Annotated in this window: 60 protein-coding genes, 1 pseudogene and 1 other annotated feature (1 of these 62 running past the window's edge); of the genes and pseudogenes, 4 read left to right on the top strand and 57 right to left on the bottom strand. The window is 48.4% G+C overall.

Annotation, left to right across the window (positions count from 1 at the left end; translation table 11 throughout):
• Positions 1-54: 54 nt before the first annotated feature.
• The 14 genes from ftsH to ACKKE8_RS00725 form a co-directional block, all read right to left on the bottom strand.
• The gene (ftsH, locus tag ACKKE8_RS00790) at positions 55-2,013 is read right to left on the bottom strand and encodes an ATP-dependent zinc metalloprotease FtsH (RefSeq protein WP_409176561.1); all 1,959 of its coding nucleotides are present in this window, start codon (positions 2,011-2,013) and stop codon (positions 55-57) included.
• A gap of 69 nt (positions 2,014-2,082) precedes the next feature.
• On the bottom strand, positions 2,083-2,622 hold the full coding sequence (gene hpt, locus ACKKE8_RS00785; RefSeq protein ID WP_017246961.1) for a hypoxanthine phosphoribosyltransferase: 540 nt from the start codon (positions 2,620-2,622) through the stop codon (positions 2,083-2,085).
• Positions 2,619-4,046 (bottom strand): tRNA lysidine(34) synthetase TilS, encoded by a 1,428-nt coding sequence (gene tilS, locus ACKKE8_RS00780; protein WP_409176560.1) that lies wholly within the window; start codon positions 4,044-4,046, stop codon positions 2,619-2,621. The genes hpt and tilS overlap by 4 nt, the downstream gene beginning before the upstream one ends.
• Positions 4,018-4,470 carry a threonine/serine exporter family protein gene (locus tag ACKKE8_RS00775; protein WP_409176559.1) on the bottom strand — a complete coding sequence of 151 codons (453 nt, stop codon included), beginning with the start codon at positions 4,468-4,470 and terminating at the stop codon, positions 4,018-4,020. Before ACKKE8_RS00775 ends, tilS begins: the two co-directional genes overlap by 29 nt.
• 5 nt (positions 4,471-4,475) lie before the next feature.
• Positions 4,476-5,225 carry a threonine/serine exporter family protein gene (locus tag ACKKE8_RS00770; RefSeq protein ID WP_409176558.1) on the bottom strand — a complete coding sequence of 250 codons (750 nt, stop codon included), beginning with the start codon at positions 5,223-5,225 and terminating at the stop codon, positions 4,476-4,478.
• 15 nt (positions 5,226-5,240) lie between these two features.
• Positions 5,241-6,176, bottom strand: coding sequence for a serine/threonine protein kinase (locus ACKKE8_RS00765; protein ID WP_409176557.1), 936 nt, complete (start codon positions 6,174-6,176; stop codon positions 5,241-5,243).
• The gene (locus ACKKE8_RS00760; RefSeq protein WP_409176556.1) at positions 6,166-6,927 is read right to left on the bottom strand and encodes a VWA domain-containing protein; all 762 of its coding nucleotides are present in this window, start codon (positions 6,925-6,927) and stop codon (positions 6,166-6,168) included. The genes ACKKE8_RS00765 and ACKKE8_RS00760 overlap by 11 nt, the downstream gene beginning before the upstream one ends.
• Before the next feature lie 120 nt (positions 6,928-7,047).
• Complete coding sequence (gene spoIIE / locus ACKKE8_RS00755) at positions 7,048-9,522, bottom strand: stage II sporulation protein E (protein ID WP_409176555.1); 2,475 nt, start codon at positions 9,520-9,522, stop codon at positions 7,048-7,050.
• Positions 9,523-9,807: 285 nt separating this feature from the next.
• Positions 9,808-10,179: a S1 RNA-binding domain-containing protein gene (locus ACKKE8_RS00750; protein ID WP_409176554.1), complete on the bottom strand. Its 372-nt coding sequence runs from the start codon at positions 10,177-10,179 to the stop codon at positions 9,808-9,810.
• A gap of 41 nt (positions 10,180-10,220) precedes the next feature.
• Positions 10,221-10,529 carry a septum formation initiator family protein gene (locus ACKKE8_RS00745; protein WP_017246953.1) on the bottom strand — a complete coding sequence of 103 codons (309 nt, stop codon included), beginning with the start codon at positions 10,527-10,529 and terminating at the stop codon, positions 10,221-10,223.
• An 18-nt stretch (positions 10,530-10,547) separates the two neighbouring features.
• Positions 10,548-11,120, bottom strand: coding sequence for a spore cortex biosynthesis protein YabQ (yabQ, locus tag ACKKE8_RS00740; protein ID WP_409176553.1), 573 nt, complete (start codon positions 11,118-11,120; stop codon positions 10,548-10,550).
• Positions 11,117-11,401, bottom strand: a complete 285-nt coding sequence (yabP, locus tag ACKKE8_RS00735) for a sporulation protein YabP (protein WP_007726414.1) — start codon at positions 11,399-11,401, stop codon at positions 11,117-11,119. The genes yabQ and yabP overlap by 4 nt, the downstream gene beginning before the upstream one ends.
• Positions 11,402-11,505: 104 nt before the next feature.
• Positions 11,506-13,539, bottom strand: a complete 2,034-nt coding sequence (locus tag ACKKE8_RS00730) for a copper amine oxidase N-terminal domain-containing protein (RefSeq protein WP_409176552.1) — start codon at positions 13,537-13,539, stop codon at positions 11,506-11,508.
• A 60-nt stretch (positions 13,540-13,599) separates the two neighbouring features.
• Complete coding sequence (locus tag ACKKE8_RS00725) at positions 13,600-15,378, bottom strand: ABC transporter substrate-binding protein (RefSeq protein ID WP_409176551.1); 1,779 nt, start codon at positions 15,376-15,378, stop codon at positions 13,600-13,602.
• 99 nt (positions 15,379-15,477) lie between these two features.
• On the opposite strand from ACKKE8_RS00725, the gene ACKKE8_RS00720 reads away from it, so the two are divergent.
• Positions 15,478-16,758 carry an MDR family MFS transporter gene (locus ACKKE8_RS00720; RefSeq protein ID WP_409176550.1) on the top strand — a complete coding sequence of 427 codons (1,281 nt, stop codon included), beginning with the start codon at positions 15,478-15,480 and terminating at the stop codon, positions 16,756-16,758.
• A gap of 27 nt (positions 16,759-16,785) precedes the next feature.
• On the opposite strand, the gene ACKKE8_RS00715 is transcribed toward ACKKE8_RS00720, so the two are convergent.
• The 12 genes from ACKKE8_RS00715 to glmU all read right to left on the bottom strand — a co-directional run bounded on the left by ACKKE8_RS00715 (position 16,786) and on the right by glmU (position 32,174).
• Positions 16,786-18,921 carry a GDYXXLXY domain-containing protein gene (locus ACKKE8_RS00715; protein WP_409176549.1) on the bottom strand — a complete coding sequence of 712 codons (2,136 nt, stop codon included), beginning with the start codon at positions 18,919-18,921 and terminating at the stop codon, positions 16,786-16,788.
• A 110-nt stretch (positions 18,922-19,031) separates the two neighbouring features.
• Entirely contained in the window at positions 19,032-19,325 is a 294-nt protein-coding gene (locus ACKKE8_RS00710) for an RNA-binding S4 domain-containing protein (protein ID WP_012683879.1), read from the bottom strand.
• On the bottom strand, positions 19,312-20,784 hold the full coding sequence (gene mazG, locus ACKKE8_RS00705) for a nucleoside triphosphate pyrophosphohydrolase (protein ID WP_409179052.1): 1,473 nt from the start codon (positions 20,782-20,784) through the stop codon (positions 19,312-19,314). The genes ACKKE8_RS00710 and mazG overlap by 14 nt, the downstream gene beginning before the upstream one ends.
• Positions 20,785-20,811: 27 nt before the next feature.
• Complete coding sequence (locus tag ACKKE8_RS00700) at positions 20,812-22,458, bottom strand: polysaccharide biosynthesis C-terminal domain-containing protein (protein ID WP_409176548.1); 1,647 nt, start codon at positions 22,456-22,458, stop codon at positions 20,812-20,814.
• Between the two features lie 108 nt (positions 22,459-22,566).
• Positions 22,567-23,109, bottom strand: coding sequence for a stage V sporulation protein T (gene spoVT, locus ACKKE8_RS00695; protein ID WP_088910197.1), 543 nt, complete (start codon positions 23,107-23,109; stop codon positions 22,567-22,569).
• Positions 23,110-23,345: 236 nt separating this feature from the next.
• Entirely contained in the window at positions 23,346-24,413 is a 1,068-nt protein-coding gene (locus tag ACKKE8_RS00690; protein ID WP_409176547.1) for a peptidylprolyl isomerase, read from the bottom strand.
• Between the two features lie 40 nt (positions 24,414-24,453).
• Entirely contained in the window at positions 24,454-28,002 is a 3,549-nt protein-coding gene (gene mfd / locus ACKKE8_RS00685; protein WP_409176546.1) for a transcription-repair coupling factor, read from the bottom strand.
• 146 nt (positions 28,003-28,148) lie between these two features.
• Positions 28,149-28,379: an anti-sigma-F factor Fin gene (locus tag ACKKE8_RS00680; RefSeq protein ID WP_007726431.1), complete on the bottom strand. Its 231-nt coding sequence runs from the start codon at positions 28,377-28,379 to the stop codon at positions 28,149-28,151.
• Between the two features lie 61 nt (positions 28,380-28,440).
• A complete protein-coding gene (gene pth, locus ACKKE8_RS00675) occupies positions 28,441-29,010 on the bottom strand; it encodes an aminoacyl-tRNA hydrolase (RefSeq protein ID WP_047074477.1) in 570 nt (189 codons plus the stop codon).
• A gap of 106 nt (positions 29,011-29,116) precedes the next feature.
• The gene (locus ACKKE8_RS00670; RefSeq protein ID WP_409176545.1) at positions 29,117-29,725 is read right to left on the bottom strand and encodes a 50S ribosomal protein L25; all 609 of its coding nucleotides are present in this window, start codon (positions 29,723-29,725) and stop codon (positions 29,117-29,119) included.
• Positions 29,726-29,815: 90 nt separating this feature from the next.
• The gene (locus ACKKE8_RS00665; protein WP_007726399.1) at positions 29,816-30,766 is read right to left on the bottom strand and encodes a ribose-phosphate diphosphokinase; all 951 of its coding nucleotides are present in this window, start codon (positions 30,764-30,766) and stop codon (positions 29,816-29,818) included.
• Between the two features lie 22 nt (positions 30,767-30,788).
• Positions 30,789-32,174, bottom strand: coding sequence for a bifunctional UDP-N-acetylglucosamine diphosphorylase/glucosamine-1-phosphate N-acetyltransferase GlmU (gene glmU, locus ACKKE8_RS00660; protein WP_409176544.1), 1,386 nt, complete (start codon positions 32,172-32,174; stop codon positions 30,789-30,791).
• Between the two features lie 194 nt (positions 32,175-32,368).
• On the opposite strand from glmU, the gene ACKKE8_RS00655 reads away from it, so the two are divergent.
• Positions 32,369-33,385: a CobW family GTP-binding protein gene (locus tag ACKKE8_RS00655; RefSeq protein WP_409176543.1), complete on the top strand. Its 1,017-nt coding sequence runs from the start codon at positions 32,369-32,371 to the stop codon at positions 33,383-33,385.
• A 55-nt stretch (positions 33,386-33,440) separates the two neighbouring features.
• On the opposite strand, the gene spoVG is transcribed toward ACKKE8_RS00655, so the two are convergent.
• From spoVG to metG, 11 genes and pseudogenes are all read right to left on the bottom strand, one after another.
• Positions 33,441-33,728, bottom strand: coding sequence for a septation regulator SpoVG (gene spoVG / locus ACKKE8_RS00650; protein WP_007719936.1), 288 nt, complete (start codon positions 33,726-33,728; stop codon positions 33,441-33,443).
• A gap of 191 nt (positions 33,729-33,919) precedes the next feature.
• Positions 33,920-34,300: a RidA family protein gene (locus ACKKE8_RS00645; protein WP_007719935.1), complete on the bottom strand. Its 381-nt coding sequence runs from the start codon at positions 34,298-34,300 to the stop codon at positions 33,920-33,922.
• Between the two features lie 6 nt (positions 34,301-34,306).
• On the bottom strand, positions 34,307-35,140 hold the full coding sequence (gene purR / locus ACKKE8_RS00640; protein WP_409176542.1) for a pur operon repressor: 834 nt from the start codon (positions 35,138-35,140) through the stop codon (positions 34,307-34,309).
• 55 nt (positions 35,141-35,195) lie between these two features.
• Positions 35,196-36,074: a 4-(cytidine 5'-diphospho)-2-C-methyl-D-erythritol kinase gene (gene ispE, locus ACKKE8_RS00635; protein ID WP_409176541.1), complete on the bottom strand. Its 879-nt coding sequence runs from the start codon at positions 36,072-36,074 to the stop codon at positions 35,196-35,198.
• Positions 36,075-36,290: 216 nt separating this feature from the next.
• Positions 36,291-36,470 (bottom strand): small, acid-soluble spore protein, alpha/beta type, encoded by a 180-nt coding sequence (locus ACKKE8_RS00630; RefSeq protein ID WP_012683866.1) that lies wholly within the window; start codon positions 36,468-36,470, stop codon positions 36,291-36,293.
• Between the two features lie 117 nt (positions 36,471-36,587).
• Positions 36,588-36,860 carry a biofilm formation stimulator Veg gene (gene veg / locus ACKKE8_RS00625; RefSeq protein WP_005830485.1) on the bottom strand — a complete coding sequence of 91 codons (273 nt, stop codon included), beginning with the start codon at positions 36,858-36,860 and terminating at the stop codon, positions 36,588-36,590.
• Positions 36,861-37,076: 216 nt separating this feature from the next.
• Complete coding sequence (gene rsmA, locus ACKKE8_RS00620) at positions 37,077-37,970, bottom strand: 16S rRNA (adenine(1518)-N(6)/adenine(1519)-N(6))-dimethyltransferase RsmA (protein ID WP_409176540.1); 894 nt, start codon at positions 37,968-37,970, stop codon at positions 37,077-37,079.
• A gap of 3 nt (positions 37,971-37,973) precedes the next feature.
• Positions 37,974-38,522: a ribonuclease M5 gene (gene rnmV / locus ACKKE8_RS00615; protein ID WP_409179051.1), complete on the bottom strand. Its 549-nt coding sequence runs from the start codon at positions 38,520-38,522 to the stop codon at positions 37,974-37,976.
• A gap of 171 nt (positions 38,523-38,693) precedes the next feature.
• Positions 38,694-39,790 (bottom strand): annotated as a pseudogene (locus tag ACKKE8_RS00610) (ubiquitin-like domain-containing protein).
• A gap of 359 nt (positions 39,791-40,149) precedes the next feature.
• Positions 40,150-40,920, bottom strand: coding sequence for a TatD family hydrolase (locus ACKKE8_RS00605; protein WP_409176539.1), 771 nt, complete (start codon positions 40,918-40,920; stop codon positions 40,150-40,152).
• A 27-nt stretch (positions 40,921-40,947) separates the two neighbouring features.
• Entirely contained in the window at positions 40,948-42,975 is a 2,028-nt protein-coding gene (metG, locus tag ACKKE8_RS00600; protein WP_409176538.1) for a methionine--tRNA ligase, read from the bottom strand.
• Between the two features lie 58 nt (positions 42,976-43,033).
• Positions 43,034-43,288 (bottom strand) — a binding site (T-box leader).
• A 443-nt stretch (positions 43,289-43,731) separates the two neighbouring features.
• Between metG and ACKKE8_RS00595 the strand changes: the two genes are divergently transcribed.
• Positions 43,732-43,980 (top strand): AbrB/MazE/SpoVT family DNA-binding domain-containing protein, encoded by a 249-nt coding sequence (locus ACKKE8_RS00595; protein WP_007719913.1) that lies wholly within the window; start codon positions 43,732-43,734, stop codon positions 43,978-43,980.
• Between the two features lie 60 nt (positions 43,981-44,040).
• Here the strand turns inward: ACKKE8_RS00595 and ACKKE8_RS00590 are convergent, their stop codons facing one another.
• From ACKKE8_RS00590 to ACKKE8_RS00530, 13 genes are all read right to left on the bottom strand, one after another.
• Positions 44,041-44,691 carry a class I SAM-dependent methyltransferase gene (locus ACKKE8_RS00590; RefSeq protein WP_409176537.1) on the bottom strand — a complete coding sequence of 217 codons (651 nt, stop codon included), beginning with the start codon at positions 44,689-44,691 and terminating at the stop codon, positions 44,041-44,043.
• 130 nt (positions 44,692-44,821) lie between these two features.
• Positions 44,822-45,694 (bottom strand): 16S rRNA (cytidine(1402)-2'-O)-methyltransferase, encoded by an 873-nt coding sequence (gene rsmI / locus ACKKE8_RS00585; RefSeq protein WP_409176536.1) that lies wholly within the window; start codon positions 45,692-45,694, stop codon positions 44,822-44,824.
• Positions 45,691-45,966, bottom strand: a complete 276-nt coding sequence (locus ACKKE8_RS00580; RefSeq protein ID WP_007719905.1) for a GIY-YIG nuclease family protein — start codon at positions 45,964-45,966, stop codon at positions 45,691-45,693. Before ACKKE8_RS00580 ends, rsmI begins: the two co-directional genes overlap by 4 nt.
• The gene (locus ACKKE8_RS00575) at positions 45,941-46,708 is read right to left on the bottom strand and encodes a tRNA1(Val) (adenine(37)-N6)-methyltransferase (RefSeq protein WP_409176535.1); all 768 of its coding nucleotides are present in this window, start codon (positions 46,706-46,708) and stop codon (positions 45,941-45,943) included. The genes ACKKE8_RS00580 and ACKKE8_RS00575 overlap by 26 nt, the downstream gene beginning before the upstream one ends.
• Positions 46,709-46,816: 108 nt before the next feature.
• Positions 46,817-47,188, bottom strand: a complete 372-nt coding sequence (gene yabA / locus ACKKE8_RS00570) for a DNA replication initiation control protein YabA (protein WP_106837142.1) — start codon at positions 47,186-47,188, stop codon at positions 46,817-46,819.
• Between the two features lie 28 nt (positions 47,189-47,216).
• Entirely contained in the window at positions 47,217-48,032 is an 816-nt protein-coding gene (locus ACKKE8_RS00565) for a stage 0 sporulation family protein (protein WP_012683857.1), read from the bottom strand.
• 3 nt (positions 48,033-48,035) lie between these two features.
• Positions 48,036-49,016, bottom strand: coding sequence for a DNA polymerase III subunit delta' (gene holB, locus ACKKE8_RS00560; protein WP_047074446.1), 981 nt, complete (start codon positions 49,014-49,016; stop codon positions 48,036-48,038).
• Positions 49,017-49,032: 16 nt separating this feature from the next.
• Entirely contained in the window at positions 49,033-49,479 is a 447-nt protein-coding gene (locus ACKKE8_RS00555; protein ID WP_007719898.1) for a YaaR family protein, read from the bottom strand.
• 93 nt (positions 49,480-49,572) lie between these two features.
• On the bottom strand, positions 49,573-49,902 hold the full coding sequence (locus tag ACKKE8_RS00550; RefSeq protein ID WP_007719896.1) for a cyclic-di-AMP receptor: 330 nt from the start codon (positions 49,900-49,902) through the stop codon (positions 49,573-49,575).
• Between the two features lie 133 nt (positions 49,903-50,035).
• Complete coding sequence (tmk, locus tag ACKKE8_RS00545) at positions 50,036-50,677, bottom strand: dTMP kinase (protein ID WP_409176534.1); 642 nt, start codon at positions 50,675-50,677, stop codon at positions 50,036-50,038.
• 39 nt (positions 50,678-50,716) lie between these two features.
• A complete protein-coding gene (locus tag ACKKE8_RS00540) occupies positions 50,717-52,189 on the bottom strand; it encodes an aminotransferase class I/II-fold pyridoxal phosphate-dependent enzyme (protein WP_409176533.1) in 1,473 nt (490 codons plus the stop codon).
• Between the two features lie 104 nt (positions 52,190-52,293).
• Positions 52,294-52,476, bottom strand: coding sequence for a sigma factor G inhibitor Gin (locus ACKKE8_RS00535; RefSeq protein WP_007719893.1), 183 nt, complete (start codon positions 52,474-52,476; stop codon positions 52,294-52,296).
• 60 nt (positions 52,477-52,536) lie between these two features.
• A complete protein-coding gene (locus ACKKE8_RS00530) occupies positions 52,537-53,526 on the bottom strand; it encodes a hypothetical protein (RefSeq protein WP_409176532.1) in 990 nt (329 codons plus the stop codon).
• Positions 53,527-53,735: 209 nt separating this feature from the next.
• Between ACKKE8_RS00530 and ACKKE8_RS00525 the strand changes: the two genes are divergently transcribed.
• Complete coding sequence (locus ACKKE8_RS00525) at positions 53,736-54,263, top strand: hypothetical protein (RefSeq protein WP_409176531.1); 528 nt, start codon at positions 53,736-53,738, stop codon at positions 54,261-54,263.
• Positions 54,264-54,279: 16 nt separating this feature from the next.
• On the opposite strand, the gene ACKKE8_RS00520 is transcribed toward ACKKE8_RS00525, so the two are convergent.
• The 7 genes from ACKKE8_RS00520 to dnaX all read right to left on the bottom strand — a co-directional run.
• Entirely contained in the window at positions 54,280-54,546 is a 267-nt protein-coding gene (locus ACKKE8_RS00520) for a pro-sigmaK processing inhibitor BofA family protein (protein WP_007719887.1), read from the bottom strand.
• Positions 54,547-54,557: 11 nt separating this feature from the next.
• Positions 54,558-54,788, bottom strand: a complete 231-nt coding sequence (locus tag ACKKE8_RS00515) for a DUF2508 family protein (protein WP_409176530.1) — start codon at positions 54,786-54,788, stop codon at positions 54,558-54,560.
• A gap of 15 nt (positions 54,789-54,803) precedes the next feature.
• The gene (locus ACKKE8_RS00510; RefSeq protein ID WP_409176529.1) at positions 54,804-55,781 is read right to left on the bottom strand and encodes a lysostaphin resistance A-like protein; all 978 of its coding nucleotides are present in this window, start codon (positions 55,779-55,781) and stop codon (positions 54,804-54,806) included.
• Between the two features lie 59 nt (positions 55,782-55,840).
• Positions 55,841-56,314 carry an SRPBCC family protein gene (locus ACKKE8_RS00505; protein WP_409176528.1) on the bottom strand — a complete coding sequence of 158 codons (474 nt, stop codon included), beginning with the start codon at positions 56,312-56,314 and terminating at the stop codon, positions 55,841-55,843.
• A gap of 75 nt (positions 56,315-56,389) precedes the next feature.
• Positions 56,390-56,986 carry a recombination mediator RecR gene (gene recR / locus ACKKE8_RS00500; RefSeq protein ID WP_012683846.1) on the bottom strand — a complete coding sequence of 199 codons (597 nt, stop codon included), beginning with the start codon at positions 56,984-56,986 and terminating at the stop codon, positions 56,390-56,392.
• Between the two features lie 28 nt (positions 56,987-57,014).
• Positions 57,015-57,326 carry a YbaB/EbfC family nucleoid-associated protein gene (locus tag ACKKE8_RS00495; RefSeq protein ID WP_041749751.1) on the bottom strand — a complete coding sequence of 104 codons (312 nt, stop codon included), beginning with the start codon at positions 57,324-57,326 and terminating at the stop codon, positions 57,015-57,017.
• Positions 57,327-57,371: 45 nt separating this feature from the next.
• Positions 57,372-57,671: the end of a DNA polymerase III subunit gamma/tau gene (gene dnaX / locus ACKKE8_RS00490; RefSeq protein WP_409176527.1), read on the bottom strand. It continues 1,398 nt past the right edge of the window; 300 of the gene's 1,698 nt are visible here — the last part of the coding sequence; its start codon lies beyond the right edge, outside the window; its stop codon occupies positions 57,372-57,374.

Raw genomic sequence — 57,671 nt, 5'->3', positions numbered from 1 at the left:
GCAGGGGGGATTCACTGGCCGTCTCCACTTAAAAAAGGGCACCTGAGGCGCCCCTTATTGTTTCGGTTCTTCGTTTGTATCTTCTTGCTTTGGTTCTTCTTTTACTTCTTCTTTTACTTCTTCCAGCTTCGGTTGAATGTTCACGACCACATCTTTGTTTGCATCTGGATCGTTATCCATTTTACCTGTTTCGATCAATTGCTTGATCTGCTCAGCATCGAGAGTCTCTACACGGAGCAGTGTGTTCGCAATCAGATCGAGCTGATCACGGTGCGTCGTCAGCAATTCGGTACACTTCGCGTAGCACTCGTGGATAATATTTTGCATTTCCTGATCGATTTCGTATGCAATCTGATCGGAGTAGTTACGCTCATTGCCATAGTCGCGGCCCAGGAATACCTGTCCTTGACTCTTACCGAACTGCATAGGACCGAGCTTGCTCATTCCGTATTCGGTAATCATGCTGCGAGCGATAGCAGTCGCGCGCTGGAAGTCATTATGTGCGCCGGTACTAATGTCCCCAAGCACGATTTCCTCCGCAACACGTCCACCCAACAGACCAACGATTTTGTCGAGCAGGTCCGTTTTGGTAGCAAAGAAACGGTCTTCTTTCGGCAGCATCACTGTGTATCCGCCAGCTTGGCCGCGCGGAATGATTGTTACCTTATGTACCATTTCTGCATTTCTCAGGTGGTATCCGATGATCGTATGACCTGCTTCGTGGAAGGCCACCAGACGGCGTTCGTCTTCGCTCACTACGCGAGACTTCTTCGCTGGACCAGCAATTACGCGGTCGATCGCTTCATCCACTTCTGTCATGGTAATTTGCTTTTTGTTTCTGCGGGCAGTCAAGAGAGCTGCTTCATTCAACAAGTTCTCCAAATCTGCGCCCGTGAAACCCGATGTACCGCGAGCAATCACGTCCAGCTTCACGTCTTCACCAATCGGCTTGTTGCGGGCATGAACCTTGAGCACCGCTTCACGGCCTTTGATATCAGGACGATCTACTGTAATTTGACGGTCAAAACGTCCCGGACGCAAGAGAGCCGGATCGAGAATGTCAGGTCGGTTCGTCGCAGCGATCATGATGATCCCTTCGTTTCCACCAAAGCCGTCCATCTCTACGAGCAACTGGTTGAGAGTTTGCTCACGTTCATCGTGACCGCCGCCGAGTCCAGCTCCGCGTTGACGACCCACAGCGTCAATCTCGTCAATAAAGATAATGCAAGGAGCATTTTTCTTCGCATTTTCAAACAGGTCACGTACGCGGGATGCACCCACCCCAACGAACATTTCCACGAAGTCAGAACCGGAGATACTGAAGAACGGCACACCAGCTTCACCTGCAACAGCGCGAGCGAGCAAGGTTTTACCTGTACCCGGAGGTCCTACAAGCAGTACCCCTTTTGGAATACGAGCGCCAACCGCATTGAACTTACGGTTGTCTTTCAGGAAATCAACGACTTCCTCGAGCTCCGCCTTTTCTTCGTCTGCTCCTGCTACATCGTCAAATGTAACGCGTTTCTTCTCTTCGTTGTAAAGCTTCGCGCGGCTTTTACCGAAGTTCATGACTCGGCTTCCGCCACCTTGCGCGTTGTTCAGAAGGAAGAAGAACAGGATGAAGATGATGACAAAAGGAATGATAGAGGTCAAGAACGTGAGCCAAATGCTGTTACCCTCGGCAGGATTGACAACTACACTTTTCATCTTTTGTGCATCGATTTTCTCTTCGACTAGCTTAATAATATCTGAGTCATACAAAAAAACATTGGTGAAAAATTTGTTGCTTTCCTGTCCCGGAATAGCTTTAGCCAACGTACCCTCTACTCTGTAAGTACCATTTTCAGGTCGAATAGACAAATCGGTGACGTTGTCAGCTTTTAGCTGTACCCGGAATTCCTGATATGTAAGTTTCCCAACCTTATCAGTACCGGAGAGGATGAAATTCACGATCCCGACCGTGACAAGAAAAATCAGTAGGTAGAACCCGGTATTACGAAAAAAGCGATTCATTCCTTACCTCCTCTCACGCACAGACACTTTTCACATTTTATCATAGAAAGCACAGTCTCCACAACAAACCTACTTTGTGTAGACCTCAGGCTTCAATACACCGATATAAGGCAAGTTACGGTAGTGCTCGTCATAGTCCAAGCCGTATCCCACAACGAATTCGTCTGGAACATCGTAACCCTTATAGTCTGGTGAAATATCCACCTTGCGACGCTCTGGTTTGTTCAAGAGAGTCACCACTTTAACAGAAGCAGCCTCCCGATGGCGCAACAGCTCTACCAAGCGGCTCAGCGTCAGCCCACTGTCCATGATGTCTTCTACAACCAGCACGTGTCTGTTTTGCACAGATGTATCGAGATCCTTCAAGATTTTCACCATGCCAGAGGACTCTGTCCCGCTTCCGTAGCTGGAAACAGCCATGAAATCCATTTCGCACGGAATATCCATGTGTCGGATCAGATCAGCCATGAAAACGACTGCGCCTTTCAGCACGCAGATGACCAACGGATTTTTATCCTTGTATTCTGCAGCCAGCGTCTTGCCTAATTCTTGAACCTTTACCGCGATATCCTCTTCTGATAGCAAAATCTTCTCGATGTCTTGATTCATGAAAAAACCTCCCGCCAATCTTCTCCAAACTCTACCCGCACGTGTAGAAAACGCCTGGTCTGTCCATGAATAGGCGCTACGGCGGAACGGCGCACACCTGGTACCAAAATCACCTCATCGCCCGCCGTCAAAAGCGGAAGTTTGTCACGCCAAGCTCGCGGAAATTTGGCATCAATCAATAAATCCTTCAGCTTCTTTCCATTTGCTGAGCCAAACAGGGTGATACGGTCTCCTGGTTTTCGGTTACGCAAATACAGCGATCCTGGCAACTGATCGGCATCAAAGACTGCTTCATTCGCCGGGAGTCGCTCCCAATCCATGGGACCTTCCAGGTAAGTAATATGTACCGTGGCCTTGCTCTCGTCGATCCAGGTTACTCCGGGAACGGCGAGCTCGTAACTATACGTATGTATGCGATCCTGTCGCTTTCTACGACGAAAAGTGATTCGCTCGTACACCCGGTCGACTACCAGGTCATTCGGCAAATGCAATTCCGCAGAAGGGCGACTTCCCCCTAGCATGTGCAAAACGGTCTCCACATGTTGCGAAGACCATTCGGTATGTTTTGAGAGATAACTTAATATTAGAGTAATCATTCTCCTTTGTAAAGCAACGTCACAAGTTTGAAACTTGTCATTGTCCATCAAAAATGCTTCAGGTTTTTTCTCAATCGTTACCTCTTTCAACTGCTCAATCGCCAGCCTCATTAAAAGCGCTTCGTCCTGCCGGATTGCCTCTGCGGTAGCCAAGATATGCTCCCGATACTTGTCATTCACTTTTTCCAATAAAGGCATGACATCCAGACGCAGCAGATTGCGCGTATACTTGCGCGATTGGTTGCTACTATCTTCACGAGGGGCGAGTCGATGTTCCCGACAGTAGCCTTCCAGTTCTTGACGCGTTTTATGCAAGAGCGGACGCACGAGCTCAATCCGGCAATCCGCAAGCATTCTTCGCTTCGGCATCCCTGTCAGCCCATGCAACCTGCTGCCTCGCACAAAACGAAAAAGAATCGTTTCCACCTGATCGTCAGCATGATGGGCCAATGCCAGCTTGGTCGCTCCTTGCGCCAGACCTACCTCTCGATACAGCCGATAGCGAATGTCGCGACTTGCTTCTTGCCCGCCCTGTCCCGTTTTTTCCATATAAGCGGGGACGTCATACTCAAACAGGTGGAAAGCCACGCCGAGTTCACGACACAGCGCTTCTGCATAGAGCGCGTCCTGCCTTGCTTCTTCCCCACGAAAGCCGTGGTTCAGATGGACAGCATGCAGCTTCCAATTATACTGGTATTGTTTATTGAGAGAAGCCAATATATGCAACAGTGCGGTAGAATCGTTGCCACCGGATATTCCGACAACAATGGTCTCACCTGGAAGCAAAAGCCCCTCGGACTCAATCCTGTTGTGCACGCTTGCCAGCATAGCGGGCTCCTTTCCAAATCGTCAGAACCGAAATTCCAAATATAAGTCCAGAAGCAATCGCGCCGGCCACCATCAAAGTCTTGGTCGCCAGTGTAATTCCTCCGACATAATCGTTGTTCACAAAAGCAAGCATGGCTTTGTAAGCCAACGATCCCGGTACCAGTGGAATAATGCCCGCGACACTAAAATTCGTAGAAGGAACGCGCAGTATAATAGATAAGAGCTGACTGAGCAAAGAGACAGCAGCAGCCGAAACAAACGTCGACAACAAGACCTCTGCACCGTAGATAGGGAGAATGGAGTAGACGAGAAAACCGATCACTCCGGCTAAACCACCCGCTACGATTGTTCGAACCGGCACATTGAACAGCACACACCACGCTACTGAAGAGGCGAAGCTAAGCGCCAATCCTTGTAACAACATCGTACTCACCTCGTAAACGAAAGAATAATGGCTGTGGCTACCGCTACGGAGACAGCTGTCAGCATGGCTTCTACTCCGCGTGAAACACCTGCAACCAAATCACCAGCCATCAAATCCCGAAGCGAGTTGGTAATGGCAATCCCCGGAAACAACGGAAGCATCGCACCAATAATAATGATGCTTAAATGCAACTGCGGAAAGAACGTCACGGTCAACAACGCGAAAAGTCCTCCTAGTAAAGCGGCAGAGAACTCCGTAAAAAACTTCATCCGGACAAACTGTTCTAAATATTCCTGGCTGAGGTTAACGATCAACCCTGCCATCGCAGAAGGAACCAAACTGAACCAATCTCCCCCTGCAAGCATAGAAAAGGAGCCGCTGGCCGTAGCGGCTGCTAGATGCTGCAACCATTTCGGATAGATCTGCTTTTTCTGATCGATCTCACGCAGCGTCCGATAGGCTTGCTCCAAATTAATTTTCCCACCGACAAACTGTCGGGAAACATCATTCACGAGCGTAATTTTATTGAGGTTGGTCGTACGTTTGGGGGTACGAACCATTCTTGTATGATCCAGTCCACTGCAACGAAAGGACAGAATGATGCTCGTGGGCGTAGCGGAGCTGTTGACGTCATCCATCCCCGCAGCCTTCGCAATCAATGCCATTGTCTCTTCCGTCCGGTATGTCTCTCCACCGTTTTTCAAAATAATCGAGCCTGCCAACAAGCAAGTATCCATCACCAAATCTGAGGACACGAACCGTCACATCCTTCACATAAACCATGCGTAATACAAAGTGCCAGCCAATAGGAGTAACGAGGCGACAAAAAGACCGTTAATGCCCGCCCCTGCGTTCCCTTTCGTCCGTGTTTTCTTTTGCGGCTTTTGCGGTTTGGCAACCATGCTATCTCGCAAGACTGCCAACAGCTCCGCGCGCATTTCTTTCGCGGTCGCAAACTTACCGTGAAACGCCTTCAATAAAGGCTCCCGGTAAGGGTACAGGCTGTCACTTTTTCGTATTATATCACAGAGTAATATCGTGTGACGTGGGTCACCAAGGCTGTTTTTCCACGTTTCTGCTCCAACCGTCAGACGCACCATCATCACGGCTGTCGAGAACAGGTCATAACTTACTTCAGCCCGTCTATCACCTGCGTGCCAAAAAGCTCGATCATACTCTTCTGTAAACTGCCGAACGGCGTTGCCCAGCTTGGTCACTCCACCGAAATCAATCAAACGTACCTGCTTGTCCGTTTGGGTAACCATCACATTCTGCGGTTTCAAATCACCAAAAATATAGCCATGCTGGTGCAAAACATTCAGTCGCGCCAGCAATTGAACCATCATCACGGCCACCCAGTCCGTACCCTCTTGCTTGATATATTCATCCAATTGTAGGCCTTGGAGATACTCCATGGCATAAAACGTACAGGCCTTCCCATTTACAACAATATCGTCCACGTCGCACAGGAGCGGTCCCACTTTGGAATCCCGCCCCTGCTGTGTGCTTTTCAACACATTCACTTCCATTAAAATGTCTATGCCTTCCACACCGACCTTAACCGCGCGCTGTTCGCCACCTTGGGATACCAAGTACACGGTCCCGTTTGCACCACGCCCCAACTCCCGTAAGACGTGATACGATTTTTTGTTCCATTTGCCTGTAAAGTGCTTGGGCAGGTCGGGGGTGGCTGCCTTAAAAGACATGGTCACGCAGCATTCCGTTCGAGTCGTCCTCTTCGTCTTGGTCGATGTAACGCTCTTGCAGCGAGCGTGGGAGCTTGTCCTGCTCAAACAGGGCAATTGCCTCTACGATGGCGGGGCCTGTAGGAGTAATTCCGCTCATCGCCAAATCACTCGTAATTTGATGGGCCTGCTCGACCTTTTCTGTCCACGGAATGCGGATATCGAGATGCTTTTGTTTCCCCGGAAATGAACCGACCGCCATTCTGCTGTGTCCACTCCGCGAATGCAGACTGATACTGAAATCGTGTATCGCTTGCTGAACAGCCGACAGCTTTGGCTTCATACTTCCTGAGGTATCCACCAGCATCACGACGTTCAAGCTGCTTTTTTCACCCAGCTCGTCAACCATTCCGGCAACCTGCACTCTTTTATCAGGTGCCAGCTCATCTATTCCGGAATCGCCCAAAATCTCTTTTAATTCTTTATTGACCACTTGATGAATGGTGCGCGTCATCGCTTTTCGCGTCAGCATTTGTACCGTTTGCGCAAGCTGTTGGGGGTACACGATGTCGCAGAGTCCACCACCTGCTTCGGCAATATCCCTGATTTCCTTCTCCCCTTTTTCACCCAGCTCACTCTTGTCGATTACACCAATTACATTGACCGTAATCCCTTGCTCCCTTGCCAGTGCCGCCGCCGCAACGGGACTCATCCCCGAGTTGGAGCAGCCGTCTGTCACTACCAGTATTTGACGAAGTGTCGCTTCTTTCACAATAATCTCCCCATTCGATCTGTTTTGTCAGTCCCAGCTCCGTGTAGCGACCGTTCATTCACTTCACTTCGCAGGGTATTTTTAGCAACAGTATCGACGGGTAATAGAGAAAACATACTCCTAACTCACAATCCGTGGACGCTCGAGCTTTTCCATCCCATGCACCGCGATGGCAGCCCACTGTGGTACAAAGCGGTCAACTCGCGCCACCAACACGGTCATGTCATCGACAATTTGTCCGGAATGCTGGCGAATGACTTTTTCCAACAGTAAATCAGCAACCTCCTGTGGATCATTCGTCTCCAGTTCGCTGATGATTCGCTTCATCCACGCTTGCCTATTCTCAATATGGCGCGGCGCCTCATAGATGCCATCAGACATCATGACGAGCAAATCACCTGGCTTGAGCATACGAGATACGACATCCACCTCGATTTCTTCCAAAATCCCCACCGGCAGGTTGTTGGCGGTGATTGTGATGACATCTTTATTTCTTTTGACAAAGCTCGGGGTGGAGCCGATTTTTACAAAACGGGTATGAGCTGTTTGCAAATCGATCAGAGCCAAGTCCACCGTCGCGAACATTTCCTCCTTGGAGCGCAGGGCGAGCACGGAGTTAACGGTTTTGATCGAAATTTTTTCGTCCATACCAGATCGTAGAAGCTGTTGGAGCATATCGAGGGCCGACTGACTCTCTATAGATGCCCGCTCGCCATTTCCCATTCCATCGCTGATCGCCAGCGCCATTTTTCCATTACCCAAATCCATCGTGCGGAAGCTGTCACCAGATAATAGCTTGCCGTCCTTGGCTGCACCTGCGACCCCGATATCGATCTCATACGTTTTGGCGGAAGCAAGGCACATCGTGCATGAACCGTCTTTTTGCGCTTCACAATGCCGCTCGCGAACCACAATGTTTTCTCCCAAAATCTCCGTGAGCATGGGAGCCACGATCTTCGCGCATTCATCACGGCCATAGCAAGTCGGCTGACTGATTTCAATATCGACCTTCCCTTCTTCCAAGCTGTGTATTTCTACGCGGCGCACCGACAGACCCAAGCCCTCCAATGCTTGTGAGACCTGCTTTTCCTGAAAACTCAGTTCCATTCCCTCCCGTTGTATTTCCCGGGCAAAATCACTCATGACACGCGAGACTCCCGAGAGCTGGTCAGCTACAAGCATCCGGCTTTCTTTTACCTGCTTTTTCAGTTGGTCAAACGATTGCTGGCGATCGTATTCCTGCTCCATTACAGTCATGACCTTTTCGGTTTTGACACACTTGCGCTCCCAATCACGTGGCGGAGTAACGCCTGCCAAGGTACCATGCTCGTACACTTTTTCCATCAAAAAGCGCATTCCCTCATAGGTCGATTGCGTATCTTTTTCCCAGCATTGTTCTTTTTTCCAGCATTTCTGGCAGGTGAATTCAGATACGCGGCTGAGAAAGGCATCGGCCTGTTCTTCTATTTCTTCAGGATCGGCTGTCTGGGCAAAGCTATGGGAGAGTTGCGTAAACAAATCGGAGAATTGCTGGATTTTGCCCGCTGTCACATCGCGGACTCTGCGCATGTATTCTTGATGGGATTGTTGATTCTCGGGAGTCCCGGGGATAAATCGGGCTACTTTTTTCCAAAGTGCAGCAGGGGTCAGAATGAAGAGCACAATCGCCAGAGAGGTTTCAATCAAGGAGTAGTAGAGTGTCTCTTCTGCTCCACCGTAAATCGCAAGGATAGCCGTACCAATCAGCAAGCCTGCAGATACGCCCACTTTGCCGCCTTCCTTCAGCAAGCCTGCCAAAAGACCGGAAAAAGCAAGCAGATTGATTTGTAAAAGAGCACTCACATTAGCCAGACTGAGGATGAGGCCTGTGACCACACCAACAGCCGCACCGATCGTGCCACCACCGACAAAAGCAAAGACGAGCAGCAAATAGCGTGTAAGTACATGCTCCATCGAAATGCCTTCGACCAACCAATCCACAGTACCCGTCATCAAGGAAGCCAGTAAAATGACTAACGAAACGATCTCTTCATTTTTGAGAGGTTCGTAAGGCTTCGCCAAATGAATGATCGATAAGGATTGGATGAAGATGAGCGTCAGTACAAAGCCAAGAATCGCTTCCACTGCTACCATCACCAGCTCGTAGGTCGTTACCTGATTGGTCAGAACCGCATACAACAGACGGCTGATGAATATCGTCCCGACGACCAGCAAAGGCGTCCGTGAAAAATCTTTCTTGCGCATTTTATTCATCAGCTTGCAGGCAAACAAGGCAAGTATCACGCTCAAGGCGGTTTCCAGTCCAACAGGCACCGACTGGGTAAAAGCACCGATAATAAGAGCCATCCCCGTGACAAGCAAACAATCTCGACGAATATAGAACATGACAATGAAATACGGTATAGCAAAGGGGGTTAGCTCTTCCACGATTAGAGCTCGTCCTAATAAGAAGCCCATGAGGATGGGGAGAACATTCCACTTCTCTATGAAATCTGCTACTTTTTCTCCCCACGTCTGGGCAGTGGTACCCATTCGATCGGACACTTGGCGCGTCCAAGCCTGTCCGGCTTGTGTTACGTTTTTGTTCGCAATCATTTCGCTCCACCCCGTTCTTGGTCAATGTGTTTCTCCATTATACGGAGGGGGCATTGTAAAATTTGTCAAAAATCCAATGAATATTCACAGAATCGTGCGACAAATTCAGTAGCGAAAACGGACAAAAAAAACCGACGTTATGGCGGATAACGTCGGCTGACAGGTGATTCGCGCTTTGCGAAACGGGCTTAGGATACTTTATTCGTCAAGACTTTGAAATGACCTTCCTATTTTTACAGTCAAAATGCGCTTTTCACAAAGAAAGAAAAGTCATAATTTTCGGAATCAAAAAGACCGACCGCGGCCCTTTTTCTCTACGCCTTTCTTCAAGGAGGACTGCCTGTCTTCACTTTCCTTCAAAAAACGGTTCAGCTTTTCTTCAAAGCCTTCTCTTCGCTCCCGTTGATAGCGGGGTGGCCGTTCCTTTTCCATTGTTTTTTTGATAGAGAGCCCGATTTTACCATCACGGAGGCTGAGGACTTTTACTTTTACCGTGTCCCCTATTTTTAAAAATTGATGGATGTCCCGGACGTAGACGTCAGCAATTTCACTAATATGCACCAGTCCGGTCACATCGCCTGGCAGCTGTACAAACGCTCCGAATTTGGTGATACCCGTGACTTTCCCTTCCAGTATGCTCCCGACCTCGATCTCCATGATGTGGAATGCCTCCCTCTCGTTGAAGATCAGCTGTATACTCAATCTGGAATGATATAGATGCTTTCGCCCTGCTTGGTAAACAAAATTCGCTTACGGACCAGCTCTGCCAAGTACTCCTGATCGTTTAGCCGGCTTGCTTCATAGGTCAGATCCTCTTGTTTTTGCTGCAAGATCGCTGATTCTTGCTTCAGGGCTTCCAGCTCCGTCTCCTTCTTGGACAACTCGCCACTTTGCAAAAACAATGTATAGCTAGTCCAGACGAAAAAACACAGGATCACAAAGAAAAAGAGACGCATTCTCCTTCTTTGCCCTTTTCGGTTAATGGAAGAGGTTCTTGCTTCCTTCATCAGTACGCCACCTCGAATCTACTCCCGCTTTCTCTTTGAGTGAAACCAATTCTTCCAATTGGTCCAAATTCCTGTTGTTTTTCCGTACATTTTTTTCCACAAATGTTGACCCCATCTGGCAAAAGGGGAGGTGACAAAACGCGTCACTTTCCACAAAAAGCCGAGAATCGCGAGCAACACGGAATACAAAAATGTCAGCACCATGATGATCACTCGGAAAAGAAAGAGCACAGGACGTACAAGCAGGATGTCTATAATTTTTACGACCGTACGGTAAAACCACTGACAGAATTTTATCACGCGGTGCAAGAAAAGGATATACTTCTTACTACCTATTAAGAAGTACAGCCACGCGCCAAATATCATTCCAAAAAATATCGGAAACCGAATAATCCCGTCGTTCACTTTCACCAAAATTAAGAAGACAGCACCCATACTGCCCACCCAAAAAAGGATGTCAAAGAAAAAGACCAACCAGAGTGGCAGTCTGGCCTTGCCCTTAAATACATGGTACGTATCAAATCCCATACCCATCAGTGCACCACACGTCGACATGGCCAATACCGTCTGTAACTGGATGACGATGTTCACTTGAATAACTTGCCGAAGAATCCTCTCGACCGATCGCCGGCCTGCCCTTGCTCCAGATAGGCCATCTCGTGAACGAGCCCCTCGATCGCTACTTCTCCGGTTTCCAAACTCAGATTTTTCATATGCAGGTTTTGGCCTCGTATAGTTAAAAAGCCGCCGTCCGTCTCCAAGAGGAATTCTTCGCTGTCAAAGCTTTCGACGTTTTTTACTCCCGATATCGCTAAGCTGCGACGATTAATCATCACGACTTCATGACGTGGCCGTCTCGTGTGATCGTTCATGATTACTCCCTCCTCACGTACCCTTCTTGTACTATCGTATGGGGAGGGATGTCCTCTTAGAACAAAAAACCCCGTATTTATACGGGGTTTTCGTCTAATTATCCTTACTTGTAAACGGTGTAGTTCCCGTTCACATAGATGATTTTGTAACCAGTACGCTCCGTGATGGTTTTAAGAGGCAGGGTAGGAACGTTGTTTTTCAGCTGAACCGCTGCAGGCAGCGTTACATTTTTGCCATTGATGGTCGCTACGTTTGAACCGACCTTGAATTGCATAACCGTATTGCCGCTCACGACTTTGGCAGTCGTTTTGGTGTAGCTGATCGAAAACCCGAGGGCATCCCGGAAAAACGTAGTTGGCATCAGCGTGTTGCCATTTACGGTATACGGTGCCACTGCGAGTCCGGTTGTTTTACCAGCCTTCGTAAAGGAAGCGACGTTCTGCTTGAAGCTCACGCCATTCAGAGCCACGATGGTCGCCGGACGAGAGAAGAGCAAGCCTCTCTCCTCAGAGTTGTAGACGCCAATGCTGTACACACCTGGCGTAGCCGGATTTACAATGCCAGCAGTCTCGGCGATATTGACCTGAGCTGCTGTTTTTGCCGGAATATCCTGGGCAGGAATAATAATCAGATTTTGTCCGCGCACACCAACAAAGCTAGCCGCCACACCATTCACCGTTACTGTGTTTGCTGGCAAGTATGCTGGAACACGGAAGCCAACTGGGAGTACGACTTCAATGAAGCCTTGATTGCGAACAATCGGAGCACCCATCGCCTTGATGCCGATTGAAATACCAGCAGGAGTAGAGGCAGTCGCTCTCGTCAGCCCAACCGTTGCCAATGTATTATCCACCGCAACTGGAGGAGTCACTCCGGAAACTTGAAATTCCTTCGACTTATAGGTCTTGTTGTCGAGTTTGGCCGTCACGGTATATGTTCCCGCTGTTCTCGGAGTGGTCAAGTAGCCTTCGAATGCAAACTTGATGGTCGCGCGATTCGTGCTACTGAATCCGTAAGGGGTACGGAAATAAACCTTATTCCCCAACACGCTTACATTCGTCACTTGAGCATTATTGACGGTGACGCTGTTGCTGGTAAGAATCGGAGGAACGGTTACCCCACTTGGGAATTCGACCTCGATTTCTACGTTCGACCCCAGCTTGGAGGAAAGATCCATATCAAACGTATAGCTCGTACGCGCTCCCGCTGAACTGTCCGACAAAGAAACGGTGAATGGCGTATTGCTTGTGTTTGTAATCTCTACATCTTTTGACTTGTATTCTTTGCTGTCGTATTCGACTTCATACGAATAGTACTTGTCTGGTTTCGATGGGTTTACAATCCCCGCAGAAGAGGTAAACTCCAGCTTTATGTAGCTATCTCCGTCTGCACCACTCGGAATCTCAATCCGAATCGAGTCGTTGTCGAGAATAGAGACGTAATCCGGTTTGTACCCGTTTACCTTCACATCAGATTTGCTGATGCTTTTTGGCAGCATGTCCTTGGAAGGGAAATTCACATAAATGTATTTGCCCTCTTTCAGCTTGCTTTTCGAGGAGAGACTAAATTTTCCGAGCGTTAAAGAGATGGTGTCCTCGGCATTTTTGCTGCTATGGGAAGCCTCGAAGTCACCCTTGCTACTACTGCTGCTACTGCTCGAAGATTTGCTGATCGTAATCTTTTCGCCCTTGTAGCTGGTCTCCGCACTTGTTTTGACTTCGATTTCGTAGCTGCCCTTGTCTTCCGGGTTGGTGATATTATCAATGGTCAGTGTGAGCACAGTGCCTTTTTTGATCTTTTCATCGACTTCAATCTCGACCACATTCTTGCTTACGTATACGCTGTCGATCGAAATTTCGTCATCGTCGTCATCTTCTAGCGTGACGTGCGATTTTTTCAATTTTTTATCCACCGAATAGTCAGATGGGAACCTAACGAAAATACTGTCACCCGATGATAGGTCCTTATTGATTTCAAACTCAATCGTATATTCTGTTTCCTCGTCCACACGTGTATTGTCTGCAGAAACATCCTCGATAGAGAGAGCATAAGCCGCTTTTGGCTCGAGCATCAGTGGACTTACCAGTACCGCAGTGGCCAGCAGCACTGAGATCCCTTTGTTTACGCTTTTGTTCAACGGTAACGCCTCCTTCTCTACAATTCCCTACTATGATAGGAAATGTTCGGCAGGAAAGGGTTACAGACTGGTAACGAATGATTTTACCCACAGCTTGGAAAAGTCGACCCATCCAAACGAATCGACCGCAATTCCTTGCAAGGCGGGATGGTAGTGATCGAATCGCTTCGCATGGTACAGGAAAAGCAACCACGCCTCATCCCTAAGTGTGTCCTCCATCTTTTCCAAAGCGCGCATACGTTCTTTGCTGTCCTGTAGTTGAAGAATTTTTGACATTCGCTCCTCAACAATCGCCAGCCTATCATCATCTAAAAAACGATGCACCAAGGAGCATTTGTTTTTATATACCTCCATCAGCCCCAGCTCGATATCACGTTGCAGGACTTCTCCCATCATAGCCATATCGGCCTGTTGAGCTGTATCGTACGACAGGAACTGATCTTTCGTGACGCCCTGCAATTCAAGTCGAATACCAACCCGCTGACACCTCTCCTGAAGCCACTCTGCTTCTTCTCTCACTTTTTTCGCGTCGTTGAAACTCAACAAGACAGCCTCGCCCTGATAAGCACTTTTTTGTAGCCAACGAGCCGCTTCCTCTATGGTATGTGAGGAAAAGTGCATGTGTTGGCTTCTCTCAGGCAAAAAGCTTCCGGCAGGCGTAAACGTATCTTTTTTCAAGTCTCGAATCATTTGTACGGGGTCGATCAAAAGTTTGATTGCCTGGCGAAAAGCGAAGTCGTGCTGAATACCTGGTTTTCGAAAGTTGAAGTTCAGATAGTGACAGCCTACCTCTTGAACCTCCAAAGATTTGCTATCATCTTCCGTCGCTTCATCCTCAGCCAGCGAGAGTTGATACCGTTGCTTCGAAGAACATGATCCCGGTACTCGCCAGATTTCTACCCGATCCAGAATCGCCCGCTCCCGATAATAGTCGTCGAACGCTGCCAATACCAACCGATCCTCTGTAAATTCGACCATCCGAAACGGGCCTGTCCCTACAATCGCAGACTCCGAAAACGGCACATCATGCGGCAAAATCGACATCCCGATGCAAGATACCAAATGCAAGAAAAAACCGTTTGGCTTCCGTAGATAAAAAGTAATGGCCCCGTCATTTCGCTGTTCGATCCAATCGATATCTTCCACTTGCCAACGAAACGGTGAATCTAGCTCAATCAGTCGCTGAGCGGTATAGGCTACGTCTTCTCCTGTCAGTACACGACCATGGTGAAAGCGAACTCCTTTTCGTAAATAAAAGGTCCAAGCAGTCATATCCAGATTGCTTTCCCAAGCGTAGGCTAGCTGGGGCTTAAAATCTTGTGTAGGCAAATCGAAAATGACGAGCGTATGGCAGATTTGCTGGATAAAATGACTCTCAGCCGCTACGGCTACGAATGCGGGATCGATGGTTGAAAAAGCTCGTTCACGTGGAATACGTAAAATTTCCTGACGTCTCTTATCGTTCTCTTCCGCGACAAATCCGAATTGACTGTCCCACTTTTCCTGCAAAAGCCGCTTCGGACCCGCAGGCAAATTTTTATGATGCAAAAGCTCCACTGCTTCCCCAACGTTTCCGTCCATCAATAGCTTCTGAAAGTAACTGACCAAAAAGTCAGTGATATCGCAGAGAATCGTAAGTCTCGAATGATTTCCCCGTCCTACGCCTGCCTTCCATAAAAGGAGCCCCTCACTCTCCCATTTGCGCAGAATCAGTTTCACATTGCGGGGCGTACAGCATAAAAGCTGGGACAACTCTTGTATACCGATCTTTTGTTCGCGCCCCGTCTCCCATTCTGATAACCCGAGTAGCATCTGCATAAAGTGCTCATTGCTTTTCATAAGGTATCTCATTCCTTAAAAGGTGAAATTCATAGAGGAATCTTACTCTTTTTATTCTCCTTTTCATAGCTACAATTGGAAAAAAAGGAGGTCGTCCCCATGAGCTTTTCGCAACTCCATCCCAACATCCGCATACGAATCGTGACTTCCTTTCTGACACGTCTGGTGGGAAATATGATCTTCCCTTTTATGGCCATCTACTTTTCTGCCAAGCTCGGTCCTGCTATAACAGGGCTCCTGTTAGTCCTGACCGTATGTGCACAAATCTTGATGGGCTTCTACGGCGGCTACCTGGCTGATCGTTGGGGCAGAAAAAAAGTGATGGTATACGGGCAATGGATTCAGTGCTTCGCTCTCTTCATCATGATGGCAGCGAACTCCCCGTGGCTCGATTCTGCTTGGCTCACGTTTGCCATGATGCTCGTCCAGAATGCGAGTAACGGAATGATTAACCCCGCCGCAGATGCGATGCTCATCGATGTCAGTACGAAAGAAAACCGTACGTATATGTACGGCATCAACTACTGGTCCAACAACTTATCGATTGCGCTAGGTTCTGTGGTGGGAGGTCTCTTGTTTGCTACCCATCGCTTTGAACTGCTCCTCGTGCTAACGGTTATCAGCTTTCTCACACTTGTGATTATCGCTTTTTCGATCAAGGAATCGTACCAGCCAAAGCCAATGAACCATGTCAGAACGGGGACAGGTATCTTACGGGATATGGTCGCAAGCTACAAGCTTGTAATGACTGACCGTCGTTTCATCCTCTTTTCACTAAGCGGCATGCTCATCTTTGCACCGGAATTCCAAACACCTAACTACATCGCTGTCAGGCTTGCTCAGGAGTTTGCACCCCGGAGCTTTAGCTTGTTTGACTGGTTTACTGTTGAACTGACCGGCATCAAAATATTCAGCCTGATCCAGCTCGAAAATACGCTGCTCGTGGTATTGTTCTCTCTTGCCGTCACCAAGCTCATCGAGCACTTGAAAGAAGCTCCTGCCTTGTATATAAGTGGGCTTATGTATATTGCCGGGTACTCACTGATCATGTACAGCAACTCCCTTATCGTTATCCTGGCCGCGGTGCTTATAAGCACGATGGGCGAGCTGATTCACGCTCCCATTCGCCAAACCTATCTGGCGCAAATTGTAAAAGATGATTTGCGTAGCTCCTATATGGCTGTGAACGGACTCGTTGTGCCCGGCGCACGGATCATGGGGGCAGTCGGTATCACTTTGGGAGCTGTCCTCCCTTCCTATCTAATGGCACTCCTCATCTTTTCGCTGGGGATCTTAGGCGTTATCCTCACCCGCTCGATCGTGTTGCAAATGGATTCCAAAGAACGTTTACTTCCTCACGCAAAAGAAGCTGCCCGATGACACAGGCAGCTTCTTCTTTTGGAATATCTACTGGTTCGACAGGCTCTCCAGGATAGCATCGCCTCTCTCGCCAATTTTCACGATCGCGTATTTAGCATTCCGCTCCACTTCAAGTCCGGTTCCTTCTGGGACAAAATAGCTTTCTATGCCGTATTCCACTCGACTGCCACCGATTGTGTTTCCATTAATCATCACATCCGATGAATGAGGCTCGTAGGTACGATTCCATCGACCACCGATCTCATAAAAGCCACTGTAGTTGTACAATCCATTTGCTTGTTGGCGGAGTACCACACGAATCTTATCCTCCGAGTCAATCTCTTCTCGATCCAATGTGGATATGGTGTAGTTAAGCCTTACATAATCACCTTGCAGCAACGAACGCGGATCGATTGGAACCAGCTCCAGCTTCACCGTTTTTCCGTTGGCCAGGATCGTCTCACTACTCCATACTTGATAGCCAATCAAAACAAATTGCAGCAAAATGACAGGAAGCAACACAAGCGCTTTTCTCACAAAAAGGGAAGGCTCGCTTCTCGGCCACTCGAATTTCGACCTTCGATCCCACCACAGGGTAGCGATGAAAAACACCAGACTGAGCAAAAGCAGGCTCAGTGACTTGTGCAGCAAGCTCCATAGCATGTCGTAGTACTTCATGAGGAGAAAGGCAAACCAGAAACCGAGTACAATTCCGAATCTCACCTTATTTTGCTGATGCAATGTCCGATACAACAAATACGTGCTGACTACGAAAAAAGCCAGATTCACGATCACATTCATGGAGCCCGATTGAAACCCTTCCTCTGTCAGGATCAAAAGCGAGAGTAAGGCATACACCAACGAGCTGTTTTGCAAAACGACTGGCAATTGCTTTACGTAATGCATCGCCAGCTGCGTAGCAAATATGATCAAGAGCACGGATTCAAAGGAAGGCAGGTACTCATTCAACTTCGTAGCCAGGACGACTAAAAAGGTCAGCTGTGTCAAAAGCCGCGCCGGAATGGCAGAGACAGCTTTCCACACGTATAACAGTACCAACAGGAAAACGATCCAGTAAGCTCCTTCTAAAAAGAGAACAGAACCGACACCCAATATATACCCCATTGTGAGTAGCGTATATCGTACCGTTGCATTCATCCCTTTCATAAATACCACAGGGCCAATAAAGGCAATTAATGAAAGGAAAAACAGTAAATAAATAACGGTTTCCTCTTCAATGATCAGAAAAAGCAGACCTGCTATCGAAATGGCTCCAATGGATGCGGCGATTGTCGTGACGAGAACCGTGAATGCCTCTTGAAAAAACACCACCCATTTGCTTTTTTGATACGCTGATTCCTTGCGCAGCCAATTAATCCCTGCAACTGCTCCCCAAACAATGAGTGCGGCCAGCAGCAGCATCAAAACAAAAAAGCCTTCTGAGAAATACTTCACCATGTAGGATATGAATGTAACGAGCACAAACAGCGAGAGCAGCGAGGCCGTCACAATCAAAAACCCGCGACTCGGCACCCATTTTAAAAACGTGACAAACAGGATCCCGCCCGTCAGGACATATAAAAGCTCAGGAAACGAGCCGTATACCTCCGTGAAAGATGACCAGAAAAGACTGACGGAAAAGGTAAGAAAAGATAAGTAGTAGATCGGTTTAGAATGTAGTCTTCCTGTCGTGGTTAGCCAGAACAAGACCATATTTCCCAAGGCAATCAACCAAAAAATCATGAACCACCACTCGTCTTCACGCGCTACATGAATGACTGATGGATGGAGAAAGAAGTAAATCGCCAAATGAGCGAGGACATAGCTGATGACATAGAATGGCTGATAGCGCGTGAAAATCGCGAATAGCAAATTCGGAATGAGCCATACGACGAACAGCATATAGCTATCGGCATGACTATTGTATATTTGCCCCAACAAAGCCACACTGATGCCAAAAGCCAAGCCTCCAGCCACCAGAAGCCAATCGCTCAAAAACGAATGTCGCTTAATGAAACGCAGTCCATAGGATAACAAATAAAAAAGAACGAGGATTGCCACACTGACGCCGATCTTTTGTTCCCTGACCATGAGCGGCCAGTTCGAGGCAAAAAAGTACAGGATAGATGATAACAGAAGCGAAATGGACAAAAAGTAGCCCGTTCGAACTCCGTTTTGTTGCATACAGCACACATCCCTTCGGAAATGCCTTCAGGTACTCTCATTATATCCTTTGATTGGGAAAAAAGCCTAAAAAAAGACTGCCATCTCGGCAGTCTCTTTTCGCGCACACATTACCCTTTGAGGTAGGCGTCTTCTTCTTTTTCATCACGCGGAACGGGAACTTCGCCAATGACGGTATACAGCGAAGCCGCTTCTTCCTTGCGCGGGTTTTCCTTGATGTCCTCTACTTTTACCGACACGATTTTTTGTCCAAAACGGATCGCCAGCTTGTCGCCGATTTTTACGTTACTGGATGCCTTTGCAGGGCGATCGTTGATTTCCACACGCTGTTTGTCGCACACTTCTTTTGCGAGCGTGCGCCGCTTGATCAGTCGAGACACTTTCAAATATTTATCGAGTCTCATGTTTGGCTTCCTCCCACCATTTGTCCATCTCTTGCAGGTCTGTCTGCTCGAAGGTACGACCTGCCTCTTGCAGCTTGCCTTCAATATAGGAAAAGCGCTTCTTGAACTTGTTGTTGGTCAATGCGAGGGCTTCCTCCGGATCGAGCTTCAGGAAGCGCGCCAGATTGACTACCGCAAATAGCAAATCACCCAGCTCGCCAGCGCGTTCTTCCTCTGATGCTTCTTGCAGCTCGCGGTACTCCTCTTCTACCTTTTTGTACACGTCTGCGATATCGTCCCAGTCAAAGCCGACTTGGGCTGCTTTTTTCTGTAGCTTGTACGCATACATCAGTGCTGGCAAGTCACGCGGTATTCCCGCCAACTGTGATTGAACCGTTACATCGATGCCTTTTGCTGCTTTTTCCTGTGCTTTGATTTCCTGCCAATTCGCCAGCGCTTCCTCGGAATCATTCGCGCTCTTTTCCCCGAATACGTGCGGGTGGCGGCGAACTAGCTTTTCATTCAACGTCGCGACAACATCATCTACCGAAAAATATCCGTCTTCGGCTGCCATCTGCGAATGCAGCATGATTTGCATCAACAAATCACCCAGCTCCTCACACATCGCATCTGGATCATCGTCGTCGATCGTCTCCAAAACCTCGTACGTCTCTTCAATCAAGTTTTTGCGGATGCTTTGATGTGTTTGCTCCCGATCCCACGGGCATCCACCCGGACTGCGCAGGATCGCCACGATCTCCTTCAAGTAGGAGAATTGGCGGTACGATACCTTCTCGTCCTTCGTCGGCGGTACATACACCAGAGACAAATTCCCGAAATGATCGAGTCTGTCCAGTTCATACAACGGCACTGTCTCAATGATTTCTTGCCCCGCTACCCCTACGGCAGTCGCTACCGTCACCTCGTAATCGTCCGGCAGCACTTCCATCAAGGTCAACTTCACATCAGAAGCCACAAAGGCATCGTACACTTGCGCAATAATCGTATGCAGACCCGGAGATACTTGATGAGCAGCGAGCGCCGTCCCATCCAGCAAAGAGAACCCCTCGATCGGGTCGATATGTAGGCGGGCAAACAACGGATCGATAAAGCTCTGTCCACCGCCAATTTCGATCTCTACTCCACGTTTTGGTCCCTCTGCCAACAACAGCTGCACAGTACGTTCCGCCACCAAAGGATGACCAGGCACGGCATAGACAAGACTGCCTGCTTCGTTTACCCGTGAAAAAAGCCGCTCCACAATATCGGTGTACACATCGGAAAACGTATCGTGCTGCTCATATACAGCATCAAAGGACTCAATCGCGATGCCTTCTGCGATCAACTCGGCTACGACCGGATGCTCTTTCGTGCGCAAATACAGCTGTTTAGCAGCCTTGAGCGTACGATAGATGCCATAAGGGAGCTGGTCCAAATCTCCGGCACCAAGACCGACTACGGTAATGGTCTTATTCTTCATTTCCACTCGCCACGCCTCCTTTTCGTTCTATCTCGCTTTCTCCGCTGGGAGGAGCTTATATTTCGTTAACAGCGAAGCAATTCGCTTCCCTTTTGGCAAAAATTGAATATCGTTTCTCGTGAGTCCACCCGTTTTCAATAGCGCCAGCAAATAGACCAATGCTCCCGAACCGACAGCAATCAATCCGACCAGCGTATGGAACAAGCGATTCGAAAGTCCGGCACTGCCAAGCACCGTATTAGCGAGCCACTCGACCAGCAATACGACAATCGACATCACCACGACGGAGATGAATGGCTTTTTCACCGTTTGGCGGAATCCGATGTGTGCCCCCGTGTATTTGCTTACCGCAAGAACGTTCAGTCCCATGGCGACCAAATAAGCTAAAACAGTGGACACTGCCGCACCAGAGATACCCCAGAACGGAACGAGTGCCAGATTGAGGATGAGCTTCACCAATACACCAATAAACAGGTTGCGGGCAGGTCGCATTACACGTCCCAAGCCTTGCAAAATCCCCGCGCTGGCAATACTCACTGTGGCGAAAATAATCGTGAAGGACTGTACAGCGAGGGCCTCGGTACCGTTGCTGTCTCCGTAGAGCATGACGTTGATCGGCTCCGCCAACAGAGCCAGTCCAAAGGAAGCAGGCAATCCCAACAGGAAGGTCAGTCGAATTGCGACTTCGGAACGATGAGAGATCAATTGATGCTGGCGCTGGGCAACAGCTTCACTGATTGCAGGTACTAATGCCAGCGACAAGGACGTGGCGAAAAACGTACCAAACTGAATGAGTGGCTGACCACGGTCAAATGCACCCTTTGCCAGCTTGGCCAAGTCCTCCGGGGTCCCGCTCCATTGCAGCATATTGACGACGGTCATCGAGTCTACAAGAGGAACAAGCGGCAGAACCAGTGCGCCCATACAAATCGGAACGGCATAGGTCAAGAGATGACGTAATATCTGGCGATTGGTCCACGAATTCGCGGTTGAATGCTGCACTTGATTGATGGTCGTTAGCCCCATCTGCTTGTCTTTTCTCCAATACCAAAGCAAGACGAGAATAGCAGCAATGGCACCTGGAAAAGCAGCAAAAACGGCACCTGTACCAGCCATGTACGGGTCCTGATACATGCTCATCGCCCAGAATGCAGCGACCAGGATGAAAATCACCCGAATGAACTGCTCAGCGACCTGAGAGACGCCAGTCGGCATCATATTTTGATGTCCTTGAAAATAGCCTCGCAAGATCGCAACCATCGGCACCAACGGCAGTGACCAAGCTACCGCTCGGAGCGGGGTAATCAAATGCTCATCACCCATCATACGGGCAATCATAGGTGCCCCTCCATATAGCAGTAAGAAGAAAAAGAACCCGAGAACGACCAGCGATATACTGGCTACTCGAAACGCCCTGCGCGCCCCGATCGCATCCCCGACAGCGACGCGCTCTGAGACGATCTTGGAGATGGCGATGGGAAAACCCGCCGTCGCCAGAATCAACAACGTGGTGTACAGCGGGTATACTTGCATATATACGTACAAGCCGATATCTCCGGCAATGTTTTGGTATGGGATGCGGTATACAGCGCCTAAAAGCTTGGAGACAAGACCGGCAATTCCAAGTATCGCCGCGCCCTTCACAAATTGAACGGAAGCCTTTTCTTGAGCCATGTGCGTGAAATTTCTCCTCTCCAACCTAAAACTTCGTTCATTATACCACAAGGCCATAGGCACAAGAAAAACAGCCCCGGGGTACGAGGCTGTTTTTGCTGATCGATCCTACTGCTCCATCTGCTTTGCCAGGAAACCGGCCGCTGTTTCCGACATTTTAATCTCCAAATCACTCATCTTCGTTGACTCGTTTTTGTTGAGGAGGATCACTGACCCAATTGGATCTCCTCCTGCAACAATCGGTGCGATGACGAACGAGCCCATCGTCTCGTTCATATCACGACAAATTTCATAAGAGCCTGCGTTTTTCTCCAGTCGGGTCTTTCTCTCCTCCAGGCACTTCTCGACAATACTGCCGATCGGTTTCTCCAAGTATTCCTTTTTGGAGGCACCTGCCACAGCAATAACAGTATCCCTGTCTGAAATCAGTACGGTATGATTCATGCTTTCATACAAAGAATCCGCGTACTCCTTTGCAAAATCACCCAATTCTCCAATCGGTGAATACTTTTTGAGAATGACTTCTCCGTCACGATCCACAAAAATCTCAAGCGGGTCGCCCTCACGAATGCGCAGTGTACGACGAATCTCCTTAGGAATCACGACCCGACCGAGGTCGTCAATTCGACGAACGATACCAGTTGCTTTCATGTCTTGTTGCCTCGCTTTCCCGTAAGAAGTGGGTAGTGAATAGATGGTGGTTGGTTAGTTGTATTTTTTCCTCAAATTCTAATTTTAACTATGGGTGATGGTATCAATTTTTGCCAGTTACTTCAATTACTCTCCCCCGGGTGGTAGCGAGTGATAATAGTATTTGCCCATGTTTGAAGAATATGCGAGAAAACGAAAAAACAGGGAAACGAATTCCCTGTTTTTCATCGAACTGCTTATTTCTTCGCCGGAGCATCATTTTTGGACTGCGGGATGTTGAATTTCGTAATGAGCTTGTCCAGCTCGTTCTTGGCGAAAGCATCGTAGGCTTTCTCCAAAGAACTCGCGCGGAGCTGTTCTTTCATCTCATCAAAGGTCTTTTCTTTGCGATTCTCGACCTTAATAATATGGTAACCAAAATCGGTTTTTACTGGCGGGCCAACTTCACCGACTTTTTGCGTCAGGGATGCTTCTTTAAATTCTGGTACCCATTGCGTTACATCCGCATTTTCGTACAAGCCGCCAGACTGCTTGCTTCCTGGGTCATCTGTGAACTCTGTTGCCAGCTTCGCGAAGTCCTCACCCTTTTTCAGGCGCGCTACCAAGTCGTTGGAGATTTTCAACGCCTCTTCTGGTGTGCGCTTTTCGGTAGAGATCAGGATGTGGCGAACAGAAGCAACGGTACGGGAAGTTTTGTCCATTTGATCATAGGTTTGCTTCAGCGTAGCATCTTCGATATTCTTTTTCATCACATTGATGGACTGGTTGATCAGGTCCATCTGATTTACGATCATGTCCTTCGTTACGCCTTGGCCTTCCAAGAGCTTGTTGAACTGAGCTTCATCCTTGCCCAAAAAGCCCATGTACTGCGTTTTGATTTTCTCGAAAGTTTTCCCAGCGAGTTCTTTGGACTCTTTTTTCATGGCATCGTCAGAACGGCTAGCCAAAACCTTGGTAGCTGTATACTCACGCGCAAATGCTTTCAATGCGTTGCTATCTGCCATTTCAATCATGGTACCTTGTTGTGGGTTCATGAAGTTAATGACACGCAGAAACTCTTCGAACTCTTTTCCTGTTACAGTTCCTCCTTGATACTCCACAATGACCGCATTCTGGTCTGCTGCGTAAGGCAGAGTGAGTTTAGGGAATTGTACCAAAGGATCGTTAGCAGCTTGATTGCTGCCATCTGTCTGATTCGCTGGAGTTTTTGATTCTTGTTTCGCTTCTTCTGCTTTTCCGCCGCAACCAGTCATGAGTGCAACGACCAGAACAGCCGAAGATAGAATCGCTACAGAACGTTTCATAATTAAGGTTCTCCCTTCCCGGGCAAGCCCATTTTGTCAGTTATGACACAGGGCTCTCCGTACCGGTGTCTCTTCGCACCTGGTGAAATTGACGCAGCAGCTTTTCAACCAACTGCACGCCCTCATCTTCTTTTAACCCCTTTACTTTAACAGCAATCGTGATCTGTTGTCCACCCGACAGCCCAACCCTCTTGCCCCAGTTACTGGTAAGGGTAAACAAGGCTCCACCATCGATGTTGTTGTTCTGACTAGGGTGCAGGAACATTTTAATCTCGTCTGGATTCTTTTGGCTAATTTCGGTGATGTGGTGCTTCAAGGCATACACACGCAAACGAGAAATGGTCAACAGATTATCAACCGGCTTCGGAACTGGTCCAAAACGGTCTAGCAGCTCCTCTGCCAAATCGTCGACGTCTTCCAATGTAGACACCGCGACAAACTTTTTGTACATCTCGATTTTTTGTCGGCTGTCCGTAATGTACATCGACGGAATATAGGCATCCAGTTGCAGATTGATCTCCACAGGTGTGACAATTTCGTGTTTGACTTCGCCCTTCAGCTCATCAATGGCCTCTTTCAGCATCTGGCTGTACAAGTCGAATCCGACCGTATTAATAAAACCATGCTGCTCCGCGCCCAGCAAATTACCCGCTCCACGAATGGACAAGTCTCGCATCGCGATCTTGAAACCAGAGCCGAGCTCGGTAAATTCCTTGATGGCTTGCAGACGTTTTTCTGCTACCTCTGTCAGCACCTTGTCCCGCTGGTACGTAAAGTAAGCGTACGCAATTCGATTGGAACGACCTACACGTCCACGCAGCTGATACAGCTGGGACAAGCCCATTTTATCTGCATTGTAAATAATCAGCGTATTGACGTTCGGGATGTCCACCCCGGTCTCAATGATCGTCGTGCTGACCAATACGTCAAAATTCCCTTCCAAAAAGTCGAGAATGACGCCTTCCAGCTCGCTTTCGTTCATCTGCCCATGCGCCACAGCGATGCGCGCGTCGGGAACGAGCATAGAAATCTGCTCCGCCATCTGTTCGATTCCTTGTACTTGGTTGTAGAGGAAGAACACTTGCCCATCGCGAGCCATCTCACGCTCAATCGCTTCGCGAACGAGAGCAGGGCTGTAATCCATCACATACGTCTGCACCGGAAAACGATTTTCTGGCGGCGTTTCGATGACAGACAAATCACGCACACCGAGCATCGACATGTGCAAGGTACGCGGAATCGGCGTAGCGGTCAGAGTCATGACATCCACATTCGTTTTGATCTGCTTCAGCTTTTCCTTGTGGCTCACGCCGAAGCGCTGCTCCTCGTCTACGATTAACAGACCGAGCTCGCGGAATGTCAGGTCTTTGGAAAGCAGACGGTGCGTACCGATGACGACATCGACTGTGCCTTCCTTCAGTCCTTTTAACGTGGCATTCTGCTCTTTGCGCGAACGGAATCGACTCAATACCTCCACGCGGATCGGATATTCCGCAAAACGCTCACGGAACGTCTCGTAATGCTGCTGAGCCAGAATCGTAGTTGGAACCAAAACGGCTACCTGTTTTCCGTCCATGACAGACTTGAAGGCAGCACGAATCGCAACCTCTGTCTTCCCGTAACCCACGTCTCCACAAACGAGGCGATCCATCGGACGTTTGCGCTCCATGTCCGCTTTGACTTCAGAAATCGCGCGGAGCTGGTCTTGTGTTTCCTGATAAGGGAACATCGCTTCAAATTCACGCTGCTCTGTCGTGTCGGGAGAGAATGTATGACCGACAGCCGCTTCGCGGGCTGCGTACAGTTTGATCAAATCTTCGGCGATATCCTTTACGGACGACTGGACTTTATTTTTGACGCGTTTCCATTCGCTGCCGCCCAAGCTGTAAATCTTCGGCTGTGCCTCTTCGCTCGCCACGTACTTCTGCACATGGTCGATTTGATCAATCGGAACAAACAGACTGTCTCCTGCGGCGTATTGAATATGAAGGTAATCTTTATGAATTCCGAGAATTTCCTTGGTTTCAATTCCAAGGTATTTTCCAATCCCGTGATTCACGTGGACGACGAAATCACCGGGCTTAAGCTCAAGGTAGTTTTTGATACGCTCGGCGTTGTTCATTGTCTGTTGAACTTTGCGCGCCTTGCGCTGTTTTGCTGTAAAAACTTCGCCTTCCGTAATAACAACCAACTTGTTTAATGGCAGCTCAAAGCCTGTCTGGAGGTTTCCTAAAATGATCGTAGGACGTCCCGGAGGCACTGTTTCCACTGCATCTGTTAAAACATCCGCTTCCATTTCGTAGTCATGCAGGACACGCTCCAGTCGCTTCGCACGCTCCAAATCAGCTGCGACAAAGACGATCTGATCCTGGGACTTCTTCCAACGAGCCAGTTCTGTTTTCAGTACGTTCATCTGTCCATGGAAGTTTTGCATGGTGCGGCAAGTCAGATTCACGATATTTTGCGGCTGGGTCTTCGGTGATTGTCTCAAAAATAGGGAGAGGTAAACGATCTGGCGCTTTTTCGTCGACATGATCTCGTCGTACGTGCGCGACAGGCTGAGATTGGACATATATTCGCCCTGGATGATGCGTCCTGTCAGCCATTCCCCTTCTTCTTTTTGCAATTGCGCTGCCGTATCCAACACACGGGAAGGCTCATCAACGATCAGCAAGGTATCGGAAGGCATATAGGACAATAAGGTATCACCCGTCGGGTAAATGACAGAGATGTACGAATACAGCTGCGCAAAACGCTGTCCGTGCTTCATTCTCTCTGCATCAGAGCCGATTCGCTCCATGACTTTTTCCTTGGCAGCCCCATCCTTCAAATTGGCGATGGTTTCTCCCAGCTTTTGTTCTAAGCGAACAGCCGATTCTTGCAATAACGGGGTCGAAGCGATCATTTCTTTTGCCGGACCGAGAATATAAGTCTGGACGGATTCCAGTGACCGTTGGGAGAGCATGTCAAACGTACGAATCGAATCGATCTCCACATCAAAAAGCTCAATCCGCACCGGCCACTCCGAATCGATCGGATACAAGTCGATAATTCCACCGCGAATACTCATTTCTCCCTTGCGCTCGACCATGTCCACTCGCTCATAGCCAAGCTCAATACATCGGAGTAAAAAGGACTCAATATCGAGTTCATCACCGACAGATAACTGAATTTGTGCTTCCTTCCATACTTGCGGAGGGACGACCAAGCGACGCAAGCCAGCAAAAGGTGCAACCAAAAAACCCGTAAAGCCTTGGGCCAGACGGTTGAATACATGAATTCGCTGCGCCAGCATTTCTGGGCTGGCAATGGCAAGCTCAGAGCCAATCAGCTCATTACCGGGATAAAGCAACACCTGATCAGAGGGTACCAACTCGATCAAATCTTCGTATACTTTTTGTGCTTGGTACATGTTATGCGTCACTACGCAGACCGGACGATCTGACATTTGTTGCAATGACGCCATCAATACTTGCCGGGCGGAACCAGCTAAGCCAGAGACAAGCTGCTCATGTAGCCCCTTCTCCAAACCAGCCACGATTGTCCCGACGTTCGTGTCCTGTTTCATCGGGTTAATGATGACTTGCATTCACTAATCCCCTCTCTAATTCTTCTATCAACTAAAATCAGAGCCTCGCTGACGTTCACAACAACCGCAGATCAGCCATGCGAAAAGAAGCCTTAGCTCCCCAAGCTAAGGCCTTGTCAGTGCAAGCCTTCCTAATCCGTATCCACTTATTGAAGTGGGTTTCCGACTAGCGAAAGCTCTGGATGCTGAATCAGCGCTTCACGGCAATAATCGCACGTGATGCTGACGACCGTATCTCCACTTTGTTCTCTCGATATTATAAGAGCACGTTCCTCCGGGGTCAAGGAATCAAACCCGAGCTGCGCTTCTGTTACTTGCGATTCGTCAAATTCTGCAATCTTCATGCCGCAGCAACGACATGTATAGCGTATGCTCATGCACATACCACCCCCATACTGTTCCTATCGGTTAGTATGGACGATTGGGTGGGAAATCATACTACTTCTTCAAGCTGTTGTAATGGTTCATGACCTTTAAAAACGACTCTCTTGTCCACATGGCGCATGCATCAGCAGCCAAGCCCACCGCTTCTTGAATGTCGGCTCTTTCCGCCACTGGAAACGTATTCAAAACATAGTCGCTGACGCTCCGCCCTGGTTCAGGACGACTGATTCCGACCTTGATTCGTTTAAACTCCTGTGTGCCCAAATGCTGAATCATCGACTTGATGCCGTTGTGCCCACCAGCGCTGCCTTTTTCTCGCAGACGAAGATGTCCCGTCGGCAAATCAAGATCGTCGTAGATGACGACGAGATCGTCCGGGATCAGCTTGTAAAACTTGAGGACTTCCGCTACCGATTCACCGGAGAGATTCATGTACGTCTGCGGCTTCACCAGCAATACCTTCTCGCCTTCGATGCGGCCTTCGCCCACGAGTGCACGAAACTTGTTTTGCGTAACAGGAATTCCCCATTTGTCGCTAATCTTATCTATGGCCATAAAGCCAGCATTATGTCTGGTGTCTTCATATTTTTTGCCGGGATTGCCCAATCCGATTATGACTTTCACGCTTATTCCCTCCTACTCTCTCCCCATTGTACTCGAATGGTTACGTGAACAAAAGTAGAAGGGCAGAGATGAAATCACCTCGCCCTTCTTTTTTTATGCCCTGATTTTATTCGTTAGCGGTTCCTGCTTTTTCGGCCACTGCCTCTGCTTCTTGCTCCGCATCAATCGATTCTTCAGACTTGGCCTTCACTGGCAGTACACTGATCAGCACTTCCGTGGATTCCAGCCCTAGATCTACTCCGGGTGGGACATTCAGATCGGAAACCAGCACAACATCCCCAATATTCAATCCATCGACATCGACCAGGAACGATTCTGGTATATTACCTGGCAAGCAAGTCACTTCCACACTGTGGCGGACAAGGGTAGCCACACCCAGCTCCGGATCTCCTGTCATGAGGACAGGTACGGACGTGTGTATTTTTTCATTCATATTGATCTTCTTAAAATCTGCATGCAAAATGTTCCCTTGCAAAGGATGCCGTTGCAGCTCGTAAACCATGACATCGTACGTGTTCCCGTCTACATTCAACCGGAATGGCTTGTTCGTCGACTGGTGACGCAGGGCCGCATCCAGCTCTCTTCCTTTGACCTGAATCGGCTTATTGCCCACTTCGCTGCCGTACATAATACCGGGAATCCAGCCTTCGTTGCGCAGTACCTTTACAGCATTGCCTGTCTTTTTTTCACGAGACTGTGCCTGTAATTGTTCCACAAAAAAACCTCCTTCGGACTGCTAGTAAAAGTTTCCTCACTAGCTTGTCCATCGGAGGTTTAGTTCAATCCCCTAACAGGGGATTGTATATTAATCGAACAACTTGCTTACGGAAAGCTCTTCGTGAACACGAATGATTGCTTCACCAATGATTGGCGCTACGGAAAGAACGGTAATCTTATCGATAATTTGTTCTTCTGTCAGCGGGATCGAGTTGGTCACAATCAGTTCCTTGATCTTCGAGTTAGCAATACGCTCAATAGCAGGACCAGACAGAACTGGGTGCGTGCAGCATGCATATACTTCACGTGCGCCTGCTTCTACAAGTGCACTTGCAGCCAGTGTGATTGTTCCAGCGGTATCGATAATATCGTCGATGATGATCGCTGTTTTGCCTTCGATGTTACCTACGATGTTCATTACTTCGGCTACGTTTGGTTCTGGGCGACGTTTGTCAATAATGGCAATAGGCGCTTCCAGACGTTCTGCCAATTTACGAGCACGGGTCACTCCACCGTGGTCTGGAGATACGACAACGATATCTTTCAGACCTTTTTCAGAGAAGTGTTTACCCAAGATAGGCACACCCAGCAGATGATCTACCGGAATATCGAAGAAGCCTTGGATTTGTGTTGCGTGCAGATCCATCGTAATCACACGTTGTGCACCTGCTGTCTCGATCAGGTTCGCAACCAGCTTGGCCGTGATTGGATCGCGTGCACGTGCTTTACGATCTTGACGAGCATAACCGTAGTAAGGAATTACTACGTTAATACTCTTAGCCGAAGCGCGTTTCAATGCATCGACCATGACCAAAAGCTCCATCAAATGCTCATTAACGGGAGCAGACGTTGGCTGAATGACAAATACGTCACAACCGCGAACGCTTTCATTGAGTTTGAGTTGGCATTCGCCATCACTAAAGCGCACTACTTGTGCGTTTCCGAGTGGTACACCGATGTGTTCGGCGATTTCTTTTGCCAGTTCCGGGTTTGCGTTGCACGTAAATACCTTCAGTTTTGGGTCGCGGTAGTTAGCCATGATCTTCTCAAGAACCTCCCGTTTATGATTGCTTTTTGCCCTTGCGAGGCATTTTGTTCGCGTAATCGATTTTATTTACTTGACGCTCACGTGCGATCGCAAGCGCATTATCTGGCACATCTTGATTAATGGTCGATCCTGCAGCTACATAAGCATTTTGTCCAACTGTAACGGGCGCAACCAGATTGCTGTTGCATCCGATGAATGCTCCATCTTTTACTGTTGTTTTATGCTTCACTGCCCCATCGTAATTGACGGTAATCGTTCCACAGCCAATATTGACTCCGTCTCCGATCTCCGCATCTCCTACATAACTGAGATGAGGAACCTTCGTACCGTCACCAATTTTCGCATTTTTCAATTCCACGAAATCACCGATTTTAGCATTGCTTCCAATCTGTGATCCTGGTCGAACATAAGCAAATGGCCCAACAGATGAGTCGCTTTCCACACTCGAATCAACCATTACCGAGTAAGAAATGGTCACGCCACTCGCTACTTTTACATTCGTCAGATCCGCTTGGGGTCCGATTACGCAATCAGCTCCCACGGTTGTTTGTCCACGCAGGAAAGAACCTGGGTGGATCACGGTATCTGCCTCAATCTTCACATCAGTTTCGATGTACGTAGACGCTGGATCGATGATTGTCACACCATTTCGCATGTGACCAGTCATAATACGTTTTTTCATGTAGGCTTCTGCTTCGGATAGCTGTACACGATCGTTTACACCCATCGTTTCCTCCGGGTCAATCGCTTCGTATCCAACTACCTTTTCACCTGCATCACGCAAAATACCAACAACGTCCGTTACATAGTATTCGCCTTGTGCGTTGTCATTTTTCACTTCCGCCAAGGCTTTCCATAATTTTCGGTTGTCATAGCAGTATATGCCCGTATTAATTTCTCTGATCGCCCGTTCCGCTTCCGTAGCGTCCTTATGTTCCACGATTCGCAATACTTCGCCCGCCTCATTGCGCACGATACGCCCATAACCTGTTGCATCAGGTAATACGGCGGTTAATACAGTTGCAGCCGCTTGCTGCTCCTCGTGATAGGTCAGCAAGGCCGACAACGTAGTCGCTGACAAGAGGGGAACGTCTCCATATAAAAGAAACGTAGTTCCTTCTTTATCCTGTAAAAACGGCGCTGCCTGCGAAACGGCATGTGCCGTTCCCAACTGTTCTTCTTGCAGTGCATAAGTGATATCCTCGCCTAGCTTGGCGCGGACAGCGTCAGCACCATGACCTACGACGACAACGATATCCTGAACCTGCATGGACGCCATCGTATCGACTACATGCTGAACCATAGGCTTTCCGCACACAGGGTGCAGGACTTTGTACAGCTTCGATTTCATCCGTGTACCCTGACCAGCAGCCAGAACCACGGCATGGATCTTAGACATGTCAACCCTCCATCGTAGAAGTTCCACAATGACTATATCCTAATTCATATGTGAATTTCAAGACAATCGATACAGGATTATCCCGATTCCTTGCATTGCCAGTAGTTAGACACGAGGCAGACAACATTTAATTTTCTGACAGAAATGTGATATATTGTTGGGCGAAAGGGGTTATTTGAAGGAGGTAGGATTAGATGAGCGCAGAGGTATACTTGCTGACTGGGTATTTAGGAAGCGGAAAAACCACCCTTTTGCAAAAATGGCTGACTCATTTGCGCATCACAGACCAGAAAGTAGTCGTCTTGATGAATGAAATGGGGGAGGAAGATATTGACGGGGAACAATTGCAAGGCTTTGGCTTTCCTGTCAAAAAAATGCTCGATGGCTGCATATGCTGCTCGATCAAGGGCGAGCTGACGGAGGGCTTGAAAGATATTATGAATGGCATTGCGCCAGACCGAATCCTCATCGAGACTACTGGCGTAGCCGATCCACTTGATGTCATCGATACGATTACCCATCCAGAGCTGTATGATCGACTGGAGTTAAAAGGGACCATTAGTGTTGTCGACGCCTCCCGCTTTCTGGACCTCAACTCACGCTTCTCCTCGACTGCTACTCTGGTCAAAACGATTCGGAACCAAGTGCGTTACGCAGACCTGCTTCTTTTGAACAAAACCGATTTGACCAGTCCTGATGTCATAGAGCGGGTCCGTCAAAAGCTCAGTGAAATCAATCCGACTGCACCCATACACGCTACTGTTCAGGCAGAAATAGAAGTCTCCCGGCTTTTGTCTGTCAAACGCACCGTTCATGAGCGGTCGCCAGGCAACGAGACAGACCGCCCCATTGCCGTACAGAAAAGCATCGGCCGAATGTCCACGATGGACAGGCTCAAGCAATCCCTTGGCCTAAAAACAAGCCACCCCTCTCTCTACAATAGTATCGAAACGTTTTCCTATGTATTCACCGGACCCGTAGACGCAAAAAAATTTGAGGACTTTCTATACGATCTCCCCAAAAACGTCTATCGGGCAAAAGGCTACGTCCAGTTCCACGGAAAGCCCGAGCTGATCTCGTTTCAACATACTGATAATCAGGTGCTCCTCTTCCCTTTTGAAAATTTCGGACCGAAAATGGTCGCTGTCTTCATCGGGGAAGGAATGGACCAAGAATTAATTTTGAACGATTTAAAAAAATGTTATGGTTAACGGACGCCGAAGCACCCTGCCGCATATGACAGGGTGCTTTGAGTATAAGGACTTTTTAAGCACCAGCTTCGATAGTGCTCTCTTCCTCTTGACCTACGCGGTCATATTCTGTGAGAACTGCTGCCTGAATTTTTTCACGGGTAGTCGAAGAAATCGGATGTGCAATATCACGGAATTCTCCGTCTGGTGTACGCTTGCTCGGCATAGCTACGAACATACCATTGTTTCCGTCAATGACACGGATATCATGAACCACGAATTCATGGTCGATTGTAATGGATGCAATCGCTTTCATCCTACCATCCGTATTCACTCGGCGAAGTCTTACGTCTGTTACTTCCATCTAGTTCACTCCCTTTATCTATGTAACGCGTTTAGGATTATTTCCACCCGCTGGGTAAATATTCCTGCTTATCATTATGCAATATTTGAAAAAATATATAAATATGTTTATATGTCATTTTTTGGAAACTTTTCTACAAACACAAAAAAATAGCCCAACGCGCGTGGCATCAGGCTATTTTCCATTTTTTTCTATTCAATATAGGCTACGATTTCAATTTCAACTTTTACGTCACGTGGCAGGCGTGCCACTTCCACCGTGGAACGAGCTGGCTTGTGATCGCCAAAATATTGGCCGTACACTTCGTTCAGTTGACCAAAATCATTCATGTCCTTGATGAATACGGTCGCCTTCACTACGTTCGTCAGGTTGCCACCGGCTTCTGCCAGTACCGCTTGAATGTTGGAAAAAACCTGATGGGTTTGCTCCACGACGTCACCTTCTACCAAAGTGCCGTCTGCACGCAGCGGAATTTGACCCGATGCAAAAAGAAATGGACCTACCTTTGCAGCTTGGCTGTAAGGACCAATAGCGGCAGGAGCCTTGTCAGTTGAAACAAAAGAGATTGCCATACCTATCTACTCCCCTCTATTTTCAAAAAAACTGCCCAGCTCTATTTCAATTTGCTTGCCCTTGAAGTCTACATCCTGCAGTTTTGCAAGCGATACATATTCATCTACCAAACGCTCAGCAACATCCGCGGTCGTTTCTACCAGTACGCCGCAGCCTACTACGGTTGCACGGAATTCCTGCAACAGATCAATCATGCCCCGCAATGTCCCGCCAGCTTTCATAAAGTCGTCCACAATGAGGACGCGAGACTGCTCGGCCAAACCGCGGCGAGCGAGTGACATGGTTTGAATTCGTTTACTGGAACCCGATACATAGTTAATGCTCACTACTGAACCTTCCGTCACCTTGTTGTCTCGGCGCACAATCACAACAGGCACATTCAAAAACATAGCCGTCGCATACGCAAGTGGAATCCCCTTTGTTTCCACCGTCATGACAACATCCACATTTTTATCCGCATAAGCGGTTGCAAAGAGCTTTCCGATCTTCGCCATCGTTTGTGGATTTCCGAGAATGTCGGACATGTACAAGTATCCACCTGGCAAAAGTCTCTCTGGATTAGCGAGTTGACCGATCAGTTCGCGCATGAAGTGAAGGGCCTCTTCCGTTTTGACCTGTGGAATATACTTCACTCCGCCTGCCGCTCCCGCCACCGTTTTCAACAAGCCTACCCCTTGGACTTCAAAAGCCTCTTTGATGATAGACAAGTCTTCACTGATGGATGATTTCGCTGCGCCGTATTGTTCCGCGAACAGAGTGAGAGGAGTCAGCGTATGGGGATGGGCGAGCAAGTGCTGCGTCATGTCAACCAGACGTGCACTTCTGCGCAATTTCTTCATGGCTCTTCCTCCAAAACCGAATATTATGCTGATAATGTATCATTTCCATACGGGTTTATGCAAGTATTTCCCCATCTTGAGCGCCTAACATTCGGACAACAAACACATCTTTGACAAAACCTCGCAACGCATTGTAGATCCGATGTACTTTCGCTTCCTTTTGCACAAGAGCAAACACAGTAGGGCCGCTGCCAGACATCAGAACACCATCTGCCCCCGAAGCGACCATGAGATCCTTGATCTGTTTTACTTGTGGATGGAGCGAGAGTGTGACGTTCTCCAACACATTCCCAAGAGATTGGCACATGAGTGAAAAGTCTTGGGTTGCGATGGCTTGCAGCATTTGCTTGGTATCGGGATGATTATCGATCTGGGCCACACGCAGGTTTCCGTATACATCCGGGGTAGATACTCCGATAGGCGGCTTGGCTAGAATGACCCAGCACGGTGCAGGCGCTCCCAGATGCGCAATCTGTTCGCCACGCCCTGTCGCCAGCGCTGTTCCTCCATAAACGCAAAATGGCACATCAGAGCCAATCTCCGCTCCGATTTTAGCCAGCTCATCTCTGGTCAACCCGAGGTTCCACAATTGGTTCAAGCCGCGCAATGTAGCTGCTGCATCACTGCTGCCACCTGCCAGTCCAGCCGCAACCGGAATTTGCTTGTCAATATACAAGTGTACGCCTTGGCGTACTTGAAATTTTTCTTTCATGAGCGTTGCCGCTTTATATGCGTGGTTACGGATATCATCCGGTACGAAGCTGGCAGAACAGTCCAGCGTAATCTCACCATCTTCGCGTAGAGTCATGTCCACACGATCTGCCAAGTCTACGGTTGTCATCACCATTTCTACTTCGTGATAACCGTCCGGCCGTTTGGCAAGCACGTCGAGAGTCAAATTAATTTTGGCCGGAGCTTTGACCGAGATACGCACGTAATTCACCTCTGCCTACTTTCTAAATTTCCTAGTCTCTTATTGTAGCATAGGCAAACTCTCCCATGCCACTTGATCAATTAAAAAGAATAGGATCGAGATCATTATGGGTATTTCGAAAATTCAGCTCTCTTTACAGAAAAAAAGCCGGGTTGCCCCGGCCTTGTCAACGAGTGTTTATATGGTGAGAAACGTCCGTACGATCAAACCCAAACGTTACAATCGCTTAGCGGCTAATGCTTCCTCAGCAAGCTGAACAGCGCGCTTGACCATGTTACCCGCGTCCCGTGTCGTGATGCCTCCCCAACCCTCGGATTTTACCGTATCGTAAAACCCAAGCTCTTTGGCCAGCTCCATCTTAAACTGCTCTGACATCAGTCCTCGTCTGCGACCCATAGCACCCTCCTTCTCGTTGACAGGCTTAGTGTGCTCCATGCCGCTCTTTTTATTGCCTCAACCAAATGTTCAGAGCTTTTTGATATAAAAAACAAAACAGTAGAACCCAAAAGGGCTCTACTGTTGTACAAATGTGATGCGGATGTGCTCGTTTTCGCGGCACACCGTCAATTCTACTGTTTCCGTCAAGATGTCAGCATAGCTGTAAGATACCCGCTCAAAGAGTTGGTCGTCATCCAGCTTTACCACAAACACAGATGGGTAAGTTTCTTCGAGGATGCCACTACGTTCAACGGTTTTGCGGCGACCGCCATTAGCCTTCAGCAGGATGCGCTCACCAATGTGTCCGTCTAAACTACGTTTAATGTCAAGTAACGCGTTTCTTGCCATTGTTCCATCCACCTCGCTTACATCTATTATAACAGCACCCTTATATTTTGTCAAAGAAATAAAAAATTATAGCAACCCTGCCGATATTTTGTCAACGGGGTTTTTTTCATAAAAAACGTAGATATTTGTCAAATGTTATGCATAAAGGGCATAAACACGCAAAAACCCCCATTCTTGGGGGATCACGCCCAAAAATAAAGGGGTCGTCTACACGATTTACGTAATTAGTCCGCGGCGCATACCTTCGTTCGCTAGGCGGGCAAATTCGTCCAAACTGAGTGTTTCACCACGCCGAGTCGGATCGATCTCGATGTCAGTGAGCATCTGTATTACTTCATCCTTTTGGGTTTTAGGAAACAGTCCGTTCATTAGGTTGTTCAACAAAGTCTTACGGCGCTGTGCAAACGAGCTGCGTACCACCCGGAAAAACACATCCTGATCGTCTACTTCCACTGGCGGACGATCCCTTACCTTTAAGCGAATCACTGCCGAGTCGACATTCGGACGCGGAATGAACACACTTGCAGGTACAATCATCGCTACTTCTGTTTCTGCATAGAATTGAGCTGCGACTGAAAGAGAGCCATAGTCTTTCGTTCCTGGTTTGGCTGCAATTCTCTCTGCCACTTCCTTTTGGATCATGACCACTATGTTTTCGAGGGGCAATCTCTCTTCCAGCAGCTTCATCAGGATCGGTGTCGTCACATAGTAAGGCAGATTCGCCACTACGCTCAGCTTTTCCACTCCTGTCATCTTTTCTTCTATTAACTTCTTCAGATCCAGCTCCAGTACGTCCCCATGAACGACTTCAATATTTTCATAGGGTGACAGCGTGTCCTGCAAAATAGGCAAAAGGCGTTGGTCGATTTCGATCGCCATCACTTTTTTGGCTGCTCGTCCCAATTGCTCCGTCAGCGCACCGATGCCGGGCCCAATTTCAATCGCTCCCTTTTCCTTGGTAAGGTCTGCCTCTGAAACAATGTTATGTAAAATGTTGGTGTCTATCAGGAAGTTCTGGCCCAGACTCTTCTTAAAAGAAAAGCCGTACTTCTCCAATATCTCCTTTGTACGCGTAGGTGTGGCAATATCCTTGCCCGCTATTTGGGTCATGGCTTACTCCCTCTCTTTATTGATGGCCATAATGGCCGCTTCGAATTCTGCTCGACTGATTTGGAAGGCATTGAGCCGTTGCAGCATTTGCTTGGCGTTGGCGTATCCGATCCCCAATGCTTCTCCCAGCTTGATTCTACGTTCTTTGGCATCTACTCCCGACGTAAGGCCATTTGCCAACAGATCGTCAGAGGTAATCTCTCCAGCCGTTTCCACCATTTCGGTACGTACTTCTGAAAGCGCACGAATAATCACGTCAGGTGTCGCGTTCTCAACGCCGATGTCGCCCTTTTTGGTTCCGTCCTCCTGGGTAATAAATGCGTGCTTGCAGCCTGGAACAGACTTGCTGATAATTTTTCGGATGCGCTCCCCTTGATAATCAGGGTCTGTAAAAATAATAACACCGCGTTTTTGTTGCGCCAGCCTGATTTTTTCAATCGTTCTTTTATGAATGGCAGAACCGCCAGTTTCAATCGTATCGGCATTAACCGCACGCTTGATTGCTGCGGTATCGTCTCGTCCTTCCACCACGATGACTTCCTTGATCTTCATCATGTGCTCCCACTTTCGTACAAAGTCGGTACGATACTAGTGTTCCAAAAAAAACCGTACCCAAAGCCAAAAATACATGTAACATTTGGCAAAGGAGGATCGTCTAACTAACAAACAGCTTATCACAATAACCTTGGAGGAAACAGAAGAACAGGAGCAATCGCTCCTGTCCTAAGGCTTCTGTGGTCCAATGATATATACAGTTTTGTTTCGCTTGCGACCGAATTTCCTCGCCTCGGATTCCGTGCCTACGAATACGTCGATTTTGCCACCTTTCATAGCACCACCCGTATCTTCAGCTCGACGATACCCAACACCTTCAATGTACACCCACCATCCATACGGAATGACTTTAGGATCTACAGCGATTGTGTGACCTGTCTTGGCTTTTACCCCTGTCGATGTGCGTCCATATCCCGGAGAGCTTGGGTGTTTGCCACCTCCCGCAGGAGTATAAGCAGTCAGGGTAACCCCGTTCAGTACTTTTTTCGGCCTAAATACTTTTCCACCACGCGAGACCGGACCCGCTGCAGAAGCAACCAGGACCCGATCTGGTTGACCCTTTTTCTGCAACGTTGGGACTGCGGTACCCACGGCTACGACATTATCTTTCTTCGGTACAAGTACATCTCTTTTGACCAGATCACGGGAGACTTCTTTTCCATCTTCCATGACTAGCTTATAGTGTGCAATTGCCTTACCTTCTTGCCCGCTCTGTAATACGCGGGTCTTACCTTTTTCCAGCGCTGGATCATTTTTGCGTATTTCTTGAAAGGTGACTCGCTCATCGACTTTTACCATTTTCTCAACAACCCGCTTTACGCTGATCGAGGAGTCCTTGGTAAGTGTAGCGGTCAATGCCGGTTCTACCCGGTCCTTCTCACCTAGCACGATGCCGCCGTCCTTCAACGCACCAGCAACATCACGACTAAGTGTCTCTATCGTTTTTTCTGCCCGTCAACCTGGATTGGTATGGACCAGGTCGTATATAAAGTAATGAGTGCTCCGTCTTTTAGCTTCGTCTCTGGTGTCGGTTGAAGGGAATCCTTTTCCGTTACCGTAATGTTTCTCTCGGTTAAGAACTGCTCAACGGTCTTGGCTTTTGTAGCGACCGTCTTGCTTTCTCCGTCCAACGAAAAAGTGACCTGTTTTGGCTGAGTAGCCTGGGCAGAGAAATAGCCAATCATGGGAACGAGCACAAGAGCAAGGCAGCCAAAAATGACCAGCCCCCGATTCTTATACCTATCCCACATCGCGCGTAACTCCATTTCCCACACTCCTTTTCCTAGAAAAGCACAAGGCTCTTCTTGTCTAGCCAGGTAAGGGTCGATGTAATTGCACTAATATTCTGGAAGTGGCCGGTACTTCACAAGGTCGGCTTTGATTGTATTTCACTTTCCCGGCTTTGTCAAATTTACCCTCCCTCTTGGCTGAAGCGATAATGGTACCAGACTAGCAAAATAGGCTTGGCGAATGGTAGCAGAAACCTGTCGAGAAGCCATGTCGGATGGACAATAATCGTTCGACACATTGTTCATCGTATGCGTCGACAAAATGGAGTAGAACCCGGTTACCTCACACAAAAAAAACGGGAAATCACGTGATTAATCGTGATTTCCCGTTTTTATTAACCGTTCATGCGAAAAAGACGTCTGGCATTGTCTGCGGTAATTTGTGCCATTTCCTCGTAAGACAAACCATGAATGTTCGCCATTTCTTCACAGACGTAGCGCACATATCCACTCTCATTTCGCTTTCCGCGGAAAGGATGCGGAGTGAGATATGGGCAATCTGTCTCTATCAATAGCTTGTCTAGCGGTACCTTCGCTGCTACTTCTTTTGGCTGCTTGGCATTTTTGAATGTAAGCGGACCACCGAACGAAATATAAAAATTCATATCGAGTGCCTGTTTCGCTGTTTCCCAGCTGCCAGAGAAGCAGTGCATGATGCCGCCAACATCTGCTGCCTTCTCTTCCTTCAGGATCGTCAAAACGTCTTGGTGCGCATCGCGATTGTGGATGATGATCGGCATGTCGAGCTTGCGAGCCAGACGAATCTGCTTGCGGAATACCTCTGCCTGCACATCACGTGGCGACGTATCCCAGTAGTAGTCCAAGCCCATTTCACCCAATCCCACTACTTTCGGATCACGACTGAGTTCCTCGATCCATTCTAGGTGTTCGTCTGTCATGTCCTTGGCGTCTTGTGGATGCCAACCGATGACGGCGTAAATAAAGTCATACGCATGAGCCAAATCCATGCAGGTTGGAATTGTTTCAGCGTTGAATCCAATGTTTACAATCGTACTGACGCCATTTTCCTGCGCACGAGCAATGACCTCTACACGATCTTCATCGAATTCCTTCGCATTTAGATGAGCATGGGTTTCAAATAACAAGATGGGTCCTTCCTTTCCTTGCCCTCGTTACTTCACGATTGCTCCGTTTGGCATACTTGGGTCAACAGTCGCAAGTGTCAACTGATCTCCTGCCGATGCTGCCAAGATCATCCCTTGAGACAGCTCACCGCGAAGCTTCACTGGCTTCAGGTTGGCTACGAGGATCACTTTTTTACCGACCATATCTTCTGGGGAGTAGTATTTTGCGATACCAGAAACAACCTGGCGCTTCTCGTAGCCGAGATCCAATTGCAGTACCAACAGTTTGTCAGCATTTGGATGCTTGGCACACTCCACTACTTGTGCGACGCGCAGCTCTACTTTTCCAAAATCATCGATGCTGATTTCTTCTTTTGCATCAGCTGGTTTGTCAGCTGCTGCTTCTGTTTGGTTGGTGCTTGTTTCACTCACAGGTGCTTCCCCTTTCAAAGCTGCTTGCTTTTTCTTGTTTTCCTCTGCTTGGCGACGTGCCTCTGCTGTCGAATCGTCGATGAAAGCCAGTTCCGCTTGAACATCCAGACGAGGGAAGAGCAGTTCCTTGCGGCTAACGGTGCTTCCAGCAGGCAATCCACCCCATACACTTGCAGATTCCCAGCTCGTTGCTTCTTCATTGCCCAAAATACCCAGTTGGTCCCAAATTTTCGCTGGTGCTTTGGTCATGAACGGTTGGATTAGCACGGAGCTAATGCGGATGCTTTCCACCAAATTGTACATAACGGTTGCCAGGCGACCTTTGGTTTCTTCGGATTTTGCCAAATTCCAAGGCATGGTCTCGTCGATGTATTTGTTTGTACGTCCCACCAGTTCCCAGATGTGAGCCAGTGCATTGGAGAAGCGCATTTCTTCCATGTGCTCTTCCACCAGCGCTTTCGTTTTCATTGCGAGGCCGATCAAGCTGTCATCCGGCTCTCCTGCATCCTGTGGAGCTGGAACGATTCCATCGAAATATTTCTCAATCATCGTAGCGGTACGGCTCAGCAGGTTTCCGATGTCATTAGCCAAGTCGTAGTTCAGGCGCTGTACGAATGATTCTGGCGTGAAGATGCCATCCTGACCGAAGTTGATTTCACGAAGCAGGAAGTAGCGAACGCCGTCAGAACCGTAACGGTCGATCAAAACCTTCGGATCAATGACATTGCCCTTGGATTTTGACATTTTTCCATCCGGCATCAGAAGCCAGCCATGACCAAAAATTTGTTTTGGCAACGGAATATCCAGTGCCATCAACAGGATTGGCCAGTAGATCGTATGGAAGCGCAAAATGTCTTTTCCAACCATGTGAACATTGGCAGGCCAGAAGTTACGGTATTTGCTGTCATCCTCAGACAAATAGCCGAGGGCAGAAATATAGTTCGTCAATGCATCGATCCATACGTAAATGACGTGCTCTGGATCGCTTGGCACCTTGATTCCCCAGTCAAATGTACTGCGGGATACGGACAAATCCTGGAGACCTGGCTTCAAGAAGTTGTTGATCATTTCATTGCGGCGGCTCTCTGGCTGGATAAACTCAGGATTCGCTTCAATGTGCGCAAGCAGTCTGTCTTGATATTTGGACATGCGGAAGAAGTAGTTTTTCTCCTTCACTTTATTCACTTCGCGTCCACAGTCTGGGCAAATATATCCATTATCGGTTTTACATTGAGTTTCTGTCCAAAATGCCTCGTCAGGTACACAGTAGAAGCCCTCGTACTCGCCCAAGTAAATATCACCTTGATCGAGCAGGCGCTGGAACACTTTTTGTACGACCTCTTTATGACGAGGCTCTGTGGTACGGATAAAATCGTCATAAGAGATGTCCAGCTTTTGCCACAGATCCTTTACCCAATCGACAATCGGGTCGATGAATTCGAGCGGTTGTTTGCCATCCTCGGCTGCACGCTCTTGGAGCTTTTGACCATGCTCATCTGTCCCTGTCAGGTAATACACATCATAGCCACGCAAACGCTTATAACGAGCCAAAGCATCACACGCGATTGTGGTGTAAGCGTTACCGATGTGGAGTTTGTTACTTGGATAGTAGATCGGTGTTGTGATGTAATAAGTAGGTTTCATTGCAACTATTCCCCTCCTGTTTACGTTTATTAAAATAAGGAAAAGCCCACCCCAAAAAAATTGGGGCGAGCTCTATCTCGCGGTACCACCCAAATACTCCGTTCCCTCACGGAAAACGGACTTGGTGAGTCAAATCATGACTCTACCCGTAACGTGGGCATACGTCACAAACTATTAGGTACGGTCCATGCCGTCACTGTTCATCTGCAAGACTCAGGGTCCATGTTCAGCTTGCTCGCTTATACCGGTTTTCAGCTACCCCGGCTCTCTGAAATAAGGAGGATCGGCTTACTCTTCCCATCATGGTCATTTGGTATCATTTGCTGTATTTATCCTCTATTGTACACGACCAACCTGTTTTGTAAACATCCTCGGCAAGCCCATTTTCCTGAGCAATTTTATTGCTCTCGTTATACCAGCATTACAAAATACAACAAAAAAAGAGAGAACTTGGTTTTTTTGTCGAATCGACATGTGCGTTTCGACATTCATCGACTTATTCGACACCCAATACTTCCAGTAAATTTTATCCATAAAAATTTCCATATCACTTCCAACATTTTTAGAAACACTGATTTAACAGCATTTTTGTTTTGAAAAAACATTTTTCTTTTCAAGGAATTGTCAAAATCATGTTGACACCTTTGGGAATGGCTGGTATGATTATCCCAACAGAAAATGTCGAATATTGACGATAAATGATTAGTGTATAACAATAGCATCGACATATACAGATTTTGGGAGGAGATATTAACTATGATGAAATCAACCGGTATCGTTCGCAAAGTAGATGAATTGGGTCGTGTTGTTATTCCAATCGAATTGCGCCGCACTCTGGGTATCGCTGAGAAAGATGCTTTGGAAATCTACGTTGACGGAGAGCGCATCATCCTGAAAAAGTATGAGCCTGCATGTATCTTCTGTGGAAACGCTGACAAAGTATCTCATTTTAAAGGTAAAATTGTGTGCCAAGATTGCCTGACAGAAATGCCTGTTAAACGCTAATATCATTTGATTACATAAACATGCCTTTGTGGGACGAGCCTCACGAAGGCTATTTGTTTGCTATTTTTTCTTCAACAGCGCTCGGAAGAAGAACAGCCTGGGCGCATACAAATCAGAATAGACCACATCTGCCGGCATTTCAAAGGATACATCGCCAGAAAACTGTAGTCCAACCTCCTCCAAAACTTGCTCCAGTCGTCCTAAATTAATCAGCGGGTAATCAAAAGTGAGTACGAGCTGCCCATCGTCTTTTAACACTCTGTGAAATTCGCGGAATGCTTGCACCATGATCGGGTCTTCAAGATGCTCGAGAACAGAGATGCAAAATACCGTATCAAACTTTTGATCCGAGTACGGCAAGTAAGTGAGATTGGCTCGACAATAATGAATACCGTCAAAATAATGCGCAGGCAAGCTGTCTGCTACTTTTCCCCCAAATACGTCCACAATATCCTGATAGATCGCTTCCTTAGACAATATCCGATTATCGAGATCACAAGCGTGTACTTCTCGACAATGGTCAGCCAAATAAAATTTGAGTGGGTGGCATATCCCGCATGCCGAATCAAGCACAACATCATTCGGGTTGGCAAACTGTTTGGCCCAGGCATATTCGTACGGCCTACTGTTCCATGTAACCGGCAGCGTAAATATGAAGTGATCGTCTTTTTCATCTGTATTCACAATAAAACGAGAATCACGAATACTCACTGCTGATTCCCCCTTCCTTTCCTTCCGAAAACACCGGTAGCGCCCCTTACCATCGTATTCACCTACCCCGTCGAGATGATGAAAAGAAAAAAGCCGACCGTATCGGCCAGCTTCACTCACTCATTGCCTTCTATTCACGATGATATTCATTGTAAACATCTCGTTTGGATACGTTTCGATCATCGGCTGCTTGCTTGATGGCTTCCTTTTTCCCCATGCCTTGTGCGCAGTAATGATCCACGTGCTCCACGATACTCAGCGATTGCCACCATGTATCATCGACTTCCGCTTCCAGCGGTCCAGTGTTCCCTTCGACAATGACACAAAACTCACCGCGCACTTCACCGCTTCTGAGCCATTCCAGCAGCTCGTCCAACGTCCCACGCACAAATTCCTCGTAGCGCTTTGTCAGCTCTCTTGCCAGGACAGCTCTCCGATTCCCCCACGCTTCTCGCATGGCAGCAAGCGTCTTTTCCACCCGATGGGGAGCTTCATAAAAAATCAGCGTTTCTGGATATCGCTTCAGTCGTTCCAGCTCTTCGCGTCTTTCTTTGTTTTCGCGGCCCATAAATCCGCAAAATACGAAGTGATCAGTAGGAAGACCGGAAGCAATCAAAGCTGTCAACGCCGCATTGGCACCTGGAACGGGGATGACAGGAAATCCCGCTGCGGTCGCATCTCGTACAAGATCCGCACCCGGGTCGGAAATAGCCGGCAAACCGGCGTCACTTACCAAGGCAATCTTCTTGCCCTCGGCAAGCCACTGCAACAGCCCATTTCCACTTGCTTCCTTATTATGCTCGTGATAGCTGACCGTGCGTTTTTCGATTTGAAAATGATTCAGCAGCTTTCTCGTCTGGCGCGTATCTTCACACGCGATGACATCGACTTCACGCAACGTATTGAGACACCGCACCGTGATATCATCGAGATTGCCGATCGGTGTAGCCACCAAATAAAGGACTCCTGCTTCTTCTGACGCAAAACTGCGTTGTACATTCATTCGGAGGCCCCTCCAATCAATTCTTCTTTTTTCTTGCGCGTTAATCGTTTGATGCTCTCTTCACGCTTGAGACCCCAGGAACGGTCTGCTCCTTCTTCCCAATAGAGCAGCTCCACTGGCCCGCGGCCTCTCGTATACTTGGCACCTTTTCCTTCATTATGAGCAGCCAAGCGGCGGATCAGCTCTGTCGTATATCCAGTGTAGAGTGTCCCATCCGCACAAGACAGGATGTAGACATAGTGACTCTTACTCGAGGGAATCTCGTCTGCCATAATAGATTTCCTGTAGTTCTTCACAGTATTGCTCTCCATTTTCATACACAATCAGCGGAGGCTGAATTCTCAGCTCCGGCTTTCCACCCCTTATTCCCTCGATCAGAACCATATTCGGCTCTGCTTCCCTGCGCGGATAAACCAGACGCATCCGTTTTGGCTCGATGCCGTATTGGCGCATAAGAAAAATGATGTCGATCAAACGTGTGGATCGATGCACGAGCGCCAGCTTCCCACCGTTTTTTAGCAACTGACTCCCCACGCGAATGACATCCTCCAAGGACAGCATAATCTCATGACGGGCAATCGCAAAGTGCTCGCTGATGTTTTTCTCCCCGCTCGTCGCAGGCATATACGGCGGATTGCATGTGATCAAATCGTACTTCCCGTGCCCGAACAACGACACCGCATCCTTCACATCGCCATGATGCATCGTTATTCGCTCGTTCAAGCCATTCAATGTCACATTGCGACTTGCCATGCTGAACAAACGCTCTTGAATTTCGATTCCATCAAAACTGGCTTCTGGCGTACGCGTGGTCATTATGAGCGGTATCGCCCCATTGCCTGTGCACATATCCAATACTTTTCCGCGCTTTGGCACCGATGCGAATCGCGCCAAAAGAACCGCGTCCATCGAAAAGCAAAACACTTCGTGGCTCTGAATGATTTTCATTTCATGTGTCAATAAATCATCGATGCGCTCTGTTTCGTAAAGTGGCACGTTGGTGACAGGTTCCATCTACGGCTCGTACTCCCTTTTATTCTTGTCTTATTATTCCTATCCGGAAAAAAGCGACCTGACACGTGGCCCAGGTCGCTTTTTCATGTGGTGCTGGTTACTCACCGCTTATTTTTGAGGGCCGCCGCTCAGGAATGAGAGACAGAACAGGCAATCCCCTTCTTTTCGCAGGCTGCCGAAATGCACATTGCAGATATGAAATCCCTCCGCGTACAAACGGGCGAGGTTGTCATATCCTTCTCCGACCACTGCCTTTTTGGCTTTTTCCTTCGCGACAGGGCTTGTTCCCTTTTGTTTTGCTTGGGAGACGGTCTTTTTCCTGTCTAGTCGGTTGCGAAGGTGCTGGTTTTCAACGAGTAATTGGGCGTTTTCCTCCATCAAAACAACGATGACGTCTTTCAGTTCACCAATTTCTTTATAAAGGTCGCCAATACGTTCTTCAATGCTCGCCATCTTGACGAAGATTTCCCGTTTGTCCACTAGCTCACCTCTCCCCTACCCCCACGCTTTATTCAAAGGTGGGGAGACCTATCGCAATCTCATCCAATCCGAATTCGGTGACACGTTTGTCGATTGAAAGCTCTACTTGGACAGATTGATCAAGTACGTTTACGGACACGACTCGTCCATTCCCCATCGGGGTGGTGACCAGTTTTCCAACGTCCGGCATCTCATCCTTCGAGCTTTCATAGTTGTCGTTCTCGTATTTTAAACAGCACATCAACCGGCCGCACAGACCAGAGATTTTGGCTGGATTCAACGAAAGATTTTGGTCCTTGGCCATTTTGATCGAGACAGGCTCGAAATCGCCGAGGAACGTCGAACAGCAAAGCAACCTGCCACAAGGCCCGATCCCGCCGAGCATTTTGGCTTCGTCACGCACACCGATCTGGCGAAGCTCAATCCGGGTACGGAATACGGAGGCGAGGTCTTTTACCAGCTCACGGAAATCAACCCTGCCGTCAGCGGTAAAATAAAAGATAATCTTGTTGCGGTCAAACGTGTATTCTACATCGACCAGCTTCATATCGAGCTTGTGCTCTTTGATCTTCGTCTGACATACAGCAAAAGCATTCTTGGCGGCTTGCTTGTTTTCATCCACCTGTTTAGCATCTCGCTCGTCTGCCATCCGAATGACCTTTTTCAGCGGCAATACAACATCAGACTCAGCCACTTCTTTTTTGCCAATGACGACCTTGCCAAATTCGACCCCTCGCGCCGTTTCAACGATGACGGTGCAGTCTTGCTCAATCGGCAGTCGGTCAGGGTCGAAGTAATATATTTTGCCCGCTTTCTTAAAGCGGACCCCAACAACCTCATACAAGGGTTATCCCTCCTGGAATTGAAGAACCAACCGCTCAAGAGCCAACTGTGCGTTGGCATTTCGCTCTATCCGATTTTTCGTCTCCATGACCAAATCTATCCCACGCAAGAGCTCAGCTTTTGTCCATACCAGTGCTTGTCCTTGCAGCACATCCTGTTGGTCGCTGTTAATGAGATGGGCATGCCTGCCTACTTGCAAATACAGGATATCGCGCAGCCAAAGGATGAGCAAATCTAAAAAGAGGGGTAGTTCCTCTTTACTTTTGTCGCTCTTTTGCAACATATCATGGATCGTTAAGAGTGCAGATGAATTGCGCTGTTTGCACTCCTGCACCAATTGTATCACTAGATTTCTTAGCTGTGCAAACGATTCTGATTGGCTGAGTGTCATGGCTTCTTCCACATTTGTCGTAATGTGGGAAGCAACCTGCGCCATTCCCGCCAAAACGCCCTCTGCACGCAACTTTTCTGCAATCGATTCCGCAGAAAGTGGTGAAAATTGAACAATTTGGCATCTAGATAAAATCGTAGGAAGAATCGCATGGCTGTGCTCTGTCAAAAGCAGTGCCAGTACACCAGCGGGCGGTTCCTCCAGAAACTTGAGCAGACTGTTGGCAGCCTGTGTCGTCATTTTATCGACGTGCTCGATGATATATACCTTGCGTGACGACTCGACAGCGCGCATCGCCATTTCTTTTTGCAATGAACGGATCTGGTCGATTTTAATCGAAGCCCCATCAGGCGTAATAAACAACACATCTGGGTGATTGCCACCCTCTATGCGCCTGCATGTAACACAGGCCCCGCAGGCGTCTGCCTCCCTTTCCGAACAAAAAAGGGACTTCGCCAGATGCAGGGCCATCTGCTTTTTACCTGAACCTTTGGGACCCGCCAGCAAGTAGGCGTGTGCCAGTCGTTCGTTGCGCAAACTATGATACAGCAGTTCCTGTGCTCGTGGCTGCTGAGAAAAACGGGTCCATGTCATGATGGTTTCACACCCACTAAAAATACAAATTGATCAACATGCCGCGGATTTCACCAATCCTGGCTAACAAATCAATCGTTGGTGCCTGCTCGCTCAAGAGCTCATCTGTCAGTTTGAGCAGCTCTGCATCCACCTCTTTGACGATTTTGTACAGCCTGCTGCGGCCACGCCGATTCATTCCTCGTCTATCGTCTAAGGCAATGCCGAATTTCACAGCCTCTTCCATGAACTGCTTGACGAGATTTTTATAAGCATAGAAGTCACGAACGGCGCGAGAACGAGCAAGAATCTGTCCCTGCCTGTCTATGTCTGTCAGTAGCCGGGTAAGCTTCTCCTGAGACATACGTTCGTCTTCTCCTTGAATCATCGTGCCAAAATTCAGCTTTTCCAGTTGAGGATTCTTGCGTGAATCCGTCGTTTTAATCAAGTCCAGTTTAGGCCGTAACCCATCACTGATTTTCATATCGCCACCTCCGTCGCCCGATCCAATACAGGGTTTATCCCCCGTGAGATCAAGTATATACGAAAGTTGCGAAAAAAGAGAGAAGGAACCACGTTAAAATGAGTGGAACTCTCCAACATCCAATACGAATACTGCCGCACCACCCACCTGTACTTCCAGCGGATATGGCATGAACGAGTCTACAGCATTACTGAGTGGAGAGACGGGAGTGACCATCTGTTTGCGGGATTTGCAATTATGCGCAATGATGTCGATTACTTCCGGCACGCTTTCGTCAGACGTACCGATTAAAAAAGTTGTGTTACCGGCGCGTAAAAAGCTACCCGTACTAGCCAGCTTCGTAGCACGAAAACCTTTTTTCACCAGTTGTTGAGACAGACGACCACTATCTTTATCTTGGACGACCGCAACTACCATTTTCATCGGATATCACCCTTTCTCCCATGATCAATTCCCAATTTGACTTCTTCATTGTATGAAAAACACGTAGGCTTGGTACGTTATTTTGCTTAAACATATTATACAGCATGTACATCATCCTGCGGTACAGGGAACCTTATAATCTGTCTAAGAGTGCCTTTAGGGCAGATTGATATACATGTTCCATCGGCTGTTCGGCGTCAATCACGACAAAGCGCTCTGGGTCGTGTTTCATTACCAGCTGATACCCTTCCCGAACTAGCTCATGGAAGCGCATCCCTTCCAGATCGAGACGATTCACTTCACGTCCACGGGAGGCATTAATCCGCGCCAATCCGGTTTCGGGCTGTACATCAAAAAACAAGGTCAATTCTGGCATACAGTCACCGACAGCAAATCGGTTAATCTGGTAGACAGCATCAATACCCAATCCCCGCGCATGTCCTTGATAGGCAAGACTACTGTCGATAAAACGGTCGCACAGTACCAGCTTGCCCTCTGCCAAAGCAGGTAACACCTTTTCCGCTAAATGCTGGCCACGTGCTGCCGCATATAAGAGAGCCTCCGTTCTTTCGTCCATCTGCGTGTGGGCCGGATTCAAAATAATTTCCCGAATTTTTTCGGCGATATCAATTCCACCGGGCTCACGAGTCAAAAGTACATCGACTCCCCGCGCCTTCAGCTCTTCGTACAGCTTGGCGATGACGGTGGATTTCCCGGCCCCTTCTCCGCCTTCTATCGTAATAAATCGGCCTTTCTTTCCTGTTGCCACTTCCATACTCCTTCCACCCCTGTTGTAGCAGGCCAGTTGCTTAGATTATCGTAAAACCTGTATCGTTTGTAGCTGGTCGTCCTGTACGCCATGGAATCGCGTTTGTCCTCTCGCCAATTCCTTCAGCATCGCCAGACTTTCTTCATCGATCCGCTCGCCTGGCACCAGCACTGGAATTCCTGGCGGATATGGAATCACCATCTCTGCCACAATTCGTCCCAGAGCCTGCTCCAAAAGAATCGACTCCCTCGGGCAGTCAAAGGCTTCATGCATCGGCAATGCTTGCTCGCGCAAATAATGGGAAGACACGACTCCCGCCAAAAGAACGCGTTCCTCCCCCGGTTCTACTTGTGGCGCCATCGATTCAAGCAGTCTCCACAAAGCATCCAGGTCACGAGAGGATGTTCCTGTCGAGGCTGCGAGGAGTACATGAGAGTCATCCGCCAGCTCCGAGAAAATCCCGTGCTTTTCCATCCATTTCTGCAACTCAAATCCACTGAATTGGGCCGTTCGCAAATGGAAAAACAGCTTCAACGGGTCAAGTGTAGCGTATACGCTGTTCGTGGACAGTCGCGGCCAATCCAGCCACTCCAGTCGATCGAGTCGCTCCCGAAACTTGTCCAAAAGCGGCAACAACCTGTTCCACTCTTCGGTCGCCGCAAGCGCCAGATGACGTCTGGCTAAATCGAGGGAAGCCATCAGCACATATGACGGGCTGGAAGACTGAAGCATAGCGAGATGACGGAACAACCGTTCACGATCAATCCGCTCCCCCTGAATATGCAACATCGAGGACATCGTCATTGCCGTTCCCATTTTGTGTGTCGACTGGACCGAAGCATCTGCACCTTCCTGCATTGCAGAACGCGGAAAGGCAGGATGGAACCCGTAGTGGGCACCGTGAGCTTCGTCTATCAAAAGCGGTACGTCAAACCGATGGACCGTAGCCGCCATTTTCGCCAAATCGATACCCATTCCATAATAGGTAGGATTCGTCAAAAACACTGCCTTGGCATCGGGGTGTGCAAGCAGTGCACGCTCTACATCTTCGCGCCTGACACCCGCAGCTACTCCTGTTGCCAGATCGACGGCAGGTACTAAAAAGATCGGGGTTGCTCTCGCCATCATAATGCCGTTGAAAACAGACTTATGGCAATTGCGTTGTACGAGAATCTTGTCGCCCGGTCTGCATACCGTCATGATGAGGGCGATATTTCCTACCGTACTTCCTCCGATCAAAAACTTGGTCTGTTCCGCATGGAAGGCTTGCGCCGCCAAATCCTGCGCTTCTGCAATGACACCTTGTGGCTGATGCAGGTCATCTGTCCCGCTAATTTCCGTTACATCCAGCTCCAATATGTCTTGAAAGCGATTTTTGGCATGGTTGTCAAAGCTGTGGCCCATTTTATGTCCTGGCACATGAAACGGATGCGGTCGATGCTTGGCGTGCCGTTCAAGCTGTTCATAAAGGGGCGCACGCTTTTGTCGCTCCCGAAATTCAACATCTCTCTCCCACACGCGCGACTCACGTCCTTTATTTTTATTCCCCTATTTTAGCATGATTTGGACACGCATGAGTCCAGCAAAAAAAAGACACCGGAATGCACCGATGCCTTCTTTCGTCACGCATCTTTTCGCAACCAAATGCGTCTCATCTGATGAATAAAAAATGGATACTTTTCATCCTGTACATCGGTATTGACCATTTCCTGTTCGCACCGTTGACAGATAAACTGCTCACAAATGGCGATTCCGTCATTCTGCTCCTGTTCACAGACGATACATCGCTGAGCAACTTTTTCCATAGTGAAAACGCCTGCCCTTTTTCTCAATATACCAACCATTATACCCCATTATAATCAGCATCATTCCCAAACGTTCGTGTTTTCGCCGATAGCTCGGTAGGCTTGGAAGTAGGACTGGGCTTCCTGCATAGGGAAGCAAGCTGCCGCATCAATGACGTAGGACTGCCTCATAACGTGAACCAGCTCGTGTAACGGCAGCTCTGCAATGGTCGTTCCCGCGGCATTTCCGATCACGAGCAAATCTGCATCCTTTACAGCATCCTGCCACGAATCGTATAGCGTCCAACCCATCATCCTTTTGTTCGGAATTGGCTTGTCCTCCCCGGTGTACACCGCAACGTCTTTTTCAGCCAACCAGTCAGAAGGCATATGCTCCCATAGCGAATCCTCTCCCCAAAGTACGATCCGCTGTATATTGGCTTTTTGTAGAACGAGCCTGCATTCTTTTTCAAGCCATTGAACTATGAGAGAAGAATCTTGGCGGGAAGGGTAGAGCCAGCCGTGACCGATTCGTTTGTCCATACCGAGCGCGCGACTGACTTGCAGCAGAGAAATTCCCTTCTCATCGCAGCTTGTACCAAGTTCGATGTAAAACTGCTCCTTCCACGCCAAATAGCGAGGCAATTGCCGAAGCGCTTCATCCACTTCGCGCATCCCGCATACCATCGTCACCAGTGAGTAGCAAGCAAGCTGCTTACAAAGGAATCGCATCCATCTCCCATTGGGTTCCCCTCCAAGCAAAGCACGATCGTGGGTAATTAACGCCATGCGAATGACCTCATGCTCCCCGGTGTGCTTGTATTGGGTATGCAAAGTATTCGCCCAGTCGTATGGCACGTCTCTTCCGTAGACATTTGTGAGCCATGGTCCCGTTCCCAGCTGTTGCATCCTTTCCTGCAAAAGCTTGCCATCAGCCTCTTTTGTCAGTAGAAATCCATCAGCCACTTCGTTTGAGGAATCTGTTTGGTAAACGGACAGCTCAATCCCACAGGCTCCGAGCTCATTGCCGAATCTGGTTACGACCTCCTCTGAAATGACCCATAGTCTCACGCTTTCCGTCCCTCCTCATTACGCCCTACCGAATCAGTTTGCATATCATCCCTTTTATCCTACCCATAACAAAAAGCCGTCAGTCCAGTCATGCTAGACAAACGGCTTGTTTCATTCCTTGTATGAGCTTTCTCAAGATTTGCGACTGTGCGATAATGGAAACGCAGACTTACATTCATCCAGACCGCTGTAAAAGGAAGTGACTTCTCATGAAGGAAACCGCCGCCCATACGATTTATAGCTACAAGCTGCTCTATCGTTTTCGCTGGCGATTCGTCGGCTACCTTTTTCAACTGTTGTTAATAGGCTTGTCCCTTATTTCGCACTCATTCATGCTACAAGTTCCCGCTTATACACTGATTGTGACGTTAGCGATTCTACCTGTAATACCGATCTGTCATTTGGTCTTATTTCGACTGTATGCCCTTCTACGCGGACATAAGCCAAAGACAACTGCCGATATGCTCGTCTCTCCGTGGTGGGGCGCCGGCTATCCACTTCCCATCCCGCTATCTGTCTATCGGGGCAGTGAGCTCACGGTAATCGTGGGAAGTATGGCGATAGCAGCCGGAGCTTATGTGTGGCTTTCGGAAGGATACGCGCTCACCTTGATCACTGGAACGTTGATCGTTGCGCTGCCACGCCTCTTCGCCCTCCTTGCTTCCTTTCGTCAGCCAAGTCGTAGCCGGGTGAAATACGAGGATCGCGGCGTTGCTTTTTTGCTTACCGATGGATAACCGAATCGATACACCCCTACATAACCCATAGCTTGATGACAATCAACGCCGCCAATCCAGGCAAACGGAGTAGTCCGACGAGCAAAGCCGTCACCGGGTTTATCGGGATGTGGAAGTTAGCCAACTCTCCAACCAGATTGGTGAAAAACAGCAATAGTGCGCCAATCACGACTTGCATGATCCCAAATCCAATCCACCTGATCGGGCCCGTGACAGATTTGCTAGCGGCAATCACCAGCAAAATTCCAACTACAATCAGTGCTATAACCCACCCTGTAGTCATCGGCTTTCCTCCTATGCCTGTTGGCGATTCCTCTCGCGCTTTGCTTGCGCGAGCAAATACATATACCGCTTTTCGGTCACATGCAAATAATAAATGACATCATCCAAGCCGCCATCCGGTTCACTGATCTCCGCAAGATAGCGGGCATGCTGCCAGTCCAATCGCGCCTGATTGACTGCCATATCCAAGCTCGCTTCATTCCATTCCACCACGAACCGCGCTTTTTTTCTCCACCTACTCACCTGCAAGCTTCCTCCTCAGTGAAAGTAGTAAAGTACTCCTGTCATGTTGTTCACTGCATGCAACAAAACAGCTCCCCAGATCGATTGGTACCGATGTCGAACGAATCCGAGTAAAAGTCCAATGACAAAAAGCGGAGCGAATAGAGCGATATCCATATGCAGGAGCCCAAACCAGAGACTGCTCAGGAAGATACCCAACATTGGCCCGATTCTTTTAACCAGATAAGTCTGAATCACGCCGCGAAACAAAATCTCCTCCGCAATCGGAACCAATATGCCAATGACCAGAAGTGAGGTGAGCGCCGCCAAAATATCCGTTTCTTTCGCCTGCACAATCTCGTTTTCGATCTGCTGCTCTCGCTCTGATGACAGAGACAGTCCAAACCAGTCCGCAATCGGGTTCGTCACCACCGCATCCAGCACCAGTGCAATCAAAAGAAACAGAGCAGCGAGCATCAACAGCATCCGGCCTAGTCGTACAGGTCGGCGAACACCGATTTCCCCCAGTCGTCCACGAAACCACAGCGGAATCAAAATCAACAGGAACAGTTGAAAAATAGCTGATTCCAATATCCCTCCGATCGTTCCGGTGGAAAAGAAGGTACCTTCCAGTAAAAACCCATACAACAGCAGTACGCCCGTTTGAAACACATGCAGCCAAGCTACAATATGCAGCACATCATTCCCTGTAAGCTCGTCATATTGCCATAGCCATGAAGTCGGCTGCCGTCTTTCTCGGAGCAGGCTCACAATGAAACCAACGGTCGCAATGAAACTAAATACCGTCACTGCAAATGCAAGTAATCCTAGCCATACCTCCGGTTGCCCGACGGTGGTAGCGACCCACTTCCCGTCTTCACCCCTGTGAAAACGAATCATGGATAACTCCGCAGTAAACATGAGCCAATACCCAATAAACAGCATGATCGCCCATGGAGTGGACTTTTGTCGCCGTATCCCACTCGCAAGCGACAGTCCTGGTCCTGTCAGCATCTCCTCACGCTCCTATTTCACTGTATGTCTCGTCCATTTAAAAAAGTCCGGCATTTCTATCAGGATTGCAAAGCTTTTATCTGTGCTTCTGCTACTTGCTTGAGATATTCATTGCGTGTCCGTAAAAACCGCGTCATATACGCCTCCAAGAACAACCAATCCGCCAGCTTCCCCAAAATACCCAGCGGAGATGTGTAGTCAAAAATATCGATCATCCTGGTCTGATTGTCTGTTATCGGAATGAACTCATGCGTGTGATGAAACCGTTTGAATGCTCCAGAAACCATCTCATCGACGAAATAGCGCGGTTCCTCCATCTCAGTGATTTTCACCGTCAAATTTTGCTTGATACCGAAGTGAATGGCTTCCCAGGTAACAGTCTCCCCCATGTTTATCAGTCCGCTCGTTACTCCTCCAATCGCTCTCTCCTTCGTGCTGGCGGTCGATTCCATATGCAAATCAATGCTTCTGGCAGCATCGAAGCAGACCTGTCGTGGAGCATCTATCAAAAACTCCATACGAATAACCGGCATTACTGCCACCTCTCTTAGAACGAAAAAAAGACAGGCAGCCCCGTCTTCTTTTCGTTTCGACTTTTTAAATTTCCATTATAGGTCGCGTCTGCCTTCCAATGCTTTGGTCAGCGTGACTTCATCGGCGTACTCCAAATCTCCACCGACTGGCAAGCCGTGCGCGATACGCGTCACGCGAATGCCAAAAGGTTTAATCAACCGGGAAATGTACATCGCTGTTGCTTCCCCTTCGATATTCGGATTGGTCGCCAAAATGACTTCCTTCACCTGCTCGTCACCGAGACGCTTCAACAAGTCGGGAATGCGAATATCCTCCGGACCGATCCCATCCATAGGAGAAATCGCACCGTGCAAAACGTGATAATACCCTTCAAACTCTCTCGTCTTCTCCATCGCTACCACGTCTCGTGGCTCTTGCACCACACAGATGATTGAGCCGTCACGACGTTTGTCCCGACAAATATGACATGGATCGAGATCGGTAATATTGTTGCAGACCGAGCAGTAATGAAGCTGACGCTTGGCATTGACCAATGCTTTTGCCAGATCAAGCACGTCGTCCTCTTTCATATTGAGCACAAAAAAGGCAAGCCGCCCAGCCGTTTTTGGACCAATTCCGGGCAATTTCATAAAACCATCAATGAGCTTTGAGACCGGTTCTGGATAAAACATCGCCTACTCCTCTTTTCCTGCCCAATTTTTAGAACAGGCCTGGGATGTTCATGCCTCCGGTAAATTTGCCCATTTCCTTGCCTACCATTTCATCTGCTTTGCGCAGTGCATCGTTCACAGCAGTGAGCACCAGGTCTTGCAGCATTTCTACATCTTCAGGGTCTACTACTTCTGGCTTGATCACGATGTCTTTGATTTGCTTATGTCCATCGATTTTCACAGTGATAGCACCGCCACCAGCAGAGCCTTCCACGATTCTGTCTTTCAAGCCTTCTTGCGCTTTTTGCATTTCTTCCTGCATTTTTTTCACTTGCTTCATCATTTGTTGCATTTGCTGCATGTTTTTCATTGAGGTATCCTCCCTAAATGGTTATGAGTGTATGATTTAGTCTTTGACTTCAACAAGACCTTCTCCGACGAGCTTGATGGCTTCCGCCAAAAACGGATCCTCTTCTGGCTCATCAGAAGCGTCTTTTTGACCAACCTGCTGGTCTACACTTTGCCACTCTTCCTCCATGACAGACAAGAGCTGCAGGGGTTTGCCCAGCACCGTAGACATAACGCGCTCGATCACGCTCCGAAGCTCTGCCTCCATCGTCTTATCGCAATGGATGGCACTGTTGAAGGTTACGACAACAGCTTCATTGCCGGCAGCTACCGGTTGACCATTGACTAGCCAAGCCTG

Source organism: Brevibacillus fortis, assembly GCF_046196545.1.
GTDB lineage: Bacteria > Bacillota > Bacilli > Brevibacillales > Brevibacillaceae > Brevibacillus > Brevibacillus fortis_A.
Note: the sequence above shows the minus strand (reverse complement) of the source record. Positions and strands in the feature narration are given on the sequence as shown.

Bases quoted from the DNA above. Each gene is read 5' to 3' on its own strand.
- ftsH (WP_409176561.1), bottom strand. From the start codon at position 2,013: ATGAATCGCTTTTTTCGTAATACCGGGTTCTACCTACTGATTTTTCTT.
- ACKKE8_RS00680 (WP_007726431.1), bottom strand. From the start codon at position 28,379: ATGAGCATACGCTATACATGTCGTTGCTGCGGCATGAAGATTGCAGAA.
- ACKKE8_RS00720 (WP_409176550.1), top strand. From the start codon at position 15,478: ATGAGCTTTTCGCAACTCCATCCCAACATCCGCATACGAATCGTGACT.
- holB (WP_047074446.1), bottom strand. From the start codon at position 49,016: ATGACATGGACCCGTTTTTCTCAGCAGCCACGAGCACAGGAACTGCTG.
- spoIIE (WP_409176555.1), bottom strand. From the start codon at position 9,522: ATGATTGCGAACAAAAACGTAACACAAGCCGGACAGGCTTGGACGCGC.
- rsmA (WP_409176540.1), bottom strand. From the start codon at position 37,970: ATGACCCAAATAGCGGGCAAGGATATTGCCACACCTACGCGTACAAAG.
- ACKKE8_RS00550 (WP_007719896.1), bottom strand. From the start codon at position 49,902: ATGAAAATGGTAGTTGCGGTCGTCCAAGATAAAGATAGTGGTCGTCTG.
- ACKKE8_RS00525 (WP_409176531.1), top strand. From the start codon at position 53,736: ATGAAGGAAACCGCCGCCCATACGATTTATAGCTACAAGCTGCTCTAT.
- ACKKE8_RS00510 (WP_409176529.1), bottom strand. From the start codon at position 55,781: ATGCTGACAGGACCAGGACTGTCGCTTGCGAGTGGGATACGGCGACAA.
- purR (WP_409176542.1), bottom strand. From the start codon at position 35,140: ATGAAGAAATTGCGCAGAAGTGCACGTCTGGTTGACATGACGCAGCAC.
- ACKKE8_RS00495 (WP_041749751.1), bottom strand. From the start codon at position 57,326: ATGCAGCAAATGCAACAAATGATGAAGCAAGTGAAAAAAATGCAGGAA.
- mazG (WP_409179052.1), bottom strand. From the start codon at position 20,784: ATGAAGAATAAGACCATTACCGTAGTCGGTCTTGGTGCCGGAGATTTG.
- rnmV (WP_409179051.1), bottom strand. From the start codon at position 38,522: ATGAAGATCAAGGAAGTCATCGTGGTGGAAGGACGAGACGATACCGCA.
- ACKKE8_RS00750 (WP_409176554.1), bottom strand. From the start codon at position 10,179: ATGGAGATCGAGGTCGGGAGCATACTGGAAGGGAAAGTCACGGGTATC.
- ACKKE8_RS00710 (WP_012683879.1), bottom strand. From the start codon at position 19,325: ATGAGACTCGATAAATATTTGAAAGTGTCTCGACTGATCAAGCGGCGC.
- ACKKE8_RS00690 (WP_409176547.1), bottom strand. From the start codon at position 24,413: ATGAAACGTTCTGTAGCGATTCTATCTTCGGCTGTTCTGGTCGTTGCA.
- yabP (WP_007726414.1), bottom strand. From the start codon at position 11,401: ATGAACGATCACACGAGACGGCCACGTCATGAAGTCGTGATGATTAAT.
- ACKKE8_RS00520 (WP_007719887.1), bottom strand. From the start codon at position 54,546: ATGACTACAGGGTGGGTTATAGCACTGATTGTAGTTGGAATTTTGCTG.
- mfd (WP_409176546.1), bottom strand. From the start codon at position 28,002: ATGCAAGTCATCATTAACCCGATGAAACAGGACACGAACGTCGGGACA.
- ACKKE8_RS00725 (WP_409176551.1), bottom strand. From the start codon at position 15,378: ATGAAAAGCAATGAGCACTTTATGCAGATGCTACTCGGGTTATCAGAA.
- ACKKE8_RS00580 (WP_007719905.1), bottom strand. From the start codon at position 45,966: ATGGCAGACGAGATTCCCTCGAGTAAGAGTCACTATGTCTACATCCTG.
- ACKKE8_RS00505 (WP_409176528.1), bottom strand. From the start codon at position 56,314: ATGCCGGTTATTCGTATGGAGTTTTTGATAGATGCTCCACGACAGGTC.
- ACKKE8_RS00665 (WP_007726399.1), bottom strand. From the start codon at position 30,766: ATGGCTAACTACCGCGACCCAAAACTGAAGGTATTTACGTGCAACGCA.
- ACKKE8_RS00630 (WP_012683866.1), bottom strand. From the start codon at position 36,470: ATGGGTCGCAGACGAGGACTGATGTCAGAGCAGTTTAAGATGGAGCTG.
- ACKKE8_RS00575 (WP_409176535.1), bottom strand. From the start codon at position 46,708: ATGGAACCTGTCACCAACGTGCCACTTTACGAAACAGAGCGCATCGAT.
- ACKKE8_RS00645 (WP_007719935.1), bottom strand. From the start codon at position 34,300: ATGGCAATCTCTTTTGTTTCAACTGACAAGGCTCCTGCCGCTATTGGT.
- veg (WP_005830485.1), bottom strand. From the start codon at position 36,860: ATGGCAAGAAACGCGTTACTTGACATTAAACGTAGTTTAGACGGACAC.
- tmk (WP_409176534.1), bottom strand. From the start codon at position 50,677: ATGGAAGTGGCAACAGGAAAGAAAGGCCGATTTATTACGATAGAAGGC.
- ACKKE8_RS00765 (WP_409176557.1), bottom strand. From the start codon at position 6,176: ATGTCTTTTAAGGCAGCCACCCCCGACCTGCCCAAGCACTTTACAGGC.
- rsmI (WP_409176536.1), bottom strand. From the start codon at position 45,694: ATGAATGTACAACGCAGTTTTGCGTCAGAAGAAGCAGGAGTCCTTTAT.
- ACKKE8_RS00715 (WP_409176549.1), bottom strand. From the start codon at position 18,921: ATGCAACAAAACGGAGTTCGAACGGGCTACTTTTTGTCCATTTCGCTT.
- recR (WP_012683846.1), bottom strand. From the start codon at position 56,986: ATGTTTTATCCAGAACCGGTCTCAAAGCTCATTGATGGTTTTATGAAA.
- hpt (WP_017246961.1), bottom strand. From the start codon at position 2,622: ATGAATCAAGACATCGAGAAGATTTTGCTATCAGAAGAGGATATCGCG.
- tilS (WP_409176560.1), bottom strand. From the start codon at position 4,046: ATGCTGGCAAGCGTGCACAACAGGATTGAGTCCGAGGGGCTTTTGCTT.
- ACKKE8_RS00655 (WP_409176543.1), top strand. From the start codon at position 32,369: ATGAGCGCAGAGGTATACTTGCTGACTGGGTATTTAGGAAGCGGAAAA.
- ACKKE8_RS00595 (WP_007719913.1), top strand. From the start codon at position 43,732: ATGATGAAATCAACCGGTATCGTTCGCAAAGTAGATGAATTGGGTCGT.
- metG (WP_409176538.1), bottom strand. From the start codon at position 42,975: ATGAAACCTACTTATTACATCACAACACCGATCTACTATCCAAGTAAC.
- ACKKE8_RS00775 (WP_409176559.1), bottom strand. From the start codon at position 4,470: ATGTTGTTACAAGGATTGGCGCTTAGCTTCGCCTCTTCAGTAGCGTGG.
- ACKKE8_RS00700 (WP_409176548.1), bottom strand. From the start codon at position 22,458: ATGGCTCAAGAAAAGGCTTCCGTTCAATTTGTGAAGGGCGCGGCGATA.
- spoVT (WP_088910197.1), bottom strand. From the start codon at position 23,109: ATGAAAGCAACTGGTATCGTTCGTCGAATTGACGACCTCGGTCGGGTC.
- spoVG (WP_007719936.1), bottom strand. From the start codon at position 33,728: ATGGAAGTAACAGACGTAAGACTTCGCCGAGTGAATACGGATGGTAGG.
- ACKKE8_RS00535 (WP_007719893.1), bottom strand. From the start codon at position 52,476: ATGGAAAAAGTTGCTCAGCGATGTATCGTCTGTGAACAGGAGCAGAAT.
- ACKKE8_RS00745 (WP_017246953.1), bottom strand. From the start codon at position 10,529: ATGAAGGAAGCAAGAACCTCTTCCATTAACCGAAAAGGGCAAAGAAGG.
- ACKKE8_RS00555 (WP_007719898.1), bottom strand. From the start codon at position 49,479: ATGAAAATCAGTGATGGGTTACGGCCTAAACTGGACTTGATTAAAACG.
- glmU (WP_409176544.1), bottom strand. From the start codon at position 32,174: ATGTCTAAGATCCATGCCGTGGTTCTGGCTGCTGGTCAGGGTACACGG.